Annotated in this window: 51 protein-coding genes (2 of these 51 cut by a window edge); 28 read left to right on the top strand and 23 right to left on the bottom strand. The window is 64.6% G+C overall.

The window, feature by feature from the left end; translation table 11 throughout:
* The 5 genes from selA to fdnG form a co-directional block, all read right to left on the bottom strand.
* Positions 1-1,349: the 5' portion of an L-seryl-tRNA(Sec) selenium transferase gene (gene selA / locus ABIC75_RS21485; RefSeq protein WP_436407965.1), read on the bottom strand. 88 nt of this gene lie to the left of the window's left edge; the window shows 1,349 of its 1,437 coding nt (coding positions 1-1,349); the start codon lies at positions 1,347-1,349; its stop codon lies beyond the left edge, outside the window.
* Positions 1,350-1,515: 166 nt separating this feature from the next.
* Positions 1,516-2,466, bottom strand: coding sequence for a formate dehydrogenase accessory protein FdhE (gene fdhE / locus ABIC75_RS21480; protein WP_354015939.1), 951 nt, complete (start codon positions 2,464-2,466; stop codon positions 1,516-1,518).
* On the bottom strand, positions 2,463-3,122 hold the full coding sequence (locus tag ABIC75_RS21475; RefSeq protein ID WP_354015938.1) for a formate dehydrogenase subunit gamma: 660 nt from the start codon (positions 3,120-3,122) through the stop codon (positions 2,463-2,465). Before ABIC75_RS21475 ends, fdhE begins: the two co-directional genes overlap by 4 nt.
* Positions 3,119-4,033: a formate dehydrogenase subunit beta gene (gene fdxH / locus ABIC75_RS21470; RefSeq protein WP_354015937.1), complete on the bottom strand. Its 915-nt coding sequence runs from the start codon at positions 4,031-4,033 to the stop codon at positions 3,119-3,121. Before fdxH ends, ABIC75_RS21475 begins: the two co-directional genes overlap by 4 nt.
* Before the next feature lie 10 nt (positions 4,034-4,043).
* Entirely contained in the window at positions 4,044-7,121 is a 3,078-nt protein-coding gene (fdnG, locus tag ABIC75_RS21465; RefSeq protein WP_354015936.1) for a formate dehydrogenase-N subunit alpha, read from the bottom strand.
* Positions 7,122-7,273: 152 nt separating this feature from the next.
* On the opposite strand from fdnG, the gene ABIC75_RS21460 reads away from it, so the two are divergent.
* Entirely contained in the window at positions 7,274-7,429 is a 156-nt protein-coding gene (locus tag ABIC75_RS21460) for a hypothetical protein (protein WP_354015935.1), read from the top strand.
* Positions 7,430-7,454: 25 nt separating this feature from the next.
* Here ABIC75_RS21460 and ABIC75_RS21455 read toward each other — a convergent pair whose 3' ends face one another.
* The 4 genes from ABIC75_RS21455 to ABIC75_RS21440 form a co-directional block, all read right to left on the bottom strand.
* A complete protein-coding gene (locus ABIC75_RS21455) occupies positions 7,455-8,849 on the bottom strand; it encodes a serine hydrolase domain-containing protein (RefSeq protein ID WP_354015934.1) in 1,395 nt (464 codons plus the stop codon).
* Positions 8,850-8,988: 139 nt separating this feature from the next.
* On the bottom strand, positions 8,989-9,702 hold the full coding sequence (locus ABIC75_RS21450; RefSeq protein WP_354015933.1) for an HAD family hydrolase: 714 nt from the start codon (positions 9,700-9,702) through the stop codon (positions 8,989-8,991).
* 242 nt (positions 9,703-9,944) lie between these two features.
* Positions 9,945-10,997: a permease gene (locus ABIC75_RS21445; protein ID WP_354015932.1), complete on the bottom strand. Its 1,053-nt coding sequence runs from the start codon at positions 10,995-10,997 to the stop codon at positions 9,945-9,947.
* Positions 10,998-11,274: 277 nt separating this feature from the next.
* Entirely contained in the window at positions 11,275-11,760 is a 486-nt protein-coding gene (locus ABIC75_RS21440; RefSeq protein WP_354015931.1) for a RidA family protein, read from the bottom strand.
* 273 nt (positions 11,761-12,033) lie between these two features.
* Between ABIC75_RS21440 and ABIC75_RS21435 the strand changes: the two genes are divergently transcribed.
* The gene (locus ABIC75_RS21435; RefSeq protein WP_354015930.1) at positions 12,034-12,321 is read left to right on the top strand and encodes a hypothetical protein; all 288 of its coding nucleotides are present in this window, start codon (positions 12,034-12,036) and stop codon (positions 12,319-12,321) included.
* 104 nt (positions 12,322-12,425) lie between these two features.
* Entirely contained in the window at positions 12,426-13,442 is a 1,017-nt protein-coding gene (locus tag ABIC75_RS21430) for a HoxN/HupN/NixA family nickel/cobalt transporter (protein WP_354015929.1), read from the top strand.
* A 20-nt stretch (positions 13,443-13,462) separates the two neighbouring features.
* Here the strand turns inward: ABIC75_RS21430 and ABIC75_RS21425 are convergent, their stop codons facing one another.
* Positions 13,463-13,816 carry a hypothetical protein gene (locus ABIC75_RS21425; RefSeq protein WP_354015928.1) on the bottom strand — a complete coding sequence of 118 codons (354 nt, stop codon included), beginning with the start codon at positions 13,814-13,816 and terminating at the stop codon, positions 13,463-13,465.
* Positions 13,817-14,050: 234 nt separating this feature from the next.
* Here ABIC75_RS21425 and ABIC75_RS21420 point away from each other — a divergent pair, with 234 nt between their 5' ends.
* The gene (locus ABIC75_RS21420) at positions 14,051-15,103 is read left to right on the top strand and encodes an alpha/beta fold hydrolase (protein ID WP_354015927.1); all 1,053 of its coding nucleotides are present in this window, start codon (positions 14,051-14,053) and stop codon (positions 15,101-15,103) included.
* Between the two features lie 97 nt (positions 15,104-15,200).
* Here the strand turns inward: ABIC75_RS21420 and ABIC75_RS21415 are convergent, their stop codons facing one another.
* Entirely contained in the window at positions 15,201-16,028 is an 828-nt protein-coding gene (locus ABIC75_RS21415) for a transporter (RefSeq protein ID WP_354015926.1), read from the bottom strand.
* Between the two features lie 155 nt (positions 16,029-16,183).
* Positions 16,184-17,170 carry a DUF4331 family protein gene (locus tag ABIC75_RS21410; protein ID WP_354015925.1) on the bottom strand — a complete coding sequence of 329 codons (987 nt, stop codon included), beginning with the start codon at positions 17,168-17,170 and terminating at the stop codon, positions 16,184-16,186.
* A gap of 352 nt (positions 17,171-17,522) precedes the next feature.
* Here ABIC75_RS21410 and ABIC75_RS21405 point away from each other — a divergent pair, with 352 nt between their 5' ends.
* The 7 genes from ABIC75_RS21405 (at position 17,523) to ABIC75_RS21375 (ending at position 24,831) form a co-directional block, all read left to right on the top strand.
* Entirely contained in the window at positions 17,523-17,873 is a 351-nt protein-coding gene (locus ABIC75_RS21405; protein ID WP_354015924.1) for a DUF4242 domain-containing protein, read from the top strand.
* A gap of 75 nt (positions 17,874-17,948) precedes the next feature.
* Positions 17,949-20,534 (top strand): ATP-binding protein, encoded by a 2,586-nt coding sequence (locus tag ABIC75_RS21400; RefSeq protein ID WP_354015923.1) that lies wholly within the window; start codon positions 17,949-17,951, stop codon positions 20,532-20,534.
* 101 nt (positions 20,535-20,635) lie between these two features.
* Positions 20,636-20,827, top strand: coding sequence for a DUF1737 domain-containing protein (locus ABIC75_RS21395; RefSeq protein WP_354015922.1), 192 nt, complete (start codon positions 20,636-20,638; stop codon positions 20,825-20,827).
* A gap of 431 nt (positions 20,828-21,258) precedes the next feature.
* Positions 21,259-22,128 (top strand): flagellar motor stator protein MotA, encoded by an 870-nt coding sequence (gene motA / locus ABIC75_RS21390; protein WP_354015921.1) that lies wholly within the window; start codon positions 21,259-21,261, stop codon positions 22,126-22,128.
* Entirely contained in the window at positions 22,125-23,159 is a 1,035-nt protein-coding gene (gene motB, locus ABIC75_RS21385) for a flagellar motor protein MotB (RefSeq protein WP_354015920.1), read from the top strand. The genes motA and motB overlap by 4 nt, the downstream gene beginning before the upstream one ends.
* A gap of 117 nt (positions 23,160-23,276) precedes the next feature.
* Positions 23,277-23,516, top strand: coding sequence for a hypothetical protein (locus tag ABIC75_RS21380; RefSeq protein ID WP_354015919.1), 240 nt, complete (start codon positions 23,277-23,279; stop codon positions 23,514-23,516).
* A gap of 151 nt (positions 23,517-23,667) precedes the next feature.
* Positions 23,668-24,831: a M23 family metallopeptidase gene (locus tag ABIC75_RS21375; RefSeq protein ID WP_354015918.1), complete on the top strand. Its 1,164-nt coding sequence runs from the start codon at positions 23,668-23,670 to the stop codon at positions 24,829-24,831.
* Between the two features lie 50 nt (positions 24,832-24,881).
* On the opposite strand, the gene msrA is transcribed toward ABIC75_RS21375, so the two are convergent.
* Positions 24,882-25,391, bottom strand: a complete 510-nt coding sequence (msrA, locus tag ABIC75_RS21370) for a peptide-methionine (S)-S-oxide reductase MsrA (protein ID WP_354015917.1) — start codon at positions 25,389-25,391, stop codon at positions 24,882-24,884.
* A 301-nt stretch (positions 25,392-25,692) separates the two neighbouring features.
* Here msrA and ABIC75_RS21365 point away from each other — a divergent pair, with 301 nt between their 5' ends.
* The gene (locus tag ABIC75_RS21365; protein WP_354015916.1) at positions 25,693-26,265 is read left to right on the top strand and encodes a hypothetical protein; all 573 of its coding nucleotides are present in this window, start codon (positions 25,693-25,695) and stop codon (positions 26,263-26,265) included.
* A gap of 526 nt (positions 26,266-26,791) precedes the next feature.
* Entirely contained in the window at positions 26,792-28,171 is a 1,380-nt protein-coding gene (locus tag ABIC75_RS21360; RefSeq protein WP_354015915.1) for an Hsp70 family protein, read from the top strand.
* A gap of 128 nt (positions 28,172-28,299) precedes the next feature.
* Here ABIC75_RS21360 and ABIC75_RS21355 read toward each other — a convergent pair whose 3' ends face one another.
* The 3 genes from ABIC75_RS21355 to ABIC75_RS21345 all read right to left on the bottom strand — a co-directional run bounded on the left by ABIC75_RS21355 (position 28,300) and on the right by ABIC75_RS21345 (position 31,272).
* Positions 28,300-29,430 carry an SRPBCC domain-containing protein gene (locus tag ABIC75_RS21355; protein ID WP_354015914.1) on the bottom strand — a complete coding sequence of 377 codons (1,131 nt, stop codon included), beginning with the start codon at positions 29,428-29,430 and terminating at the stop codon, positions 28,300-28,302.
* Positions 29,427-29,810, bottom strand: coding sequence for an ArsR/SmtB family transcription factor (locus tag ABIC75_RS21350; protein WP_354015913.1), 384 nt, complete (start codon positions 29,808-29,810; stop codon positions 29,427-29,429). Before ABIC75_RS21350 ends, ABIC75_RS21355 begins: the two co-directional genes overlap by 4 nt.
* Positions 29,811-29,943: 133 nt before the next feature.
* The gene (locus ABIC75_RS21345; protein WP_354015912.1) at positions 29,944-31,272 is read right to left on the bottom strand and encodes a hypothetical protein; all 1,329 of its coding nucleotides are present in this window, start codon (positions 31,270-31,272) and stop codon (positions 29,944-29,946) included.
* A 205-nt stretch (positions 31,273-31,477) separates the two neighbouring features.
* Between ABIC75_RS21345 and ABIC75_RS21340 the strand changes: the two genes are divergently transcribed.
* Positions 31,478-31,813: a hypothetical protein gene (locus ABIC75_RS21340; RefSeq protein WP_354015911.1), complete on the top strand. Its 336-nt coding sequence runs from the start codon at positions 31,478-31,480 to the stop codon at positions 31,811-31,813.
* 4 nt (positions 31,814-31,817) lie between these two features.
* Here the strand turns inward: ABIC75_RS21340 and ABIC75_RS21335 are convergent, their stop codons facing one another.
* The 6 genes from ABIC75_RS21335 to ABIC75_RS21310 all read right to left on the bottom strand — a co-directional run bounded on the left by ABIC75_RS21335 (position 31,818) and on the right by ABIC75_RS21310 (position 38,693).
* The gene (locus ABIC75_RS21335; RefSeq protein WP_354015910.1) at positions 31,818-31,967 is read right to left on the bottom strand and encodes a hypothetical protein; all 150 of its coding nucleotides are present in this window, start codon (positions 31,965-31,967) and stop codon (positions 31,818-31,820) included.
* A gap of 175 nt (positions 31,968-32,142) precedes the next feature.
* Positions 32,143-32,811 carry a glutathione S-transferase family protein gene (locus tag ABIC75_RS21330; RefSeq protein WP_354015909.1) on the bottom strand — a complete coding sequence of 223 codons (669 nt, stop codon included), beginning with the start codon at positions 32,809-32,811 and terminating at the stop codon, positions 32,143-32,145.
* 118 nt (positions 32,812-32,929) lie between these two features.
* The gene (locus ABIC75_RS21325) at positions 32,930-33,529 is read right to left on the bottom strand and encodes a 2'-5' RNA ligase family protein (protein WP_354015908.1); all 600 of its coding nucleotides are present in this window, start codon (positions 33,527-33,529) and stop codon (positions 32,930-32,932) included.
* Between the two features lie 12 nt (positions 33,530-33,541).
* Positions 33,542-37,009, bottom strand: a complete 3,468-nt coding sequence (locus ABIC75_RS21320) for a methylmalonyl-CoA mutase family protein (protein WP_354015907.1) — start codon at positions 37,007-37,009, stop codon at positions 33,542-33,544.
* Positions 37,010-37,143: 134 nt separating this feature from the next.
* On the bottom strand, positions 37,144-38,079 hold the full coding sequence (locus tag ABIC75_RS21315; RefSeq protein WP_354015906.1) for an alpha/beta hydrolase: 936 nt from the start codon (positions 38,077-38,079) through the stop codon (positions 37,144-37,146).
* A complete protein-coding gene (locus tag ABIC75_RS21310) occupies positions 38,076-38,693 on the bottom strand; it encodes a TetR/AcrR family transcriptional regulator (RefSeq protein WP_354015905.1) in 618 nt (205 codons plus the stop codon). The genes ABIC75_RS21315 and ABIC75_RS21310 overlap by 4 nt, the downstream gene beginning before the upstream one ends.
* A gap of 177 nt (positions 38,694-38,870) precedes the next feature.
* On the opposite strand from ABIC75_RS21310, the gene ABIC75_RS21305 reads away from it, so the two are divergent.
* Positions 38,871-39,197, top strand: coding sequence for a YXWGXW repeat-containing protein (locus ABIC75_RS21305; protein WP_354015904.1), 327 nt, complete (start codon positions 38,871-38,873; stop codon positions 39,195-39,197).
* 238 nt (positions 39,198-39,435) lie between these two features.
* Positions 39,436-39,795 (top strand): YXWGXW repeat-containing protein, encoded by a 360-nt coding sequence (locus ABIC75_RS21300; protein WP_354015903.1) that lies wholly within the window; start codon positions 39,436-39,438, stop codon positions 39,793-39,795.
* A 69-nt stretch (positions 39,796-39,864) separates the two neighbouring features.
* On the opposite strand, the gene ABIC75_RS21295 is transcribed toward ABIC75_RS21300, so the two are convergent.
* Positions 39,865-40,605: an AraC family transcriptional regulator gene (locus ABIC75_RS21295; protein ID WP_354015902.1), complete on the bottom strand. Its 741-nt coding sequence runs from the start codon at positions 40,603-40,605 to the stop codon at positions 39,865-39,867.
* A 146-nt stretch (positions 40,606-40,751) separates the two neighbouring features.
* On the opposite strand from ABIC75_RS21295, the gene ABIC75_RS21290 reads away from it, so the two are divergent.
* From ABIC75_RS21290 to ABIC75_RS21235, 12 genes are all read left to right on the top strand, one after another.
* Entirely contained in the window at positions 40,752-41,693 is a 942-nt protein-coding gene (locus tag ABIC75_RS21290) for a 4-hydroxyproline epimerase (RefSeq protein ID WP_354015901.1), read from the top strand.
* Positions 41,690-42,799, top strand: a complete 1,110-nt coding sequence (locus ABIC75_RS21285) for an NAD(P)/FAD-dependent oxidoreductase (protein WP_354015900.1) — start codon at positions 41,690-41,692, stop codon at positions 42,797-42,799. Before ABIC75_RS21290 ends, ABIC75_RS21285 begins: the two co-directional genes overlap by 4 nt.
* A complete protein-coding gene (locus ABIC75_RS21280) occupies positions 42,796-43,041 on the top strand; it encodes a (2Fe-2S)-binding protein (RefSeq protein WP_354015899.1) in 246 nt (81 codons plus the stop codon). Before ABIC75_RS21285 ends, ABIC75_RS21280 begins: the two co-directional genes overlap by 4 nt.
* Complete coding sequence (locus tag ABIC75_RS21275; protein ID WP_354015898.1) at positions 43,034-44,320, top strand: FAD/NAD(P)-binding oxidoreductase; 1,287 nt, start codon at positions 43,034-43,036, stop codon at positions 44,318-44,320. The genes ABIC75_RS21280 and ABIC75_RS21275 overlap by 8 nt, the downstream gene beginning before the upstream one ends.
* A gap of 2 nt (positions 44,321-44,322) precedes the next feature.
* Positions 44,323-45,228 (top strand): dihydrodipicolinate synthase family protein, encoded by a 906-nt coding sequence (locus ABIC75_RS21270; protein WP_354015897.1) that lies wholly within the window; start codon positions 44,323-44,325, stop codon positions 45,226-45,228.
* A 1-nt stretch (position 45,229) separates the two neighbouring features.
* A complete protein-coding gene (locus ABIC75_RS21265) occupies positions 45,230-46,813 on the top strand; it encodes an aldehyde dehydrogenase (NADP(+)) (protein WP_354015896.1) in 1,584 nt (527 codons plus the stop codon).
* Complete coding sequence (locus tag ABIC75_RS21260) at positions 46,810-48,018, top strand: M24 family metallopeptidase (RefSeq protein ID WP_354015895.1); 1,209 nt, start codon at positions 46,810-46,812, stop codon at positions 48,016-48,018. The genes ABIC75_RS21265 and ABIC75_RS21260 overlap by 4 nt, the downstream gene beginning before the upstream one ends.
* A gap of 79 nt (positions 48,019-48,097) precedes the next feature.
* Positions 48,098-49,852 (top strand): DUF885 domain-containing protein, encoded by a 1,755-nt coding sequence (locus ABIC75_RS21255; protein ID WP_354015894.1) that lies wholly within the window; start codon positions 48,098-48,100, stop codon positions 49,850-49,852.
* Positions 49,853-49,967: 115 nt separating this feature from the next.
* A complete protein-coding gene (locus ABIC75_RS21250; RefSeq protein ID WP_354015893.1) occupies positions 49,968-51,371 on the top strand; it encodes an amino acid permease in 1,404 nt (467 codons plus the stop codon).
* Positions 51,372-51,593: 222 nt separating this feature from the next.
* Positions 51,594-53,555: a glycoside hydrolase family 127 protein gene (locus ABIC75_RS21245; RefSeq protein WP_354015892.1), complete on the top strand. Its 1,962-nt coding sequence runs from the start codon at positions 51,594-51,596 to the stop codon at positions 53,553-53,555.
* 182 nt (positions 53,556-53,737) lie between these two features.
* Positions 53,738-56,635: a TonB-dependent receptor gene (locus ABIC75_RS21240; RefSeq protein WP_436407964.1), complete on the top strand. Its 2,898-nt coding sequence runs from the start codon at positions 53,738-53,740 to the stop codon at positions 56,633-56,635.
* A gap of 245 nt (positions 56,636-56,880) precedes the next feature.
* A protein-coding gene (locus ABIC75_RS21235) for a Glu/Leu/Phe/Val dehydrogenase dimerization domain-containing protein (protein WP_354015891.1) crosses the window boundary here: on the top strand, positions 56,881-57,671 show its 5' portion. It continues 313 nt past the right edge of the window; the window shows 791 of its 1,104 coding nt (coding positions 1-791); its start codon is at positions 56,881-56,883; its stop codon lies off the right edge, out of view.

Here is a 57,671-nt window from a genome sequence, read left to right as displayed (position 1 = left end):
AGGTCCAGGCGAAGCGCGCCATCGGCCACGCGCCCGATGATGGGACGCGACAAGGCGCGCAATGCGGCGGCGAGATGTTCCAGTGCGCTCTGGCTGTCACGCGCACGGATCACCAGCGCGGCGCTGGCGAGCGTGTCCAGCGGCAGTGCGCCCGAACCCACTTGGCTGAGGCAGTCGCCCGTGTCGACGATGAAGGCGTCGCCCAGTTGCGCCGCCACGGTGGCTTGCAGACGATGTGCCTGCGCCTGGATGTCGGCCTTGCGACGCGCAAGGAAACGCAGCGTGGGCAGGCGATCGGCAAGACGATCGGGATCGCGGTAAAGATTGAGCGTGGCCTCGATCGCGGCAAGGCGCAGCTTGTCCACGCGTAGCGCACGCTTCAGCGGGTTGCGGTTGATCTGTTCGATCAGCGCGCGATCACCCACGATGAAGCCCGCCTGCGGCCCGCCCAGCAATTTGTCGCCCGAAAAAGTGACCAGGCGCGCACCGTCGCGCACGGCTTCGCGCACGGTGGGTTCCTTGGCCAGTCCATAGCGGGACAGATCCACCAGGCTGCCGGAACCCAGATCGTTCAACAGCGGCACGCCCGCGGCATCGGCAATGGCGGCCAGTTCCTGTCCGCTGACTTCCGCCGTGAAACCCTGGATGCGGTAATTGGAGGTATGCACCTTGAGCACGAGGCCGCTGCGTTCGCCGAGGGCGTTGCGGTAATCAGCGGCGTGCGTGCGATTGGTGGTGCCTACTTCCACCATGTGCGCGCCGGCACGCGCCATGATGTCAGGCATGCGGAAGGCGCCGCCGATTTCGATCAGCTCGCCACGCGACACCACGGCCTCGCGTCCCAGCGCGAAGGTGTTGAGGCAAAGCAGCACGGCCGCGGCGTTGTTGTTGACCACGGTGGCGTCTTCGGCGCCGGTCAGTTCGCGCAGCAGCGAGCGCAGGTGGTCATCGCGTTCGCCGCGCACGCCGTCGTCGAGGTCGTATTCGAGAGCGACCGCGTGGCGCATCGCGTCCACTGCGGCGTCGATGGCGACATCGGCCAGCACCGCCCTGCCTAGGTTGGTGTGAAGCACGGTGCCGGTGAGATTGAACAAGGGACGCAAACCCGGCGTGCGCGCTTCGAGCAGGCGGCCGGCGCGCTGCGCAAGTTCTGCGGCCGTGGGAGCAGCAGCGCCGGCAGCGGCGCGCAAGGCCTCGCGTGCCTCGTCGATGGCCTGGCGAATGGCGTCGGTGGTGGCAACGCGCCCGTAGCGCTCCAGCCACGGCGCCGCTTCCGCCGTCGCCAGCACGGTGGCAACGGCAGGCAGGTGACGCAGGGAGACGACCTCGGGTTCAGCCATGGCGCTCATCCAGTGACGTCGCCGAACACCCGTGGATGCATGCGGGCACGCGGCGACGAAGACGCGGGTTGGTGCCCTATGCTGCGGTGCGGACGAGAGCCGGTCAAGGCAAACCACGCGGCCGTGCTGTCGACCTGCACGTCGCATTCACGATGGATGTTCGCGCGAAGGGGAACTACTCGGCCACCGCCTCACCATCGCCCACCAGCAGCAGCGGGTTCGGCGCATGACGGGCGAAGCCGGCCTCGGCAACGAGGAGATCCAGCCCCAGCGAGGCAAGGTCGTCCGCATACGGATCGACCTGCGTGTCCTTCAGCTGGTAGAGCAGCTTGGTGTAGGTGTGGCATTCGCCGCAGGTCTCGGCCTTGACCACGCCAGCATCGTCTTCGATGCCCTGCACGGATAGCTTGCGCGTGCCACCGCAGGTGACGCAGACCGCGCGCACGTGATTCCACGCGGTGGAACACAGCGAGCAATACAGATAGCGCGTGCCGGGCGTGATGCCGGTGGCCGTGATCAAGCCGGAAACCGAGGGCGAACCGCAACACGGGCAAAGCGAGCGCTCTTCCAGCAGGCGCAGGTCACTGGCGGCGAGCCGCGCCGCCGAACCGCTGAAGTAAACCTGCAGCGCCGCCACCACGAACACCGTCACGCCCGCGTCGGCATGTCCCAAGCCACCGCGCAGGAACGCGTCGGCCAGTTTCTCCAGCGTCGCGGCATCGCTGCTGCGCAATAGTTCGATGGCCTCCTGCACGGCCGGCGGCCATTCCCTGCCGTCGATGCTGTCGAGCAGCAAGGCGAGCCCGTCGCGCCATGACGCATCGCGACGGTGACCATCCGCCGCAAGCGGTGGCAGACGCGCTTCGACGGCGCGCGCCACGTCGACTTGATTGAGCGCGACTGCCGGCGCCAGCGTCGTCGCCACCGTGTGCTGTGCCTGCGCCAGCGTCGCCATGAAATACAGCCACGCTTCCATCGGGTGCCCGTCCGCCAGTTTCGACAGGCGACGCGCGGTGGACGCGAAGCGAACCGTGGGGTCGGCGATCACGATGGGTTCCGGCGCCTTGACGCCCGCGTGCGACGGGCCGGTCCACTTGGCGTCGGGTGGTGCCTCGCCCTGCCTCATGGACGCTTCCTGATAGCCGTCTTGTCATTCGGGTCGGCGGCCAGTTGCTCCAGCCACTTGCGATGGTGGCGCCAGGCCCAACCCGGCGTCACGTAGCCCTGCATCATCGCGCGCATGGAATGACGCACCCAGATGCCCGCATAGACATGGACGATCCAGATGATGATGGCGAGGAACGCCGCGGTGCTGTGGATCAGCACGGCCGCGCGCTGCACGGGGATCGAGGTCGCCTCGCCGAAATACACTTCCCAGATCACCAGCCCGGTGAGGAACAAGGTGGGAATCAGCAGCGTCATCGACCAGAACACCAGCTTCTGGCCCGCGTTGTTGTGGCCCACGGCGGGAATGTGTTCCTCATCGTCCTCCACCACCGCCGGGATCGACTTCATCCATGTCGAGTCTTCCTTGCGCCAGAGGTTCGCGCGCCAGAACTGGATGATCATGCCGATGTAGCTCGCCATCAGGATGCAGCCCATCCACGGATGCAATGCCCGCGTCCACTGCCCGCCACCGAACAGGTTGGACAGCCAGAACATGATCGGATGGAACATCGAAAGACCCGACAGCACCATCAACGTGAACACGATGGCGTTGATCCAGTGGTTGACCCGCTGGGCGGTGGTGTAACGGACAATGACGGTCTTGGAACGGATCATGGCGTCTTCTCCGCTTCTTCCTCCAGCACCCGCTCGCCCCGCGCCTCGTCTTCGTCGGTCACTTCATTGGGGCCCTTCACCACGTAGTGGAAGAAGCCCACCACGGCGGCCAGCGCGATGCCCACCATGGCCAGCGGCTTGGCGATGCCTTTCCACGCCTCCACCGCCGGACTGATACGCGGATGATCGGGCAGGCCCGAGTACAGCGAGGGCTTGTCGGCGTGGTGCAGCACGTACATCACGTGCGTGCCGCCAACGGCCTGCGGGTCGTACAGGCCCGCGTTCTCGAAGCCGCGCGATTTCAGGTCGACGATGCGCTCGCCGGCCCACTGCGCCATGTCGGCCTTGGTGCCGAACATGATGGCGCCGGTGGGGCATGCCTTCACGCAGGCCGGCTCCAGGCCCACCGACACGCGGTCGGAACACAGCGTGCACTTGTACGACTTGTGATCCTTCTTGCTGATGCGCGGAACATCGAACGGGCAACCCTTCACGCAGTAGCCGCAACCGATGCACTTGTCGCTGATGAAATCGACGATGCCGTTGGCGTACTGCACGATGGCACCGGGCGCGGGACAGGCCTTGAGGCAACCCGGGTCTTCGCAATGCATGCAGCCGTCCTTGCGGATCAGCCACTCCAGGTTGCCCTGCTCGTTCTCGTACTCGGCGAACTTCATCAGGGTCCACACGTCGGGACTGAGGTCATTGGGGTTCTGGTACGAACCCTCGAAGTGACCCACCTCCTGCCGCAGGTCGTTCCACTCCATGCACGCCGACTGGCAGGCCTTGCAGCCGATGCAACGGCTGACGTCGATGAGCTTGGCCACCTGTTCCTCGGCATTGCGTGCCGAGGGCGGCGTCATCGTGGAGGCGGAGCGCCGGATGTAATCTTGCGATTGCAGATCGGACATGACGGCTTCCTCAGGCGGCGACCGGTGCGCTGGTCTTTTCGATGTTGACGAGGAACGCCTTGAATTCCGGCGTCTGCGTATTGGCGTCGCCTACCGAAGGCGTAAGCGTGTTGGCGCCGTAGCCTTTCCTGGCCTGCCCGGTGAAGCCCCAGTGCAGTGGCACGCCGATCACGTGGGTCGGTTTGCCGTCGACGATCAGCGGCTTGATGCGCTTGGTCACATAGGCCTTGCAGATCACTTCGCCGCGCTTGGACGACACCTTCACCCAGCCGCCCTGCACGATGCCTTTTTCCTTGGCCAGCACTTCGCCCACTTCCACGAATTCCTCCGGCTGCAGGATGGCGTTGATCAACGCGTGCTTGGTCCAGAAGTGGAAGTGCTCGGTGAGGCGGTACGTGGTGGCCACGTACGGGAAGTTCTTTGGACTGCCAAACGCCGCGCGGTCATCGGCGAACACGCGCGCTGCCGGGTTGTTCTGCACCTTGGGATGCAGCGGATTCTCCACCGGCGATTCCAGCGGCTCGTAGTGCTCGGGGAACGGCCCTTCGGCCATCAGCTTGCGCGCGAACAAACGGCCCAGGCCTTCGTCGTTCATGATGAAGGGGCTGGCGCCGGCCGAGGGCGCCAGCGTCGGCGTGTAATCGGGCACGTCGATGCCCACCCACTTCGTACCGTTCCACGAAATCACCGGCTTGGCCGGATTCCATGGCTTGCCTGTCGGATCGGCGCTGGCGCGGTTGTAGAGAATGCGCCGGTTCGCCGGCCACGCCCACGCCCAGTTCGGCGCAATGCCTTGCTCGCGCGGATCGGTGGCGTCGCGACGCGCCATCTGGTTGCCCTTCTCCGTGAAGCAGCCGGAGAAGATCCAGCAGCCGGACGAAGTGGTGCCGTCATCGCGCAACTGCCCAAAGCCATCGAGCAGCGTGCCGGCCTTGGTCACCACTGTATTCGTGGCGGGATCGGTCAGGTCGGCCAGCGCGCGGCCATTCATTTCCTTGGCCAGCTCTTCCGGATCGGGGCTGATGGGATCGGTGTACTTCCAGGTGACGTTGAGGATGGGATCGGGGAACGCACCGCCTTCCTTGCGATAGAGCTCGCGGATGCGATGGAAGATGCCGCTCATGATCCAGATGTCGGACATCGCCACGCCAGGTGCATCCGCCGCCTTCCAGTGCCACTGCAGCCAGCGCGCGGAATTGACCAGCGAGCCGTTTTCCTCGGCGAAACAGGTGGTGGGAAGCTGGAACACCTCGGTCTGGATCTGGGCGGAATTGGCCGGGTTCTGCGGGCCGAAATCCTGCCAGAAGCGCGAGGTTTCGGTGTCCAGCGGATCCATCGTCACCAGGAACTTCAGCTTGCTCAGGCCACGACGGATCTTGCCGCGATCCGGAAACGCCTGCAGCGGGTTGAAACCCTGGCAGATGTAACCCGTTATCTGGTCGTTGTTCATCATCTCGAACGCCTTGATGATGTCGTACAACGGGATGTCGAGCTTGGGCAGCCAGTCGAACGCCCAGTTGTTTTCCTGCGTGGCGGCGTCGCCGTAGAACGCCTTCATGAAGCTCACGAACAGCTTGCGGGTGTTCTGGTAGTAGCTGATCTGCCCGGGCCGCAGCGGCTTGAACTGCCGCGTCGACATATAGATGTCGAAGTTGGTTTCCTTGTCGGTGGGCAGGTTCATGTAGCCCGGCATCTGGTTGGAAAGCAGCCCGACGTCGGTCAAACCCTGGATGTTCGAATGCCCGCGCAAGGCATTCATGCCGCCGCCCGCCACGCCGATGTTGCCCAGCAGCAGTTGCACCATCGCCATGTTGCGGATGTTCTGCGCGCCCACCGAGTGCTGCGTCCAGCCCAATGCGAACAGGCTGGTCATCGCCCGGTCCGGTGTGGATGTGCTGGCGATCAGCTCGCACACGTGCAGGAATTTGTCCTGCGGCGTGCCGCAAATGCGCGACACCATTTCCGGCGTGTAGCGCGAGACATGGTGCTTGAGCAGGTTGATGACGCAGCGCGGGTCCTGCCAGGTGTCGTCGGATCTGGCGAAGCCGTCCTTGTCGAGGTCGTAATCCCAGGTCGACTTGTCGTAGGTACGCGTTTCCTCGTTGTAGCCGGTGAACAGGCCATCCTGGAAATCGAAACCGTCCTTCACGATCAGGCTGGCGTTGGTGTACGAGCGCACGTACTCGTGCTGGATCTTGTCGTGCTCCAGCAGGTAATGGATCACGCCGTTAAGGAAGGCGATGTCAGTGCCCGGGCGAATGGGCGCGTAATAGTCGGCCACGGAAGCCGTGCGCGTGAAGCGCGGATCGACCACGACGAGCTTGGCGCCGTTCTCGATCTTCGCCTCGATCACCCACTTGAAACCGCACGGATGTGCCTCGGCGGCATTGCCTCCCATCACGACGACGACGTTGGCGTTCTTGATGTCCTGCCAGGTGTTGGTCATTGCACCGCGACCGAATGATGGGGCCAGACTGGCCACCGTCGGTCCGTGTCAGACACGCGCCTGGTTGTCGAACACCACCATGCCCATCGAGCGTACGGCCTTCCACGTGAGGTAGGACGTTTCAGTCGACGAGGCCGACGCCGCCAGCATGCCGACGCTGGTCCAGCGGTTCACCGTATCGCCGTTGGCATTCTTCGCGATGAAGTTCTTGTCGCGATCGTCCTTCATCAGGCGGGCGATGCGATCGAGCGCGAAGTCCCAGGAGACTTCCTTGAATTCGGTGCCGCCCGGAGGTCGATAGCGCGGTGCTTTCAGGCGCGTGGGCGCATGCACCACGTCGAGCAGCGCCGAGCCTTTGGGGCAGAGCGTGCCGCGATTCACCGGATGATCCGGATCGCCTTCGATATGGATGATGTTGGAGCGGGCATTCTTGGCACGGTCGCCCATGCTGTAGATCAGAATGCCGCAGGCCACCGAACAATAGGTGCAGGTGTTGCGCGTCTCGGTGGCATGGGTGAGCTTGAAGGGCCGCACGGCGGCGGCTTGAGCCTCGCCGGAGGCGCCAAAGCCGAGCACGCCGAGGCTGGATGCTGCCAGCCCCAAGCCGGTGAACTTGATGAACTCACGGCGAGTCATGGGCATTGCGTTTGCGCTCCCGGAAAATCTGGCTGGACATACCGCCCGATCGATGGGCGTGAACCTGGCTCGACAATCTCCGTGGCGACGGAATTCACCCCGCTGCCTGTTGAAAAATGTAGCACAGATGGCCGCGCGCGGAAGGAAAGGTTCTTGCGATGTCACACGTCCCCATGCCCGACTTTTCGGCGAGTGCGCCGCGCGCGAACAACACGGGTGCAAGCCGCGGCGTGATGCGCTTTCCTCCACTGCGGAGCGGGCTCGATCACGTCATCGTCACGCTCGCGCTGACCCAGCGCCCGGGTCGTTTGTGACTATTCCGTTGCAGCCATCTGGCCATCAATGGCCTGGCCCGGTCACCCGCGGCAGCGGTATCGCCGGCGCGTCGCCGCCCTCGAAGTAATCGAGCCGCACCACCTGGCCCGATGCATCGCGAACGGGCACGAAGTAGCTCAGCTCGTCGGGCACGAAGTACAGCCGGTGGTCGGCAGTGAGCTGCAACGGCACGGCATGATGGCCGGTGCGCTGCGCGTAGAGCTGATGATCCTTGACCGTCAGCGTCTGCGATGTCTTGTCGTCCATGCGATAACTGCCCTGCAACGCGGCCAGGGATTCGTCGCTGGCCGCCACGGCCACGGGCCTGGCATAGGGCTGGCCAAGCGCGATGGCGGCAAGACGGCGACTCATCGTCCGGGCGTCGAAATTGTCATCGTTGGCCAGGACCACCACCGTCACGTCCTGCCTGGGGAGATACGCCAGGGCCGACGCAAACCCGTCGATCTGGCCGGTATGCCCGACCATGTCGCTGCCGCGCACCCGCCACAGATACATGCCCATGCCGTAGCGATGCGCGGGCGCGACGCCCGGCTTGGCCGGTACCGGCGTGATCATCTGCTGGAAGCCCTTGGCGCTCACGATGCCGCCATGGGCCAAGGCGTGCATCCAACGCACGAGGTCGTCGGCCGTGGCCACGAGTCCGCCGGCCGCAGCGGGAATGCTCATGCTGATGAATGACGCGTTGTCGACCTGATGGTTAGCGTTGTCGGTGGTGTAGCCGGCGACGCGCCCTGCAATGACGGCGGCATTGTCGCCGTAGCGAATCTGCTTCAGGCCGGCCGGTTCCAGCAACAGCTTCGTCGTCGCCGTGTACCACGGCCCGCCGGTGACTTTCTCGATCACGGCGCCCAACAGGATGTATCCGCCATTCGAATACGCCCATTGCGTGCCCGGCGCGAAGGCAGGCGAACGCTTGCGGATCTCCTCGATGAGCGTGGCCGTGTCCACGTCGCGCTTCATGAAGCCCGGCTGCGGATCCTTGGTCTTGTCCGAAATGCCCGCCGTATGGTTCAGCAGCTCGCGCAACGTGATGTTGCCGCCGTTGGGAATGTCAGGCACATAGTTCGATAGCGGATCGTCGAGCGAGAGCTTGCCGAGTTCGGCCAGCTTTATCACCGTCGCGGCGGTGAACATCTTGGTGACGGAGGCAATACGAAACACCTGGTTCGTATCGAGCGGCACACCCAGCTCGATGTTTGCGCGCCCCGCCGCCCCGCGAAACAGCACCGTGTCGCCCTGCGCGATGATCGCCACCACGCCGGGCCCTTCCTTGCTGGCCGCGCTTTCCAGGGCATCCTGCGCCGCCCTGGCGAGAGGCACCGCCGGTGTCGATGACGCGGCGTGCGCGGTCAACGAAAGAGCCAAGGCACACACCGCAACGCCGATCCGCCAACGCATCGCCCCACTCCCTATGTCGCGCGGACACCCCGTGGCACCGTCGCCTGTGCGCAAGATATGACACGGGGCATGACAGGCCCGCAACATGGCTTCCACGCCTTGGCCAATGCCACCGTGCCGTGGCTGAGCCGGCTTGCGCCTAGTCGTGTGCGATGGAGGACGCTTGTTCCAGGCTGGCCTGTCCGGCCGGAAGATCGGACAGCGACAAGCTGGCCAGGTCGGCGATATGCGCAATGGTCTTGTCGGGCGCGGGATCGATCACCAGGCTTTCCGCCTCGTGCGCATAGTGGCCCTGGCGCACGAAGATGGTGGTGAGGTGCTCGCCGAAGATCCGCTTCATCGCCGCGAGAAGCTGCGGCTTGTCATCGACCATCACATAGTGCGTGGCGGGGAACGCGCGCTGGATCGCCTCCGTCATGCGCTCCTTGTGTACGTACACCAGCACGCGGCCATCCACGGCCTGCGCGATGCCCGACCGGGCGATCTTGCGCGGCTGAAACACGATGTCGCCATCGGAGAGGATCACCGTGGAGCCCAGCGTTCCCAGGTGAGCCAGGGTATCCAGCGCGCCGGGGTAAAGACGTTCGGCGAAGGGATACTCGAGCAGATACGAGGCGAGCGACTGCAGCGCCGGGTGGTATTCGTGGCCCACGCGGAATTGCTGCAGCGTGCCGAGATAGTCGGCATAGCCCAAGGAGTCGCGCAGCTTGTTGTAGATGGACCAGTAGCGCTCGCGCTCCATCGCGCCGAAATCGCGATCGAGGCGCGCGGTGAGGTCGGCGGCAAAGCCATCGTTGTCGAGCAGGGTGTTGTCGACGTCCAGCAAGAACACCAGTGACGCAGGGTTGAGCACGGTGATGTTTCCTCGTTTTCCTTGATCATGCCGACGGCCATCGTCGGCTGCCGGCGCACTCGCCGCGCATCGCTTCGCGGACCCGTGAGCTTCACTTATGGGGCGTTAAATCCAGGCATCAAAGTCATGGGGTTGACGTGACGCCGCTCGTGGATTCTTGCGCCTGATGCCGCAACGGAAGGCGCATTCCATCACACACGCCTGCATGCAGGCGCGTGTGATGGAAAGATACGACGAAACGGTCAGCGCATGCCCAGCGCCGACGCGATGGCTCCGGCAAGAACGCCAAAAGCCACCACCGAGAGCGCAATCGTCACCAGAAGGCGCAACGGGAACGAGCGGCCGAGCATCGTCAGCGACGGCAGGCTTACCGGCGGCAGTGTCATCAACAGCGCGGCAGCGGGCCCAACACCCAGCCCCAGCGCCAGCATGGCCTGCACGATGGGCACCTCGCCCGCCGTCGGTATCACGAACAGCATGCCGGCCACCGCCAGCCCGACGATCCAGAACCATTGATCGCCGATCTCCGGACCGATATGGGGAAACATCCACGCGCGCGTGGCGCCCAGCAGCAGCACGATGATGATGTATTCGGGAATCAATCGAACCGTCATCCGCACGAAGATGCGCGCCCACAGCGTGATGACCTCGACGAACGAGCGCGGCTCCGGCTCGGATGCCGGCAACACCAGCGCGACGGGCTGGCCCGGCCCGGTCAACCGATTCGCCAGGTGGCCCAGGCCAAATACCATCGGTATGCCAAGCGCCAGACGCAACAAGGTCCAGTGCCAGCCGAGCACGAAACCGGTGAATACCAGCGTCGCGGGATTGAGCACGGTATTGCCCAGCCAGAACGCGATGGACGCGCCCGGTGCCGCCTGATGACGGCGCAACCCCACCACCACCGGCGCCGCGCAACAGGTGCACATCATGCCCGGCACGGCCAGCAGGCCACCGGCCAGCACGCTGCCGAAGCCACGACCGCCGAGCGCGCGCGCCACCCAGTTCGCAGGCAACAAAGCCTGTACGCCGGACCCCAGCAACAGGCCCAGCACCATCGCCTGCCAGATGGCCTTGCCATAGGCCAGCGCATAGCCGAGCGCAGCACTCCATGATGGCGCGGGCGCGCTCGCCGCATCGCCCATGAGGATGGAATGGCCGATGGAATGCTGCGCCGCTGCCGTGAAGGCGCGCCCATAGTACGGATGCCACTTCACGTAGAACAGGCCGGCGACGGCCAACAACAGGAACACGAAGAAACGCGCAGTACGCGACGTCTGCGATGCGGCGGGCATCGGAGCCTCTCCGAACAGCGTGGGACGTTACGGCCCTACAGGGCACGAGATTGCCCACCAGTCACCGCAGGCCGGGTGCGCTGCGGAGGGGCAAGATGTTCGAACCATTGCGGCCTCAACCGCTGCATCAGCATGCTACGGCGTTCACGCAAAGTCACTAGGGCCTGGGACGTATGCGACACGCTTCGCGCACTACGACACCACCTGCGCGAGATGGACGGCCAGACACTGTCTCGGCCATGAAACAACAGGACTTGCGTGCAGCCATGCAACCCGCTCAGGGGTACAACGAAAGCTCGCCTTCGATCTCCACCGGAATATTGAACGGAAGCTCGGCCATGCCCACGGCGCTGCGCGTGTGCGCACCGCGCTCCGATCCGTACAAGGCGAGGATGAGATCGGAGAATCCGTTGATAACCTGCGGCTGCTGGATGAATCCAGGCGCCGAGTTCACCATGCCGAACACGCGATGCCAGGCGCCTACGCGATCGAGGTCGCCGATGCTGCGCTTGAGACTGGCCAGCATGGAAAGCGCGACAAGTCGTGCCGCCTGATAGCCCTCGCTCACCGACAGCTCCGCGCCCACCTTGCCGAAAGGCCCAGCCATCGAACCATCCTCGGCTTGCGGCCCGTGCCCCGATATCAGTACGCGCGTGCCGTGTACCTGCACGAACTGAAACGGCAGGGTCAATCCGCTGGGTACCGGAAACGGCGGCGGAAGAGTCAGCCCCATCTCCGTCAGGCGCGTTTCGATGTCACTCATGGGCAAGCACTCGTCATGGTGGATTCGCCCGTGATGGGCGAACGCGATCCTATAGTGCTTCCGGCGGAAGCGTGGCCCGTCGACGTTTCGCACGCGTTGAAACGTGATGACATCGTGGAGATGCCACCATCGTCGCCTGCCATGGCGGCCACCACGCCGTTTTCCAGCGCGAAATCGATACCCAAGTGCAATCGACCGGCACCTCCCGGGCATCTAGAGTGAACGCGCGTCATGGATATTTCTTTCCGTCGTGCCATCGACACGCGCTGGTGGATGACCATGCATCTCGTCAAACCGCATTCGTCCCCTGCCACCATGCCCGCGGCCCGAGGCAGAAGCGGGCCATCGAGAGCAAGCGATGCGCCTGATGTTGTTGCACAGCATCGGCTGGTGCGGCTGGCCAGGATGATCGAGCCGGACGATGCGCGCATTTCGGAATGGCGGCGGCACACGCCCATCGCCGAATTCGGTGGACTGACAGCGGACGCCCTGGTCTCGCACGGCATGCAATACCTCGTGGAAAAATTCCTGCTCGCCATTCTGTCGGGTGAACGCGGCTGACCTGCCCTTCGGGCCCATCGTGGAATACCGGCCGTCAGGGAGTCGCCGTGAAGGATCCGTGGTTGCGAGAGCGCGTTCATGCACGACGCCCTCGAACGCTGCCGATGTTCGTACTGCTTGCAGGCGGCAACGTCCTGGCCTGGGCGTGGGCGCTGTCGGAAGCACATCGGGAGCCCATGCTGCTCGGCTCGGGCGCCTTGGCCTATGCCTTCGGCCTGCGCCACGCCTTCGATGCGGATCACATCGCCAGCATCGACAATGTGACCCGTTCGCTGGCTCGTGATGCGTCGGCACCGGCGACCGTGGGCCTATGGTTCGCGCTCGGGCATTCCACCGTGGTCATCGCGGCGTGCACGGCGATTGCCATGATGACCAGCACGGCGCACCAGTGGTTGCCGCGACTGGCGACATGGGGCGGGCTTGGCGGCTCGATCTTCTCCATCTCCTTCCTGCTGGTGGCCGCCGGCATCAACGCGGCGTCGTTGTCGGGCCTGATGCGGGCGTGGCAAGGCAGGCAACCAATGAGCGTTGCGCCGTTGCAGCCACGCGGATGTCTTGCCGCCATCCTTGGCTCGCTGCTGCTGGCCGTGCGTCGCCCTTGGCACATGCTGGCAATCGGCTTTCTGTTCGGGCTCGGTTTCGACACCGCCAGCGAGATCGGCCTGCTGGGCCTGTCGGCCGAAACGGCGCTGCGCATGCCCTCGCATGCGTCGATCATGCTGCTGGCGGTGCTGTTCACCGCGGGCATGTCGCTGGCCGATGCCACGGATGGCGCAATCATGGCGCGTGCGTATGGCTGGGCGCTCGAACGGCCGCGCCGACGACTGACCTACAACCTGATCGTCACGGGCATCTCGATCATCGCGGCGCTCGCCGTGGCCGCGGCCGAACTCGGCAACCTGGCCAGGGAACAATACGGCTTGCACGGTGCCGCTTGGCGCGCGGTGGCGTGGACGGGCAATCATTCGGGATTCGTTGGCTGCCTGATGGTCGCCTTGTTGCTCGGCTGCTGGATGATCGCGTTGTTTGGACGGCCAAAAGCCGTTGCGATCCATGCACGTTCCGCAACGACTGCGGTGGAGCGAGCCCGTCGCAGCGAGCTGGACATCGATGCGACCTGATGCAGGCGCGAGCCGCCGCTTTATTCGCGGAAAGAACCTCTCATCGCCTCGCGCATATTCCGCCCTAGCGCCACCGTCTTGCGCATCACGGTGCCCAGGGCGCCGTCCGATGCGTAGGCCGTGCGAAGAAAGTCCATCAGCTGGTCGCGGCAAAGCACCAGGGCGACCAACAGCTGCACTTCCAACAGCATGAGAAACACGTCGATGCCCACGGAGTCGATGAACAGTGCGGTGGGCGCGGTTTCGGGCTGGCACAGCAACATCAGCACCACGGTGGCGGTGATCACGCCAATCAGCCACTTGCGCACATCCTTGCGTCGCCACTCGGCAGCCAGCGCTTCGGGCGTAAACCACTGCGGATCCAGCCAGGCCATCTCCCCTCCTTCTCGTCGGCCAACAATGCCAACGCACCCTGTCGCGCCCTTCCTATGGAGGCGCATTGGCGGAAACAAAAGGGCGGACCGCGAAGGACCGACCACGATTTGTATCGTCATGTATCCGCCCGATTCGCTGATACACGAGCTTTCAATTCCGGGACGTCTCCACACAAAGGAGACACGTCGAAATGGTCTTCTACGGAGGTCCACCCACCAGCCAGGAGATGCACCATGTCGGACCCGATCAACCAGCAGCGCCGTTCCTTCCTTGGCGCAACAGCCCTGGGGCTCGCCGTGGCGCCGTTCGGCCTGGCGACGCTAGCCCACGCCCAGACGACCCAACCGGCAGCTTCCACCGAGAAACGCGTAGCCGTGGGCGGCCATACCTCCTTCAAGCCGCTCAAGCACGTGAAGGCCGGCGTGCTCGACGTGGCCTACGCCGAAGATGGTCCGGCGAACGGCAAGCCGGTGTTGTTGCTGCATGGCTGGCCGTACGACATCTACAGCTTCGTGGACGTGGCGCCCCTGCTCGCCGCCGCCGGCTATCGCGTGATCATTCCCTACCTGCGCGGCTATGGCGACACGCGCTTCCTCTCGGCAGACACCAAGCGCAACGGCCAGCAGGCCGCACTCGCTGTGGACGCCATCGCGCTGCTCGATGCACTGAAGATCGACAAGGCCGTCGTCGCCGGCTTCGACTGGGGCGCACGCACCGCCGACATCCTGGCCGCGCTGTGGCCGGAACGCTGCAAGGCGCTGGTCTCGGTGAGCGGTTACCTGATCGGGAGCCAGGAAGCGAATCGCGCGCCGCTGCCGCCAAAAGCCGAGCTGCAATGGTGGTACCAGTTCTACTTCGCCACCGAACGCGGCGAAGCCGGCTACGCGAAGTACACGCACGATTTCGCTCGCCTGATCTGGGAACTCGCCTCGCCACAATGGGGCTTCGACGACGCCACCTTCGCGCGCTCCGCCGCGGCGCTGGACAACCCCGACCAGGTCGCCGTGGCCATCCACAATTACCGTTGGCGCCTGGGCCTGGCCGAGGGCGAATCGCAGTACGACGCGCTGGAAAAAAAGCTCGCCGCCTTGCCGAGCATCGGCGTGCCCACCATCACATTGGAAGGCGATGCCAACGGCGCGCCGCATCCGGAACCCGGCGCCTATGCCAAACGCTTCACCGGCAAGTACGAGCATCGCCTGGTGACCGGCGGCATCGGCCACAACCTGCCACAGGAAGCGCCGGAGGCATTCGCCAAGGCCGTGATCGACGTCGACCGGTTCTGAGGCCTTCGCAGCTAGCGATGGCGAGGCGTGGCAAGGCACACACTGCACGCGCCCGCCATCCACATGCGGCACGAGCACCGTGCTGTCGAAGAAGTATCTATTTCGGAAACAGCAACGTGATCACCGCGCGATAACCCCATCCATGCGGACTGGTCGCGCTGCTGGCTGCCCAATAACGCACGCCTGCGGTGAAGCTCACCGGCACCTTGCCCACCTTGGTGAGCTTGGCCACCGTGAGGTTCACCGGCACCGCCGCCTGGTGCGCGTGCCAGTCGTAGGTGGACTCGGCGTTGATGCCATACGTCCATGCCGTGGGCGTGGTGTAGGAAAGAAAGGGTTGCAGGAACAGGCTGCTCAAGGGCGCGCGATCGCGGTTGTTCTTCACGCTGGCGACGGACCATATCTGGTTCGTGAGAAAGCCATAGGTGAAGCCATGCGATTGCTTGAGCACGACCACCGTGGGGCCTAGCCCCCACTTCTTCGCGCCCAGCAGATCGTCCGTCGCCATCGGCAACAGGAAGGCCGGACCCGCGCCCCAGATGATGCCACCGGGGCCGGGTGCGTTGGGCGAGAAGAACAGGCTTTGCGTGATGTCGCCGATGCCCGACTGGCTTCCCGAGCCTGGTGAAATATCCGCCTGCGACGTTACCGGAAGGATCGTGCGCGAAATCATGTTCCAGTCGTCGCTGATGGTAATGGGTACCACCGGCTGCACGTTCATGGTGAGCCGATGGCCACGCTCGTCCGGCCCGATCTTGCTGTCGTCGTTGAACTGGAACGGCGCGCTGATCAGCGATGCCACCGGGTTCGACAGCTTCTGGGCCAGCTCGGCGGAATCGTTGCCCGCGCCGCCATCGGTCGCCGATTGCGCGCGGGCAGCAAGAGAAAGCAGCCAGCATGCCGACAGCAGCATTCGAAATCGCATGCGCATTTCCGCTCCGTGGCACACCCCGTCCACTCTCCATCGCCCATGGCGAGAAGTACATGCGAAGAACTACGTGGCAGGCCACCGTGTTCTTACTTACGTGTCGACGAAAGAGCCCGCATCGATGGTGGAATCATCGGTGGCGCAACCCGGCACTACGCTTCGGTTCGAATCCGGTGCGGCGGACCCAGATAGGGAAATTCCACGAGCAGATCCGTATGTGGGCCCACCCTGTCGGTGGGTACCTTGCCGTTGGTGATCAGGGGAAGGAACACATCCATCACGTCGTCGGTCAGCGTCCGTCCATTGGCCGGATACGATGCCGGCTGCCGCGGATCGTAGCGAAGCACGTCCGGCAGCAGCGATGCCGCCACCTGCTTCGCCTCTTCCGGAGAGTAGCCACCAATGTGCTCCAGCGAATGGGCGAACACCGGCACGAAGCGCGCATCGTCCGTGGGTTCGCCGGTGAGATATGCTGGTTTTTCATCGCCCGTGAGGAACACGCCTTGCGATGGCCGCGCCGCGCGATCGGCCTGCACCCAACGCCCATCCACTTTTTCCAGCGTGCGATGCCACAAGCTCATGGCGCCCGTTCCCAAGGCCGCGTTGGGTATGTCGAGCACGATGCTGCACACGTCGCCCTTCGTGAAGAAATCGGCTCCGGTGAACTGCAGGTTGTTCACCGCGCCCAAGGTGTCGAAGAAGAACGGATCGCTGCGCCAGCCCGCGAAGAAACGATGGTCACCCGCTTCCGTCACCCGTGCGCTGGGGCCGGTGGACACCGGCGCCTGATCGATGATGACTTTGCCGCCTTCGCCCATGCCCGCCGCCTGCGCGCCTTCGAGCCGCGTCAGCGTGGCGTTCAACGCCCAGCCTTTGGCCGATGAAAAGCGGATCTGGTACGAGATGTTGGCGACCGCATCACCATCGGTATCGATCTTGAGTTCGTAGATCGCGTCGGCCGAGAACGGTTCGTCCGTGGTGGGCCCTGGCGGAACCAGGCTCACGCCGGGATGCACGTTCATCACCACGATCGATCGGTCGGTGCTCCCGGGCTTGGGGAAGGCATACAGATCGGTAAGGTTGAGACGGGCATCGCCGTGTGGAAATCCAAAATCAGGGCCCGCGTAATGATGCGACATGGTCGCGCTCCTTCTCGTCGTTGCATCGGACAGCTATGCCCATGACAGCCAGTCAGGCTGGTCGAACGGATCACTGCCGCGGCAGCGAATCACTGGCAAGCTGCGCCGTATGCCGCGCCACCGCAATTGTGCCGAGGTATCGATGCAATCCATGTCGCAACGTTGGATGCGACACGCGCATGTACGCCGTCAACCGTTTCATCGTTGCAACACACCCTCGATGCAAGCCCCGGAAAAATGAGGGAACGCACGCTGCAAACTGGGGGAAAGCCCCGATGTCGCCCCGCAGGCGCCTGCGTAGCCTGTGCTTGCAGTTCAAACACGAGCTGCCACGTCCTACGAGGAGACTGTCATGCCGCGCTATATCGTTGAACGCCAATTCCCGAATGGCCTTTCCCTGCCCACCAACGCCAGTGGCGCCGCCAAATGCGTTGAAATCGTGAACACCAACGCCGAAGAAGGCGTGACCTGGCTGCATTCGTACGTGAGCGAAGACAAGACGAAGACGTACTGCGTCTACGACGCGCCCACGCCCGAAGCCATCCGCCAGGTCGCGCGCCGCAACGATCTGCCGGTGGAACAGATCACCGAAATCTCCGTACTCAATCCCTATTTCTATTTGAGTATGGCGGGAGCCAGTCGTGCATCGGCGAGCCGAACGGTTTATAGAGCACCGTGGCGTCCGTTTCGTTACTTCCTCTAACGGAGCGCTGAGACGCCAGGTTGCCGCCCTTCCCCGGGGCAAGGCACATGTCGGACACGCGTTGAGGGTGGAAGTTTGGAACTGGTCGAGCGTGACTATGCCCTGCAGCGTCTTCGCGACGCACGCGCACTCGCGCAGCAGGGCACCGGCCGCACCGCGCTGGTCTATGGCGAGGCGGGCATCGGGAAGACATCGCTCGTGCGATGCCTGGCCTTCGAACATAGCGAAGGCCGCGTGCTGGTCGGCGGGTGCGAGGCGCTGTTCTCGCCCCGCCCGCTGGGGCCCTTCTACGACATCGCCGATGCCTTCACCACGCGGACGAGAAACCTGCTCGGCCGCGAAGGTCGCCGCGCGGAACTCTTCGCCTCCTTGCTGACGGATCTCCAGGAGCTCGATGGTACGACCCTGCTCGTGCTCGAGGATCTTCATTGGGCCGATGCCGCCACACTGGACCTGGTGAAGTACCTGGCCCGCCGCATCGAGCGCGTCCGTGCCTTGCTGGTGCTGACGTATCGCGACGACGAACTCGATGCGAGACATCCGCTGCGATTGCTGTGCGGCGACCTGCCCAGCGATGTCGCCGTACGCGTGCCACTGCTTCCGCTCACGGAAACCGCCGTGGCGAACATGGCCCGGCAAACGGGTCGCTCATCGGAAGGCCTGTTCGCCGCCACCGGCGGCAATCCCTTCTTCGTCACCGAGGCACTCTCGGGGGAAGGCTTGCCTGCATCGGTGCGCGACGCCGTGCTGGCGCGCGCGGGACGACAGACACCCGCCGTGCGCGAACTGCTCGATCTGGCGGCCGTCGTGCCGGCGCGCATCGACGTATCGCTGGTGCAGGCGCTGCTCTCTCCACGCGACGAAGACGTGGCCGCCGCGCTCGCCTCCGGGCTGCTGTTTGCGCAAGACGGCACCTATGCCTACCGCCACGAACTGGCACGCATCTCGATGGAGCAGGCGCTGCCCGCACCGGTCGCGTCCGCATTGCATGCACGCCTGCTGGGCCATCTCGAATCACTGGGCGACAAGATACCGATGGCGCGACTGGTGCATCACGCGGCTGGCGCGGGCGATTGCACTTCCGTCATGAAATACGCACCCAAGGCGGCCGCCGATGCCGCCGCCCACGGCGCGCATTGCGATGCCGCGTGGCTGTACGGCAAGGCGCTAGCGCATGCCGGCGATCTGCCCGACGCCGCTCGCGCGGATCTGCTGGAACGTTATGCGTACCAGTGCTATCTCACCAGCCAGATCGACACAGCGATTGCATCGTGCCAGTCGGCGCTGGCGATCTGGCGCAAGCTCGAGGACAAACGCCAGGAAGGCCACCTGCTTCGCTGGTTGTCGCGCCTGCATTGGTTCATCGGGCGCAACAGCGAAGCGGACGCGTATGGGAACCTCGCGGTGCAGTTGCTTGAATCCATCCATGCCGACGACGAACTGGCATGGGCGCTGAGCAACCGTGCGCAGATGCACATGCTGGCCGGCCGAACGGCCGAAGCGGTAACGTGGGGAACGCGTGCCATCGCGATGGCCGAGAAGCAAGGCAATACGGAAGTGCTGGCGCATGCGCTCAACAATGTGGGCACCGCGCGTTGCGTTCGCCGTCACGCCGATGGCAAGGAGATGCTCAAGCGCAGCCTGGAGATCGCCATCGCCCATGGCTACGGCGAGCACGTGGCCCGCGCGTACGCCAACCTCACCAGCAGCGCCGTGACCACGCGCGACTATCCCGAAGGACAGTGGTACATCAGCCAGGCCTCGGCTTACTTCAACGAACGCGATCTGGATTCCTGGTCGCAATACGTCGTGGCGTACCAGACACGACTGGACTTCGAACAGGGGCGCTGGGACGCCGCCGGCCAGCTCGCCAGCCAACTTCTCACGCGCTGCGACGTGACGCCGGTGGCGCGCATTCCCGCCTTGACCGTGCTCGCACGCATTCGCCTGCGCCGCGGCGATCCCGGTGGAAACGACCTGCTCGAAGAAGTGACCGAACTGGCCTGCGCCACAGGCGAACTGCAGCGTCTCGCACCCGTGGCGTCCGCGCGCGCCGAGGCCGCGTGGCTGCGCGGTGACGAGGTGGACGACGATCCCATCGTCAGTCAGACATGTCGGTTGGCCGAAGAACTCCACGATACGCGCGCCTTGGGTGAACTGTTGTTCTGGCGTCACTGGATGGGCGAGGACTGGCCGGAAACGGCCGACATCGAAGCCCCTTATGCGCTCCAGCGCAACGGCCAATGGCAGGACGCCGCGTTGGCGTGGCAAAGCGTCGGCTGTCCCTACGAGCGTGCGCTGGCACTGATGGAAGGCGACGAGTACGGCATCAACGAAGCACTGGCCACGCTGTCGGCGCTGGAGGCTTCCGCCACCATCAAGCGCTGTCGCGACACGCTCCATCGCAACGGCGTGCGGGGCATGGCACGCGGCCCGCGCGCGAGCACCAGCGCGAACCCCGCCGGCCTGACCTTGCGCGAACTGCAGATTCTCGCCCTGCTCACGCAAGGTCTGTCGAACACGGAAATCGCGGGCCGGCTTGCGCGTTCGGAGAAGACCGTGGAGCATCACGTGTCCGCGGTGTTGCGCAAACTCGATGCCCGCTCGCGTGGCGAGGCCGTTGCGCAAGCCGGCCGCCTCGGGCTGGCCCAACCGCACTGAGCAAAGCGACGCCTTCCACGTACATCGGCGTGCGATCGATGCAAGGCCGTTGATCGTTGCGCGACGCCGTCGACCTTCATTCGCGACCCGGAGCATGTTGCATGACCGAATCGTCACCACCGAACCACCTGCCGCGCTATCGCCTGCTCACGGGCAAGGATGACGCCGCGTTCTGCCAACGCGTTTCCGAAGCGCTGGAACTCGGTTACCGCTTGTACGGCTCACCCGCCGCCACGTTCAATGGCGAACATGTCGTGGTTGCGCAGGCTATTCTCTGGCCGACGAAGGAATAGCCGCCTCCGTCAGAAACACGCTTGATCCTGACACTGGATCAAGCGCTGACGAGAGCGATGGCGAAACTCACGACTGTCTGCCGCCCTGCACAGTGCGCATATCTCCGCGAGGTAAGCCGATACATGGATGGCGAGACATCGCCATTTCATCGCACGCGATTACCCCCATGCTATCGGCTGCAACCGTCGCGACTTGATAGCCCGCGATAAACCACCTGGCATGACCACCAAAACGGATGTCCAAACGCCGTACGGCCAAGGTTTGCCATGGCGATATGCCATTTGTCGCGCCACGCGTAAACCAATCATCCATGGCCTCCTGCATGCCATATCGACAGGCAGCAGCAAGGGAGGGCGTTTTCTCAATTTTCCCATCGCCAAGCCGATAAAAAACGAGCGCGGAGTGATTGGCTCCGTATCTCGGAGCGAACATGTTGGTCCTCATCGGAGCGGTGGTGGTTCTTGTGTGCGTGCTCGGCGGCTTTGTGCTGTCGCACGGACAGATTCTTGCGTTGTGGCAGCCGTACGAACTGCTGATCATCGGCGGCGGCGCGGTGGGTGCATTTCTTTCGGCCAATCCGGCCAAAGTGGTGAAGGCGGCCTTGCGTGACGCCATGGGTTTGCTGAAGGGACCGAAGTACCACAAGCAGGATTACGTCGACCTGCTCTCGATGCTCTACGACATCTTCAGCCTGATGCGCAAGGAAGGTTTGCTTGGCCTGGAGGAACACATCGAGGATCCGCAATCGAGCTCGCTGTTCTCCGCGTATCCGCGCCTGCAGCGCGAACACCACCTGATCGAGTTCACTACCGACTGCCTGCGCCTGATGGTGGGTGGCAGCATGAATCCCATCGAGCTGGAACAGCTGCTCGAAGTGGAACTGGAAACGCATCACCACGAGGCCGTCGCGCCAGCGCTGGCAGTGACCAAGCTGGCCGATGCGCTGCCTGGCTTCGGCATCGTGGCGGCGGTGCTCGGCATCGTCACCACCATGGGCCAGCTCGATGGCGACACCTCGCGCATCGGCATGCACATTGCCGGTGCGCTGGTGGGTACGTTCCTCGGCATCCTGCTTTGCTACGGCTTCATCGGCCCGCTCGGTGCGGCCATGGAGAACCGCGTGCAGGAAGACGGCAAGGCGTTCGAGTGCGTGAAGATCGCCCTGCTCGCCAACCTGCGCGGCTACAACCCGAAGGTGGCAGTGGAGTTCGCGCGCAAGTCGCTGGGCACGCATACGCGGCCCGGCTTCCAGGATCTGGAGGATCACCTCAAGTCGCCACGCGCAAAGGCGGCAACGTGAGCGAGCAAGGCGAGCCCACACCCATCGTGATACGCCGCATCAAGCGGCGCGGGCACGGCCACCATGGCGGTGCCTGGAAAGTGGCCTATGCGGACTTCGTCACCGCGATGATGGCCTTCTTTCTCGTCATGTGGCTGATCGGCGCAGGCACGCGCGAGCAACGCGCGGCCATCTCGGAATACTTCAAGAACCCGAGCATGGCGCAAGGCACCGCCACGATGGCGCCGCCGGGTCGCATGGGTCCGGGTGGCGCCAGCACCAGCATGATCAAGATGGGCGGCGCGATGGATATGCCGCGCGGCCCGGGGCATGATCGCCTGGGCGCTGCAGCCGCCAGCACCGATCCCAAGGAGATCGAAAAAGAAGCGCGCAAGCAGGAGCGCGCGCGGCTGGAAGATCTCATGCAGCAACTGCAGGCGGCGATCGAGAAGAGCCAGGCACTTGCGCCGTTCAAGGATCAGCTGCTGCTGGACATCACGCCCGAAGGCCTGCGCATCCAGATCGTGGACAAGCAGAACCGTCCCATGTTCGACCTGGGCAGCGCGCAGTTGCGGCCGTACACCACGACGATCCTGCAAGAGCTCGCGGGCTTCATCAATCGCGTGCCCAATCGCATCAGCCTCTCCGGCCACACCGATGACGCGCCTTACACGAGCGATCATCACTACAGCAACTGGGAACTGTCCGCCGATCGCGCCAACGCGGCACGCCGCGCGTTGCTCTCCGGTGGCCTCGCCGAAGACAAGATCGCTCGCGTGGTGGGGCTGGCCGCTTCAGTACCGTTTGACCGCGCCAATCCCGGCGACCCGGTCAATCGCCGCATCAGCATCATCGTGATGAATCGTCAGGCGGAGGCCACATCTCTCTCGCAGGAAAGCGGCATCGTCGAGGACAAGGCAACCACGGCGCTGCTCCCCACCGTCGCGCACATCGCACCTGCTACGCCGGCCATCATCGCTGTCTCCGCCGCGGCGACGGAAGATGGCAGCACTGGCGACAGCACCGCGCCGGTTCGTCCCAACTCGCCCTGACCTGTCCGAGTTGTCCGCTGCCGTGTCCGCGGACACGCTGTGTCATCGGCCAATGGCGGAGTACCGCGGATGGATCGCCTTTTGCTTGCCTAAGGCAAACACCAGGAGAGGTGGCCCGTGGCCACGACCGCGAGGAAGCTGAGGCAGACACCGCTGCGCGAAGGCGTCACGCCGTTCGACCGCCTTCCGTGGGGACTGCAGGGTTTTGTCGTCGATTTTCTGCGTTGCCACCAATGCGAGGTGACGCCGGCAAACTGCCAGGCGGTGGCCGATGCCGTGGAGCAACGACTGAAACGCGGACCGTTGTGTCGCGCCCAGCTCTTGGTGCGGCTTGAAGACGACGTCTTCTTCGATTGACGGTTGCGCTGCACATTCGGCTCCGAACCAATGACCCATTGCGGCCTGCGCAAGTCACCGGCAAGCTGGTGGCCTCGTTTGCATGCATCGATAGCCAACAGGCAAACGGTTCTCGCATCGCTCAACGTGCCTGCCAGGGAATGACCAACGAATGATTCGCAACGCAGCGGTGGCGCTTCTGTTTGCCTTGTCCTTCATGCCTTCGGCATATGCCGAGGAAACCTGGGCGCCGGTGGAAGCGCGCGTGCCGTTCGCACCCAGCGCCTTCGTGGGCAGCGACGGCCTGACACATCTGGCCTACGAGCTGCACGTCACCAACTTCTATGGCGACTCCGGTGCGCTCAAGCCACAAGGTTTGAAAGTGTTCGGTGACGATGCCGCCTTGCCGCTGCTGGTGCTCGATGCGAAGGCGCTCGCGACCATCGTGAAGCCTGCGCCAGCGGAGCAGAAACCCGTGGCCATCGCGCCCGGCAAGCGCGCCGTCTTCTTCGTATGGCTGACGCTGCCAGCCGGTTCGCCGGTGCCCCATCGCTTGCGTCATCGCATCGAATTCGCTGCCGACAAGCACGCGACGTCCGTGCTCGACGGCGCCACTGTGCAGGTAGGCGACGCGAAGACGCTGACCATCGGCGCGCCGCTGCGCGGTGGCCGCTGGCTGGCTCACGAAGGGCCGGGCGCCGCGCAGTCGCACCATTGGGGCAGCCTGGTGGCGGTGAATGGCGCGCTCACCATTCCGCAGCGCTATGCCCTCGACCTGGTGGGCGTCGACGAGGCGGGACACGTGATGCGCCCCGGCGTGAAGGACATCCAGAAGTCCACCTATGGCGACTGGATTGGCTACGGCGCCGATGTGCTCGCCGTGGCCGACGGCGTGGTGCGAAGCACGCGCGATGGCGAACAGGAACACCCGCCATTGAGCCCGCAACCCGAGCCCACCTCACTCACCACCAACGGCCTGTTCGGCAATTACGTGGTGCTGGAAATCGCGCCCGGCACGTTCGCGAGCTACGCGCACCTGCAGCGCGGAAGCATCAAGGTCAAACCCGGCGACCATGTGCATCGCGGGCAAGTGCTCGCGCAGCTGGGCCAATCCGGAAACTCCGCCGCGCCGCATCTGCATTTCCAGCTCTCCAACGCCGCCACGTTCGAGGGCTCGGAAGGCGTGCCTTATGCGTTCGACCGCTTCGACTACCTGGGCCCCGAATCAGAGGCGCAGCTGTTCGGGCAGGGCGAACCGTGGAAAGCTGCCACCGTCGAGCACCGTCAGGCGCAGATGCCGCTCAATGACGTGGTGATTCAATTTCCCGATTCATGACGCAGAAAAAAAGGGCGGCCACATGGGCCGCCCCTTTCGTCATGCGTTCGTTACGCCGCGCGCTTTGGCAGCTTCCAGTCCGGCCGCGGGAAGTGGCAGGTGTAGCCATTGGGAATGCGCTCCAGATAATCCTGGTGTTCCGGTTCGGCCTCCCAGAACGGGCCGGCGGGCGTGACTTCGGTGACGACCTTGCCGGGCCACAGGCCGGAGGCGTCGACGTCCGCGATGGTGTCTTCCGCCACCTTCTTCTGCTCGTCGCTGAGATAGAAGATGGCCGAGCGGTAGCTCATGCCCACGTCGTTGCCCTGACGGTTCTTCGTGCTCGGGTCGTGGATCTGGAAGAAGAACTCCAGGATCTGCCGATACGTGATCACGCTGGGATCAAACACGATCTCGATCGCCTCGGCATGCGTGCCGTGGTTGCGATACGTGGCGTTGGGCACATCGCCACCCGAATAGCCCACGCGCGTGGACACCACGCCCGGATAACGCCGCAGCAGATCCTGCATGCCCCAGAAGCAGCCGCCAGCCAGGATCGCCGTTTCGGTTTTCGTGCTCATGTATTGGTCCTTCCCATCAGTTGAGAGTGGCGCGTTGCGGGGTTGGTGTGCCGGGCGATGAATTCACGCCCCATCTTCTCTACGGAGTGAACATCCGGCATACGGCGTCCAGCGTCGAAGCTCCCCAACGCAACTGTGCTCGATGTGGTGCCGGGAGCCACCATTCTCAAGCCATTCGGCGCTGGAAACAGCTGTTTTCCGCAGAAGACGACCGAAAACTGATCACCGGGCACACCTGATACATTCGCTCCAGCGACCGCCAAAGTTACTCTCCGAATAGCCAAGCGAGGGGGACAGCATCGTGCCCACCACCCTGGAAAAACACGTCGTGGCCACTCGCCTGCTCGACCGGGCCATCCGGATGTACTTCGACGGCGAAGATGCGCTTTTCACACTGAGCCTGGCCCACCCGGCGCATCTCATCCTGAAGGACCTGGCCGAGCGGAAGTTCCCCGGGCAAAGCGCCATGCGGCAGGTGCATGACGGGCTCGTCGCCGAAGGAAAGACCTTCACCGAGGATGGACTCGCCGTCGATCAGTTCAAGGACTTCCTGAACTTCCTGCACAAGGTGCCGAACGCCGCCAAGCATGCTGACCGTGGGCAAGAGACGCATGTGACCTATGACGACGAAAACGCGCTCGCCATCATGAACGTCGCGTGCGCCCATGCGCAGCAACTGGGCCTCGACACGCAAGTGCACTTCCTCTTCAACGCCTGGCAGATCGCCATGGATGCGAGCGTCGAACCGCCGGACACCATGAAGATTTTCGCTGACGCGCTCTTCCCCGGCATTCAACATCTGTCGCACGAGGCGCAACTCGCCATGGGGCGGCAATCCCTTGCCGACGCAGCCAAGTCATCGCGACCGGAATGACTGGTGGCGACGCGTTGAAGGCAAGCGCTCAATGATCATGAGCGCACCGTAGTCCCACTCCTACGACACTAGACCTGTGCCGCATGAGGAATGGCGCATTCATGGTGCCGGGCGCACCCTTCAGCACGCTTCTTTGGAACCAACGTCCGTCACTTCTTTTGACGCACGAGAAGCCGGCGTCAGCAGATACGCGCTGATGCCCGGCCGCGACACTGCATGTGCCTATACCCGGGGGTTGGGTGCGTGCGATCGCCGCGTCGACGCCGGGTACCGCCCTTATCGCACACGGATATCAAGGAAGTTTTGCCGTCACGGAGGTCAGCCATGCGGCGCGTGCACCGCATGGCTTGGCACCATCGCGCAAGCGATCAACGCGTGCCGGTCACCGCCAGCTCGTACTCCTGGGCGCCAAAACTGTCGAGCTCGCGTCCTTGCCCGATGACGCCGACCGCCTCGTGCCACGTGAGACGGGCGCGCACGCGCGGGACCTGAGATAATGAGCGATTGCCCTCAAGCGCAGCCTCTCATGCACATCGGCATCGACTTCGGCACCAGCTATTCGGCCGCCGCGGCCATCATCGGCGGCAAGCTCACCCTCGTACGCTTCGGCGACGCGGAGCAGTTCCGCACGGCCGTGTACTTTCCCGAGCTGGTGCCCGACCCGAACGACTTCGAACTCACGCCTGAACTGGAAGCGCAGATGGAAGCGCACATGCGTTCGGCTCGCCTCGCACTGCGCCGGCAGGCCGGGGCCGGCAGCGAAGTGTCGCGTTCGGATGAGGAACTGCGCCGCGATGCCTTGCGCGTGGTGCGTCGCCAGTGGATGGAAGAACAGGCGCGCGCCGCCACGGCCTCGGTGGCCAGCTTCCAGCATGCGCTGTTCGGCGAAGATGCGGTGGAAGGCTACCTGGAAAGCGGCGGCGGCAATCTCATCGAATCGCCCAAGTCGATGTTCGGCTACCGCCTGGACCCGCAGGTGCGCAAGGTCATCGTGCACATCGCCACGCACATCCTCGAACACATCCGCCTCACCGCGAGCCGCCAGTTCGGCGAACCCGTGCGCGGCGCGGTGATCGGGCGACCGGTGGAATTCCGCAGCTCGATGGGCGCGGCCGGTTCGGAACAGGCCATGGAGATCCTGCGCGAGGCAGCGGCGGCAGCGGGCTTCGACGACGTGAGTTTCCTCGAGGAACCTGCGGCCGCGGCGATGCACTACCACAAGAGCCTCGACGACCGACAGCACGCGTTGATCGTGGACATCGGCGGCGGCACCACCGACGTGACGCACGCGGAACTCGGCGGCAACGACTCGCCGTTCATCGCACGCAACTGGGGCCTGCCCAAGGGCGGCACGGACCTGGACGTGGGCATCAGCCTGCACAGCTTCATGCCGCTGATGGGCAAGGACATCGTGCGCATACCGCAGCATCAGTTCGTGGAAGCAGCGAGCGTGCACAACCTGCCCAAGCAGCGCGAGTTCCGCAAGCAGAACTACCGCCTCGTCGCGGCACCTTACGGCCCGCGCCTGCGCGCCCTGCAGGAACTGGGCGCCACCACGCGCCTCAATCAGACGGCCGAACGCACGAAGATCACGCTGAGCAGCGAAACCCGCTATGGCGCCCCGCTCGATTTCATCGAGCCCGGCCTCGTGGTGGACGCCACGCGCAGCGATCTGGACGCCGCCATCGAACCCTTCCTCAGCCAACTGGAACGCACCCTCACCACCGTGCGCGACGACCTCGCTGCCCTGCCCGCCAGCGTGTTCCTCACCGGCGGCACCTCGCGCTCACCGCAGGTGAAGGCGCGCGTGCAGGCGTGTTTTCCCGAGGTGCCGCTGGTGCATGGCGATCCGTCGCTGGGCGTGGTGTCGGGGTTGGCGGTGGCGGCGAGTGAAGTGCCCGCCTGACAACGCGGGATAACCTAACCTGTGCGCGAACGGCGCCAGCCCGACCTGCCGCAACAGTTCACGCGCCAGGCCTGGATGGAGCAACGCGCAGGCATGCGTTGCTCCATCGTCATCATGATCCCGGTTCGTTACGCTGCATTCGCCTTACGCAGCGGCGTGACGTTGGAAGCATCGCCCTTGCCTTCCAGGTCGGGCTCCGCCGAGATGAAACTGGGCCGAGCCTGCATCACCTTCATCGCACGCTGCACGTTGGCGTACTTTGCGAGCAACCCCGGGCCTTCCGGCATCTGCGACAGCGAGTAGAGCAGCGGCGCGGCGAGATAGTCCGCGATGCAGGGGGCGTTGCCGACGAGGTAGTCGCGCTTGCCGTAGCCCGCATCCAGCGTGGCCAGCACGCGATCGATATCGGGCACGGCGGCATCGATGATCGCGCGATCCGGCTCCGGCCCCACCGGGAACATGTACTGCAGGATCAAGCGATTGACGATGGCATCGTAGCCGTAGTCGTCCAGCACGCTGTACCACTGCTCCGCCCTGGCGCGCGAGGTGACGCCGCTGGTCGGCAGCAGATCCGGACCGTCGAAGGCTTCGTCGATATAACGAAGAATGGCGCGCGTTTCGTAGAACTGCAGTGGGCCGTCATACATGGCCGGGATGCGACCAAACGGATGGATCGCATCGACCTGGGGCGAATGCGGCGCCTCCGGCTTGAGTACGTAGGCCACGCCCTTCTCTGCCAGCGCGATGCGCACGGCACGCACGTATGGGCTGATCGGGTTGCCCACCACGACCACGGAGCCGGCCGAACCATCGGGATCGAGGTAGTCCGACAGGCGATTGAAGACGGACGTCCAACCCTGGTTGTGATCGTCGCGCACGGCGGGATCGGGGAAGCCGGTGTGACGCATATGCAGTTGCGTGCCACCGTCTTTCTCCGTGAGCGTGACCTCGATGAGCGTGGTGCGTGCCGAAATGTCACCCTCGCCATCCCATGCCCAGGTATAGGCGAGGAACGATGGCCGCTCGATCACCTGATACGTGCCACTCGAGCCGTGCACGGTGCCATCCTTCTTCACCATGGTGACGCGGTAGTGGCCGCCGACGCGCGCATCGGTCGCCGCGCTCCCCACGTGCAGGCCACGCGGGCAATGCCACGCGGCGAGCGCAGCCTCGTTGGTGAATGCATCGAATACCTTCTCCCGCGGCGCGCGGATGAAGCGGGTCATTTCCAGCTCGAACGTTGCGGCTTGGGTGCTCATGGCTTTTTCCTCGGTACGCGTGGGGCGCCGTTGCCACGCTTCTTCGCATCGGCGCGATGGGTCTGTTCGACAAACTCGACCAGTCGATCCAGGCTCTCTTCCCAATGACGGCGATAGGCTTCCAGCCAGTCGTGTGCGTCGTGCATGGGTTCGGCCCGGAGACGGCAAATACGCCAGCGGGCGTCCACTTCCCGCTCGATCAACCCCGCGCCCTCCAGCACGCGCAGGTGCTTGGAAATGGCGGGCGCGGAGATCTCGAACGGTTCGCCCAACTCGCCCACCGTGGCGTCGCCCCTGGCCAGACGGGTCAGGATGGCGCGTCGCGTGGGATCGGCCAGCGCGGCGAACGTGATCGACAAGGTGTCTTGAGTATTTGCCATGGACGTCAATTAACCACTTGGTTAATCGAGAGTCAAGTGCCTATGTATCGCGACCTTGTGAAGACGCGACGACAGAGCCAGAACCAAGGAGGCGCTCGGTGGCGGCATCGACGCGCCGCCACCGCACCGAAGATCAGAACTTGTACGAGATCATCAAGCGGTTATACGTAAACGGCTCATTGCCCGGATTGAGATTGGCAATGCCGCCCACGGAACGCTCCCAGCGATCGCGCAACTGCAATCCTTTGAGCACGCTGTCCATGTTGTAGATGATGTCGAAGTACAGGTCATGGCTGTCGCCGCGCTCGAGCGACGTGTACTTGGCATATGCGGCAACCAATTGCAGCTTCTTGTCGAAGAAGTTGTATTGCGCGCGGGCCTTCCACGCATGGCCCGGACCGATTTCAACCAGGCCACGGATCATCGACGTCGTGAACAGCGGATCGGTGGCGTAGTTCACGGTGTAGGGAGAAATCAGCGCGCCATTACCCACCGCGCCGGATTCGCCCTCGAGCTTGTTGTATGAAAAGTCGATGCGGCCGTCGTAGATCGACGTGCCCACATCCGCGCCCCATGCCTGCGCCTTGACGCGATCGCCAGCCACGCCCACGAGTTTCGCCTGGGTTTGCACCAGGATGTTCTCGGCGTCGCTACTGCTGTTGTTTTCAGTCAGCCCCTGCACGGCGATGAAGGGATTGAACGGCGTGCCGGTATCGAACGTGTAGCTGCCGTTGACGTAGCCCATGCGCGCGAAGCGCAGGAAGTCGTAATACCAGGCTTCAGCCTTCAGGCCACCCTGGACGTACGTCGTGCCGGCGGCCCAGGTGCCGTTCGCCTCGGGCGCGGTGAGCGGCAGCGCACCGTTGTTGCCGTACATGGAATCGCCATTGTATTTCGACGGGTAGTACAGGTTGTCGTCGTACATGCCGTTGGAGGTGCGGCTCTTCCAGCTGAAGGTGCGGATGGCGTAGATGTTCCAGTCTTTCACTGGCGTGATGTCCACCAGCGCCGCGTTGTACGACGAAGGAATCACGCGCGAATCGTTGCCGCCCATCCACGGCGTGTTGAGGTACTGGTAACCACCGCGAAAGAGGAACCAGTCTCGCTTGTATTGCAGATAGGCCTGGCTCCACGCACCCACCGAGCTGTTCGGCCCCATCAGCGACGTATCGATCTTGGCCGGGTTGTCGTCCTTGGTACCGAGCGCATTGGCCGTGACGAACGATGCGCCTATGCTGAAACCACCGAGAAAAGCGCCCGTCTGCGCATTGATCAGAGCCGCCAGCGAGAGCGCGTGCGCATCCGGCGTGGTGGGCGTGTCGTAGATTCGGTTGAAGTTGTAAAGGCGCAACTCACCATCGACATGGCCGTTGGTGAAAATGTCGTTGAAGCTGTCGCTATCGGCATGGGCGCCGGCAGCAGATACCGCCAGAGCCAGGGCAACGGCCAGTTTGCATCGCATACGTATCTCCCCACGTGAGCGTTCGGAATGTCCGGCACACGCAGCCGCCCCAGCCGGTCGGCGTGATCGCCCGAACATTGTAGTCAGTTTATGACAATTGGATGACAAGGCCGCAGGCGCCCGTTATGAGGGTTCGACATGACCTCATGGAGACAAGGTTCTGAGGTCAGCCACGCCATGTCGCAAGAATTCGCGCCGGGGTCCCATGCGCCCCACGAGAAAATTCCGCAGCGATCTTTTACGCGTTCTATATGGCGCACTCGGCCTTGCGATATCGCTTCTTTACGAGGCGACTGCCGACAATGGCGGCATGGAGACTCACTCGAATCGTTCGTTCGGCATCGGATGGCGAACGGTCGGCATCATCCTGTCGGCGCTGCACTTCGTCCTTTCACTCGTCGAATTGGTGCTGCGGCCGGACAGCGACGCGGCCATCTGGCGCGGACTCGCGCTCTCGTCGCTCTACCTGACGATATGCCTCAGCCAACGCCGTCTCTTCGTTCCTGCGAGAGCGCGCGACAACCGGCGAGGCCGCTGGTAGGAACTCACGTTGTAAGCGGATCGACGCGATCGACGTTTTCGTTGCGAGACCTGTTGATGGTGGCGATGCGCATGCGCTTGAGCGAGATCAGGAAGGCTTGCAGCCGGGAAGCCGCAGGTCGGGTGAGCGGGCAGCAACCCTGCACCTGCGGCACCGGTTGCAAACCTTCCTGATTTCCCGACGCCGCGATCAGCGGCCCGTTGGCGCAGAGGATGCGCTCTTGCAGACAACGCCGTGCGACTCGACGGGGCCAACCAACCCTCGGCGAGACGCAAACCCCCGGCGTTGTCTTCAAGAGCGCAACGGCGAGCAACGCCCGCCTGATGCCATCAGCCCAGCGTGTACGGACCGCCCCGCTCCAACGCACGCTGATAGGCCGGCCGACGCTGCACGCGTTTGACGAAAGCGGCGATGTGCGGAAGCTTGTTGCGCAAACCACTGCGCGCCATGGCCGCTTCCATCGGGAAACTCATCTGGATGTCAGCCGCACTGAATTGGCTGCCCACGAACCAACCGGTCTGCGCCAGTTCGTTGTTCACGTAGTTGAGGTGCAAGGCCAACTGCGGATCGACAAACGTCGACTGCAACTTGGCCGCAATCCGGCGCGCCACCGGCTTCGCAAAAAACGGCATCGGCGCCGTGGCAATGCGCGAGGCCACCAGCTTGAGCAGCAGCGGCGGCATGGCCGAGCCCTCCGCGTAGTGCAGCCAGTAGTTGAAACGCAGGCGCTCCGGCATACCCGGCAACGGCGCCAGCAGTCCCGTGTCATAGCGGTCGACCAGGTACTCGATGATCGCCCCCGACTCCGCGATCACCTGCCCTTCGTCCTCGACCACCGGCGACTTGCCCAGCGGATGGATGGCACGCAACTCCGGCGGCGCCAGCATCGTCTTGGGATCGCGCTCGTACTTGCGGATCTCGTAGGGCACCTCCAACTCCTCCAGCAGCCAAAGCACGCGTTGGGAGCGGGAGTTGTTGAGGTGGTGGACGGTCAGCATGGGCTACGCCTGCGCGATGGATAGCGGAGGCTAGCACGGGCCGCGCGTCAACTTTATGGACGGCTTAACACTCGCAGCGCCAGGCCAAAAGGCCGTGCCCACGCGTTGCTGGATCAGCCTACGCGGCGGCAGCCAGCGGCCATCGTTTGATCACGACGTGCTGATGCTTTCTCACGTGACTGCGGATCAGCACGAACTCGTCCACATGCCAGTCGATGGACTGGCCGGAATGTGCGGGCAGCTCCACATCATCAGCGTAGTACAGCGTCACATGAGGCGACAGCTTGCCTTTGTCCCAACCGAAGCCATGGCTGAAAAGCGCTTCGCCAATGGCGTCCTTCAACGCCTGGGCGCGGGTGCCGGTTTCCCCGTCGCTGCGCAAAACGAGACAGAGCTCCCCATAGCCCCCGGTGAATCGTTCGAAGCCCTCCAGACGCAGGCCGAATGCCGCGGCGGTCACGTCGTCACCCGCGCGCTTGAGCGACTCTTCGAAAGGAGCGCGCAGCCGCTTCAAGCTCTTGGGCGTGCACAACGTCAGATGCAGGCGATGATCTTCGACCGGCACGAGGCGCGGTGATTGTGCCTCGCGAACGGCATGGGCACGCCGTTCGCCGATCTGCTGCAGGGCGGTTCCTACCGGCATCAGCGCAAAGAAATAGTTGCACTCCGGCTCCAGGCCTTCATCGCCTGATAGCCCAAACAGATCACCGCCTGCCATCGCCCGCTCCGCTTACATATTGCGACGATACTCGCCGCCCACGTCGTACAAGGCGTGGCTGATCTGCCCAAGCGAGTTGTACTTCACCGCTTCCATCAGCTGCTCGAAGACATTCTTGCGATCGCGCGCCGTGTTCTGCAGCGTCTTAAGGCTTTCCGGCGCCAGGGCGTTGCGGGCCTTGCCGAAGGCAAGCACGTTTTCGATCTGCTGACCCTTCTCGCCTTCGGTGGAGCGGATGAGTTCGATCTCGGTGGCGATCTCGCCGCCGTGGTCCTTCGGCAGGAAGGTGTTCACGCCGATCAGCGGCAGGCTGCCGTCGTGCTTCTTCTGCTCGTAGTACATCGACTCTTCCTGGATCTTGCCGCGCTGGTACATCGTGTCCATCGCGCCAAGCACGCCGCCGCGCTCGCTGATCGCCTCGAACTCCTTGTACACGGCTTCTTCGACGATGTCGGTCAGCGCGTCCACGATGTGGCTGCCCTGCCAGGGATTCTCGTTGAAGTTGAGGCCCAGTTCCTTGTTGATGATCATCTGGATCGCCACCGCGCGACGCACGCTTTCCTCGGTCGGCGTGGTGATGGCTTCGTCGTACGCATTGGTGTGCAGGCTGTTGCAGTTGTCGAACAGCGCGTACAGCGCCTGCAGCGTGGTGCGGATGTCGTTGAACTGGATTTCCTGCGCGTGCAGCGAACGGCCGGAGGTCTGGATGTGGTACTTCATCATCTGGCTGCGCGCGCTGGCGCCGTAGCGTTCGCGCATGGCGCGCGCCCAGATGCGGCGGGCGACGCGGCCGATCACGGTGTATTCCGGGTCCATGCCGTTGGAGAAGAAGAACGACAAGTTCGGCGCGAAATCGTCGATGCTCATGCCGCGCGCGAGGTAGTACTCCACGATGGTGAAGCCGTTGCTCAGCGTAAAGGCGAGCTGGCTGATCGGGTTCGCGCCCGCCTCGGCGATGTGATAGCCGGAGATCGACACCGAGTAGAAGTTGCGCACCTTGTGGTCGACGAAGTACTGCTGGATGTCGCCCATCATGCGCAGCGCAAATTCGGTGGAGAAGATGCAGGTGTTCTGCGCCTGGTCTTCCTTGAGGATGTCCGCCTGCACGGTGCCGCGCACGGTCTGCAGGGTTTCTTCCTTGATGCGCGCGTAGGTTTCCGCGTCCACCAGTTGGTCGCCGGTGATGCCAAGCAGGCCGAGACCGAGGCCTTCGTTGCCCTTCGGCAGATCGCCCGAATATTGCGGGCGACCGTTCGGGAACATCGAGGCGATCTTCTTCTCTGCTGCAGCCCAGCGCGCCGGATCTTCCTTCAGATGCTTCTCGATGTTCTGGTCGATGGCAGTGTTCATGAACATCGCGAGGATGATCGGCGCCGGACCGTTGATGGTCATCGACACGGAACTGCTCGGCGCGCTCAGGTCGAAGCCGGAATACAGCTTCTTCATATCGTCCAGCGTGGCGATGTTCACGCCGGAGTTGCCGATCTTGCCGTAGATGTCCGGGCGCGGTGCCGGGTCTTCGCCGTACAGCGTGACCGAGTCGAACGCGGTGGACAGACGCGTGGCTGCGCCGCCCTGGCTCAGGTAATGGAAGCGGCGATTGGTGCGCTCCGGCGTGCCCTCGCCCGCGAACATGCGGGTGGGATCTTCGCCGGTGCGGCGATACGGATACACGCCACCGGTGTATGGATAGTGGCCGGGCAGGTTCTCGCGCATCAGGAAGCGCAGCAGGTCGCCCCAGTCCTTGGTCTTGGGCGGCGCCACCTTCGGGATCTTTTGATGGCTCAGCGATTCGCGGTAGTTCTCCACGCGGATCACCTTGTCGCGCACCTTGTACTCGTTGACCTCGTCGGTCACCGACTTGTAGCGCTTGGGCCAGTCGTGCAGCAGGTGGATCGCTTCGTGGCTGAGTTCCTTGATGGCCGCGTTGTAGCGCTGGCGCAGCGTGAGCAGCGTGCGGTCGGCGCCTTCCTCGTGCAGCGCCTCGGATTCGTAGCGCGCCAGTTCACGCGGCAGGTGCGCGTCGCCCAGTTCCTTCAGCGATTCGTAGTAGTGCTGCACCTTGCTGGCGAATTCGGCTTCGCGCTCGATTTCCTTGTTGATGCCACGGCCTTGCTCGGCGATCTCCGCGAGATAGCGCACGCGTGCGCCCGGGATCAACACGGTGGCGCGCGGTTCCTTCAGCGTGGTGTCGAGGTTGGGCGTCCATTTCTCGGCGGGCAGGCTGAGCTTTTCGCGCAGCAGACGGCACAGGTTGCTGAACATCCAGGTGACGCCCGGATCGTTGAACTGGCTGGCGATCGACGGATACACCGGCACCTGCTCGTCGGTGAGCGTGAAAGCGGTGCGGTTGCGCTTCCACTGTTTGCGCACGTCGCGCAGCGCATCTTCCGCCCCGCGCTTGTCGAACTTGTTGAGCACGATCAGCTCGGCGAAGTCGAGCATGTCGATCTTTTCGAGCTGGCTGGCCGCGCCGTAGTCGCTGGTCATCACGTAGGTGGGGAAATCCACCAGGTCGACGATTTCCGAATCGCTCTGGCCAATGCCGGCCGTTTCGACAATGACGAGGTCGTACGGCTGCGCCTTGAGGAAATCGATGCAGTCACGCAACACCGCGCTGGTGGCGGCGTGCTGGCGACGCGTGGCCATGGAGCGCATGTAGACGCGATGGCTGCGCAAAGAGTTCATGCGGATGCGGTCGCCCAGCAGTGCACCGCCACTGCGGCGACGCGTGGGGTCCACCGCAAGCACGGCGATGCGCATCTCGGGGAACGCGTGCAGGAAACGCAGCAGCAGTTCGTCCACCACCGAGGATTTACCCGCGCCGCCGGTGCCAGTGACGCCGAGCACGGGCGTCTGCTTGCCGGCCATCTTCCATTGCTTGCGCAGATGCTCAAGCTCGGCTTCGCCCAGCTCGCCTTCTTCGATGGCAGAGAGCACGTGGCCCACGGCAATCTCGTTGCTGATGTCCACCATCGGCGTGACCGGCGAAGACTGTTCGTCTTTCGCACGCTTCACCGCCGCGGCGCGCGTGCGATGCATCACGTCCTCGATCATCTCGGTGAGGCCGAGCTTCATGCCGTCGTTGGGGTGATAGATGCGCTCGACGCCGTACGCCTGCAGCTCGCGGATTTCTTCCGGCGTGATGGTGCCGCCGCCACCGCCGAATACGCGGATGTGCGAGGCATGGTGTTCCTTCAACATGTCGACCATGTACTTGAAGTACTCGACATGGCCGCCCTGGTAGGACGACAGCGCGATGGCATCGGCGTCTTCCTGCAAGGCCGCGCGCACCACGTCTTCCACGGAACGGTTATGACCGAGGTGGATCACCTCCGCACCCTGCGACTGGATGATGCGGCGCATGATGTTGATGGCTGCGTCGTGGCCGTCGAAGAGGCTGGCGGCGGTGACGAAACGCAACGGGCGGGTCTCCGCATGGGCGGCGCTGGCGGAAACGTGCTGGGCGGGGGAACTCATGGGGACTCCGGGGACTGCGGTGCGTCGGACTCCCGATTTTAGTGGATGGTTGCGTTTGGAACATGTTGCGGCGCGGGGAATTTCCTCAGCGGGTCGCTGTTGGCGCCATCGCCATACATCCCTCGCCCCGGCGATCAAGCCAGCCCAAACGGCAAATTCGGCGACGACACCACACGTTCGCCGACGTTCTCGCCGCGCAGGAAGGCCAGCGATGCGTCGATCACTTCCGGCGCGTCGAGCACACGGTGGTGGCCCAGCCCTTGGGTGGTGAACAGACGCGCGCCGTGCCAATGCCTGGCGTAGCGCTCGCCCTCGGCCCATGGCACGTCGTGGTCGTCCATGTCGTGCACGATCAGAGCAGGCTGTCCCAGCGATGCCAGGTGGCGATGCACCTGCAGGTCGTGGATGTTGATGCCGGTCATGGCTTCCAGGTTGTCGTGCAGGCGACCGCGCAGGTGCTCGCCCAGGCGCACGAATTGCGTGAAGCGATGCGTGGCCGCCACCGGATCGGCTGCTGGCGCGATGAGGATGAGTTTCTGAGCGTGCCAGTCCTCGCCTTGTGCCAGCGCGGCGGCAGCGCCGCCCAGCGAGTGCGCGATGGTGAGTGCGGCGTTGCCGAAGTGGCTCCCGACGTGGCGCACCGTCTCGATGAAATCGGGCAGCGTGCAATGACGCCCGCCGCTGTTGCCGTGGCCGGGCTGGTCGAACGTCACCAGGGCGTAACCCATCTCGCGCAACGGCTTGATCCACGGCAGGTAACGCAAACCGAAACTGGACCAGCCGTGCACGAGCAGCACATACGGCTGGCGCGCGGGATCGCCCCAGGTGTAGGTGGCGATGCGATGGCCGTTGATCTCCAGTTCGCCGCGCTGCATCTCCTCATCCGGCTGAGCGGCCTGCGCACGCGCGCGACTGCTGGCAAACGGCGTGATGAAGATGCGCAGCGCGCGCTCCACCGCACGGGCGGGCGCAATGCGGCTGCCCAGCGCGAAACCGGCACGCACCACGCCCAGCTTGATGGCGCCGGGTCCGCGATGATGTTTGGCAACGGGTGTCGTTTGACGGGTCATGGCGCAGCCCTCCGCTGCGGGCTATAGCTGGTGACGAGACGCTCGAAGCCTGCCAGCGTGTGCCGGCGCGCTTCGTCGAAACCGAACAGGGCCGCGTCGTGGTGCAGGCCCAGCATGAGTGCGTAGATTTCAAAGGCGAGCTGTGACGCGTCGGTGTCGTCGCGCAGTTCGCCGTTTTCCACGGCGTGGCCGATGGCGCGGCACATTTCCTGGCGCCAGCCTGCCTGCTGCTTGATCACCACATCGCGCAACGCACCTTGGCGACCGTCGTATTCGCTGGCGGCGGTGAGCAGCACGCAGCCGCTCTGGTATTCGTTGGCCCATGCCACCCAGTTCGTGACGATGGCCCGCACGCGCGACAAGCCGCGCGGCAGTTTCAGCGCAGGCCATTTCACGCGCTGAAGGAAACGCAGCTGCCCTGTTTCGAGCACCGCCAGCTGCAGCTCTTCGCGCGAACCGAAATGGGCGAACAGGCCGCTCTTTGACATGCCGACATCCTGTGCGAGCGCGCCGATGGAAAGGCCTTCCAACCCGTCCCGGCGCGCCATGTCATAGGCGTGATCAAGGATGAGTTCGCGTGTGGCGGCGCGTTTGCCGAGGGTTGCCGTGGTCATGCCAGGTAAAATAGCACGACCGTTCGTTCTTTTATCGTCAAGAAAACTGAACGGATAATCGCCACAAGCCCGCGCGAACCTGAACGAGTCAGCCCCCGGCGGTCAACAAGGCAAGGAAATACGCCGTTCTCCGACACGAGGCCGCGGGGTGCGGCCGACAACCAAGGAGACGTCACCATGCTGAGCATTACCCGCAAACTCGCCCTGCTCGCTGTTCTTGGCATCGCAAGCGCGGGCGCCATGAGCTATGCCCCGACCGCATCGGCCGGTGTGGATGTCTCCATCGGCATTGGCGTCGCGCCGCCGGCGCCGCGTTACGAGGCCGTGCCGCCGCCGCGCGCGGGCTATGTGTGGGCCCCGGGTTACTGGCGCTGGGACGGCGGTCGCCACGTATGGGTCGGCGGCACCTGGGTACGTTCCCGTCCGGGTTACGTCTACCACCAGTCGCGCTGGGAACATGCGCGTGACGGCTGGCGCTTCCATCAGGGTTATTGGGGCCGCTGATTCCGCAGCTCCCTGCGGCATGGCGGGCGGCGCAAGGGTGCCGCCCGCTCCCGCGGAGCCAGCCGCATCAAGCATCTATGCAAGGGGACCGGGCGCGCATCGCACCTGGCTTGGCAGGCAACCGCAAGCACTTGCCGTCAAAGAAAAATATTGCCGCTCGCAAGAAAGGTGACGCTCAGCCAGCCGCGTCATTGTCCCGCGCCGCACCTTCCTTCATCCAACAGAGGCCATCTCATCCATGTCGATGTCTACGTCGATTCGTCTCGCTGCGCTTGCCGCCGTCACCATGCTCGCCAGTGGCTGCGTGGTGGAGCAGCCCGCTCCCCGCCGCCACCCTGTTGTCGTGGAGCAACCGGCGCCGGGATACGTTGAAGTGATTGCCCCGCAGGCACCGCCGACCGTGCTGGTGGAAGAAGAACCCGCGCCCCGCCCAGGCTACGTCTGGGCGCGAGGTTATTGGCACTGGAACGGCCGCAAGTACGTGGCCATGCACGGCCATTGGGAACCGGTGCGTCCCGGCTATCACTATGTGCACCCGTACTATGTGCAGCGCGGCGATGGCTGGCATCTCAATGTGGGTGTGTGGGTCGCCGGCTAAACCGCGCGTCTACCGCACGTTTCATCCAAGGCCCCGCCGGCGCAACCAGCGGGGCTTTTTTGTTGGGCATCAGGCCGTGAGTGATGCGACGGTATCGCGGCGCTCGCGCCCAGGCGCTGTGGCGATGGCGCGGTAATCGCGCGGCGTCATGCCCACCGTGCTCTTGAACTGTCGCGCAAACGCACTTTGATCGGCGAAGCCGCAGGCTAGCCCGATCGAGGCCATGCTTTCGTTCCCCTGCAACAGCCGCATGGCCGCCTCGATGCGCAGCTTGGTCTGCACCTGCTGCGGCGTCAGCTGAAACACGCGACGGAAATGTCGCTCGAGCTGCGCCACCGAAAGGTCTGCCAGTTCGGCCAGCGTCGCCACGCGGACGCCTTCGGCGTAGTGCTCCTGCAGATAGGCCAGCACGCGACGCAAGCGCACATAGGTGGGATGGCGACCATCCGGTTTGCCGAGATCACGCGAGATGCCCACGATGCCTCGTACCGCATCGCGCATGCGCAAGGGGCGCTTGCAGGTCAGGCACCAGCCCGGTTCGCGGTTGGGGAAAATATGCACTTCCAACTGATTCTCGATCACCTCACCCGCCAGCACGCGATGATCCTGCGTGGCGTAGGAACCGCCCAACGCCATCGGAAACAGTTCCGTGACGTCGTGCCCGATCACGTCCGCGCGGCGCTTGAGTCCCAGCCGACGCACCAGCGTGAGATTGGCGTGCGTATAGCGGCCGTTGCTGTCCTTCACGAAGAACACGACATCAGGCAACGCATCGAACAACGCCTCCAGATCATCGGCTGAAATCTTCATCTCGAACGACACTCCCTGCGCCGCGCCAGTCCTTGCTGCGGTTGCAGCATAAGGCGATGACGCGACTTTGCATTGTGCTGATTTCCGCATCGGCGGGCGGCAAGCATTTCTAGACCGTCACGCTCGCCCGGGGCGAGCATAGGCCCATGCATACCATAGACGTGATCGACTCACACACCGGCGGCGAACCCACTCGCGTGGTGATCGCCGGCTTCCCCGATCTCGGCGGCGGCTCGCTGATGGAGCAGCGCGAACGCTTTCGCCGCGACTTCGACCGCTGGCGCAGCGCCATCGCCTGCGAGCCGCGCGGATCGAGCACGGTGGTCGGCGCGCTGCTGCTGCCGCCGCAGTCGGAAGGCGCGTGCACCAGCGTGATCTTCTTCAACAACGTTTCCTATCTCGGCATGTGCGGCCACGGCACCATCGGCGTGGTGCGCACCCTGCAGCACATGGGGCGCATCGGCCCGGGCAGGCACCGCATCGACACGCCGGTGGGCACGGTGGGCGCGCTGCTGCACGAGGACGGCCGCGTCACCATCGACAACGTGGAGAGCTACCGGCACGCGAGCAACGTGAGCGTCGACGTGCCGGGCTACGGCACCGTCACCGGCGACGTGGCGTGGGGCGGCAACTGGTTCTTCATCACCAACGACACGCCGCTGCCGCTGGAGATCCACCACCAGCGCGCACTCACCACCTATACCGAAGCCATCCGCTGCGCGCTCGAAGCGCAAGGCATCACCGGCGCCGATGGCGGCGAGATCGATCACATCGAAGTCAACACGAAGTCGCCGGTCGCCGGACTGGACGGCCGGAACTTCGTGTTGTGCCCCGGCCTGGCCTACGACCGTTCGCCCTGCGGCACGGGCACCAGCGCCAAGCTCGCCTGCCTGGCTGCCGACGGCAAGCTGGCGCCGGGCGATACGTGGAGACAGGAAAGCATCCTGGGCAGCGTGTTCGAGGGGCGCTACACACCGGCCACGCGCGGCGTGCTGCCGCAGATCACCGGCACGGCCTATGTAGTCGCGCGAAGCACGCTGCTGTTCGACGAGGAAGACGCCTTCACGTGGGGTAGCGGCGCGGAATGAATGCCACCGCCACGTTCGATCTCATCGTGATCGGTGCCGGCATCATCGGCGCCAGCTGTGCCGATGCGGCCAGCGCCGAGGGCATGCGCGTGGCCATCGTCGAGCCCGGCCCCATCGGCGGCGGCGCCACAGCGGCAGCGATGGGACATCTGGTGGCAATGGACGACGATCCGGCTGAACTCGCCCTCGCGCGCTATTCGCTGCACCACTGGGAAGCGTTTGCCGAATTGAAGGAAGCGGAATTCAGCCGCTGCGGTACGTTGTGGGTGGCACGCAACGACGACGAACTGAGCGCTGCATCGGCGCGCGCGACACGATTGCAAGCTGCGGGCATCGACGCACGCCTTGTCGATGCCGCCACGCTCTACGCACTCGAACCGGCGCTGGCGCCCGGATTCGCAGGCGGCATGCTGGTGCCGCAGGAAGCCGTTGTCTATCCGCCGCGCATCGCCAACTATCTGGTGCGTCGCGCCGTGGCGCGCGGTGCACGGCTGTATGCCGGACAGCGCGTGCGTGCGTTGCTCAGCGGTGGCGCCCTGCTGGACGATGCGACGCGACTGTCGGGCCCCGTGTTGGTGGCCACCGGCGTCGCAGTAACCAGCCTATTGCCCATGCTGCCAATGCGCGAGCGCAAGGGGCATCTGGTCATCACTGATCGTTATCCCGGCCTCGTGCGTCACCAATTGCTGGAACTGGGCTACGCCGACAGCGCGCATGGGGATGCGGACAGCAGCGTGGCCTTCAACGTGCAGCCGCGTCCCACGGGGCAGATCCTCATCGGCTCCTCGCGCGAATTCAGTGCCACCGACGCCGCGGTGTCGCCATCGATGGTGCAGCGCATGCTCGCGCGCAGCTTCGCCTTCGTGCCCGCGCTGCAATCGCTGCAAGCCTTGCGCATCTGGACCGGCTTTCGTCCCACCACACCGGATGGACGTCCGTATCTCGGCGCGGTTCCCGGCGCCGTCGACCAATGGGTTGCCGCCGGCCACGAGGGCCTCGGCGTCACCACGGCCCTGGGCAGTGCGCGCCTGATGATCGATCTGATCCAGGGTCGACAGCCGGCCATCGATCCCATGCCCTATGCGCCACAGAGGATGGCGGCATGAATGCACGCACGCGACTCAGCGTGAACGGTCAGGCCGTGGATGTGCCCAGCGGTGCGAGCGTGGCCGCGGCCATCGCGACCATCGCCACGCGCTTTCGCCGCTCCGTGAACTGTGAGCCGCGGGCGCCGCTGTGCGGCATGGGCGTGTGCTTCGAGTGCCGCGTACGCATCGATGGCGTGGCGCAACTGCGCGCCTGCATGACGCCCGTCCGCGAAGGTATGCAGGTGATCACCGATGAATAAGCGCTACGACGTGCTTGTCGCCGGCGCCGGCCCCGCTGGCCTTGCCGCTGCTCGCACGGCGGCCGCGAACGGTGCGCGCGTGGGCCTGATCGATGCGCAGCCGCAACCCGGTGGACAGGTATGGCGACACGACGTGCGCGCTGCGCCACACCGCGCCGAACGCAAGGCCATCGCGTCGCTGCGTCATGTCGATGTACTCACGCAACACAGCATCGTCACGGTGGAATCATCCTCGCTGCGTGTGGAAACGCCCGATGGAACGCAGCTGTTGTCGTACGGTTCGCTGATCATCGCAACCGGCGCACGCGAATTGCTGCTGCCCTTCCCCGGCTGGACGCTTCCCGGTGTCACCGGTGCAGGCGGATTGCAGGCGTTGACCAAGCAGGGCTGGCCGGTGGCGGGCAAGCGCGTGATCGTCGCCGGCAGCGGTCCGCTGCTGCTTGCGTCTGCTGCCACGCTGCGCAAGCACGGTGCGAAGATCGTCGGCATCTACGAACAAGCCTCGGCCGATGCCGTGCGCGCGTTCGCCATGCAATTGCGCCATTGGCCTGCACGCACTGCCCAGGCCGCGGCATTGCGTTTGCGCCTGGCAGGCGTGCCTTATCACTTCGGCTCATTCGCCTGCGAAGCACATGGCGAGGAGCACGTGCGCGCCGTGGACATCGAAACGCCGCACGGTCGTCAAAGCATTGATTGCGATCTGCTGGCCGTAGGTTACGGACTCGTGCCCAACACCGAACTCGCGCAACAACTCGGCTGCTCGCTGGACTATCGCGGCGTGCACCCATTCGTGCACGTGGACCCACTGCTGCGCACCAGCGCGAGTGCAGTCTATGCCGCCGGCGAATCCTGCGGTGTGGGTGGCCTGGCGGTGGCGCAGATCGAGGGTGCGATGGCGGGCCACATGGCCACCGGCCAGACGTCCGCCGCACAGGCCTTGCTGCCCCGGCGCGATTGCGAACGCCGTTTCGGCGACCTGCTCGCCCGGCATTTCGCGCTCGATCCACGCCTGCGCACGCTAGCCGACGCAAGCACCACCGTCTGCCGCTGCGAAGACGTCACCCTCGGCGCACTCGACGACTTCGCCGATGCACGCGCCGCCAAGCTCGCCACGCGTTGCGGCATGGGTGCGTGCCAGGGGCGCATCTGCGGCACGGCGCTGGCGGAACTGGGTCGCTTTCCACGCAACGGCGCGCGGCCGCCGCTCTTTCCTGCACGCCTGGCCACCTTGGCCGGGCTGGCTTCTTTTCCTTCTGATGATGCATATCGAGGTAGCTGATCATGAGCAACGCTTCCATCTGGCGCGGCGTCATTCCCGCCATCACCACGCCGTTCACCGCCGATGGCCAGGTCGACCACGACTTCCTCGCCAAGCATGCGCGCAGCATGATCGACAGCGGCTGCACGGGCATCGTCCCGCTGGGTTCGCTGGGTGAAGCGGCCACGCTTACCTTCGATGAAAAACTCGCGATCATCCGCACGCTGGTGAAAGCGCTCGACGGTCGCGCGCCGGTGATCCCAGGCATCGCCGCACTCTCCACCGATGAAGCCGTGCGCCTGGCGCGCGAGGCGAAGGCGCTAGGCGCCTCGGGCCTGATGGTGTTGCCGCCATACGTGTACTCCACCGACTGGCGCGAAATGGGCGCGCACTTGCGCGCGGTGATCACCGCCACCGACCTGCCGTGCATGCTCTACAACAACCCGATTGCCTACAAGACGGATTTCTCGCCCGAACAGATCGCCGAACTCGCCCACGCCTACCCCAACGTGCAGGCGGTGAAGGAGTCCTCGGGCGATGTGCGCCGCTTCGCCGCGCTGCGTTCCCTGCTGGGCACGCGCCTTGAATTGCTGGTGGGCATGGACGACGCCATCGTCGAAGGCGTGGCGATGGGCGCGCGCGGGTGGATCGCCGGCCTGGTCAACGCCTACCCGAAGGAATCGGTGAAGCTGTTCGAGCTGGCGCGCGACGGCGGTGCGGATGCCGCGGCCGAACTCTATGCCTGGTTCCTTCCGCTGCTGCGTTTGGACACCGTGCCCAAGTTCGTCCAGCTGATCAAGCTGGTGCAGGAGAAGGTGAACATGGGCAACGAACGCGTTCGCGCGCCGCGCATGGTGATGGAAGGCGCCGAGCGTGATGCGGCGCTTCGCGTAATCGATCACGCCATCGCGCATGCGCCGGTGATCTGAGATGACCACGCAGCCGCTGTTGATTGGGGGCGAATGGCGCGAAGCACGCGAACTGCTCGGCGCCTTTCGCGCGGAAGATCCCACCACGGGCGCTCCCATCGGCCCGGCATTCCCTCTCTGTGGCGCGGCGGATGTGGAGGCCGCGCTGCAGGCCGCAGCGGCCGTGGCGGACGAACTCGCCGCCGGGCCGCCCGAACGTATCGCCGCTTTTCTCGATGCCTATGCCGCAGGCATCGAGGCCGACGCGGAAGCCCTCGTGGATGTGGCCCACGCAGAAACGGCGCTGCCCAAACAGCCTCGCCTCGCCAACGTGGAGTTGCCGCGCACCACCAACCAACTGCGCCTTGCCGCCAAGGCCGTGCGCAGCTATGCGTGGACGCAGCCGGTAATCGATACGGCGGCCGGCTTGCGCACGCATCGCGCGCCCTTGTCGAAACCGGTGCTGGTGTTCGGACCGAACAACTTTCCGTTCGCCTTCAATGCCATCGCCGGCAGCGATTTCGCCTCGGCCATTGCCGCGCGCAATCCGGTGATCGCCAAGGCGCATCCGTCACATCCCGCCACCAGCGAACGCCTCGCCCGCATCGCCTTCGCGGCGCTGGAGCAGTCGGGCCTGCCGCTGGCGGCCGTGCAATTGCTCTATCACTTCGACTACGGCGTGGGCGCGCGGCTCGCGGGCGATGCCCGTCTGGGTGCCATCGGCTTCACCGGCAGTCGCGCAGGTGGCCTTGCGCTGAAGGCCGCCGCCGATGCTGCGGGCGTTCCGGCCTATGTGGAACTTTCCAGCGTGAATCCGGTGTTCCTGTTGCCCGGCGCGCTCGCCGAACGTGGCGAGGCATTGGCGCAGGAATTCTTCACCTCGTGCACCATGGGCAGCGGGCAGTTCTGCACCAATCCCGGTGTGGTGATCGTGCCGCGGGACGCGGCAGGCGATGCATTCGTATCCGCGGCGAGGGCGCATTTCGCGGCCGCCGCGCCCAGCGTGCTGTTTTCGCGCGGCGTGCTGGATCATCTGCAAGCAGGCGTGGCCACCCTGCGTTCCGCAGGCGCGGAAGTGCTCGCGGGCGGCACCACCGGCGAGCACGGCTATCGCTACGCACCCACGCTGCTCAGCGTGAGTGCCGAGACGTTCCTGCAACAGCCCAAATTGCAGACCGAAGCCTTCGGCCCAGTGAGCCTTCTGGTGCGCGTACGCGACGTGTCGCAGATGGCGCAGGTGGCGTCGTCGTTCGAAGGCAACCTCACCGGCACGCTCTACAGCGCCAACGATGGTCGCGATGCAGAGGCATGGTCGACGGTGGCACATGCCCTGCGCCCGCGCGTGGGACGACTGATCGGCAACCGCATGCCCACGGGCGTGGCGGTGAGTCCAGCGATGAACCACGGCGGCCCGTATCCAAGCACAGGCCATCCCGGCTTCACCGCCGTGGGCATGCCGGCAGCCATCACGCGTTTCACCGCGCTGCATTGCTACGACAACGTGCCGGAACAGCAGTTGCCGACTGAACTGCGCGATCGCAATCCCGGCGGCGTCACGCGTTGCGTGGATGGCGTGTGGCGCAACGACGATCTCGGATCGGCATGATGACGGCGACGCAGATCGGCGGTCTCGACATCGCACAGGCCCGCGCCACGCTCGCGCCCTGGCAGGACACCGCAGCACCCATTGGCGCCGAGGAGTACCAGCAGCGTCTGGAACAAGCACGCGCGCTGATGCACGCGCAGGGTATCGATGCCTTGCTGATCACCGCGGGCACGTCGCTGCGTTATTTCAGTGGCGTGCCGTGGAACGCGAGCGAACGCCTGGTCGGCATGCTGCTCACCGCACGCGGTGCGCCCATCGTCATCTGCCCTGCCTTCGAGGTGGGCTCGCTCGAACGCGTGCTGCGCATTCCGGCCGATGTGCGGCTGTGGGAAGAACACGACGATCCGCAACAGCTCGTTGCCGATGCGCTGCGCGAGCGCGCCGCTGGCAGCCTGGCGCTCGATCCGGCGGCGGCCTACGTCATCGCCGAACGGCTGCGTGCCGTGCTCGGCGGCAAGCCGTTGTCCGATGCCAGCGCCATCGTCGATGGCTGCCGCATGTGCAAGTCGTCGAGCGAACTGGCACTGATGAAGCAAGCCACGGCGATGACCTTGCAGGTGCACCGCCTCGCTGCCGGTTTGATGCGCGAAGGCATCAGCCGAACGGAACTTGTGCGCTTCATCGACGAGGCGCACCGCGCGCTCGGTGCCGACAACGGGTCGACCTTCTGCATCGTGCAGTTCGGCCAGGCCACGGCGTATCCGCATGGCGTGCCCGGCGAGCAATACCTGCAGCAAGACGAACTGGTGCTGATCGATACCGGATGCACCGTGCAGGGTTACCACTCCGACATCACGCGCACTTACATTTTTGGACGTCCGAACGCCGAACAGGCGCGCATCTGGGACCTGGAACAGGCCGCGCAACGCGCCGCCTTCGACGCCATACGCCCAGGCGCAAGCTGTGAATCGGTGGATGCCGCTGCGCGAGCCGTGGTGGAGAAGGCGGGGCTCGGCCCCGATTACCGCCTTCCGGGCATCCCGCATCGCACCGGCCATGGCTGCGGCATGAGCATTCACGAGTCGCCGTATCTCGTGCGCGGCGACCGCACCGCGCTGCAGCCGGGCATGTGCGCCAGCAACGAGCCGATGATCGTGTTGCCGGACCGCTTTGGCGTGCGTCTGGAAGACCATTTCTACGTCACCGACGACGGCGCGACCTGGTTCACGCCGCCCTCGCCCGCCATCGATCAACCCTTCGCATGAATCTCGCCGCCGGCCGCCGCAGCGCATGGCACCTCCGTACTCGCCAAGTACCACCACGCGACATCACAAGGACCGCGTCATGAAGAGTTTCCTCCTCGCCCTCGCCTGCACGACCTGCGTGGCCACGGCATGGCCCGCCCGTGCCGATGGCGATGCCACTGCGCGGTTCCACGAGATCTACACGAAGGAATGGGCGTGGCGACAAGCGCAGCTCAAGGGCGCGGACGACGAGGACAGTCACAACAAGTCGCTGGCCGATCACCTGCCCAAGGTCGATGCCGGCATCCAGGCCATGCGCGAGACATACTGGGCCGACGTGCTCAAGCAGCTCGACGCCGTGTCGCCCAGCCAGTTGCAGGGCGATGATCCGGTCAACTACGCGATCTATCGCAACCAGATCGAAGTGCTGCTCGCGGACGAGCGCTTCCACACCTGGGAAATGCCCTTCAACAGCGATACGGCGTTCTGGACCAACCTGGGCTTCACCGCGCGCCGCACCTTGCGCAGCGAGGAAGACTACCGCCACTACATCCGCCAGCTGCAGGACATTCCGCGTTACTTCGACGAGCAGACGGCCAACATGCGTGCAGGCCTGGCTCGCGGTTTCAGCGTGCCGCGCGTGACCTTGACGGGACGCGACCAATCCATCGCCAACGTGGCCGATGCCAAGGGCGACGACAACCTGTTCTACACACCGTTCCGCAAGATGCCATCGACCATTCCAGCCGACGTGCAGGCGCAATTGCGCGCCCAGGGCCGCGACGCGATCCGGCAATCGGTGATTCCCGCCTACGCCAAGCTGCTGGACTTCATACGCAACACCTACATGAAGCAGGCGCGCACCACGCTCGCTGCCGAGGCCATGCCGGACGGCAAGGCGTTCTACCAGTCGCAGATACGCCAATTCACCACGCTGGACATGACGCCCGATGCCATCCACGCGTTGGGGCTGAAAGAAGTGGCGCGCATCCGCGGCGAGATGGACGAGACCATACGCGACAGCGGCTTCAACGGCAGCTTCCCCGAATTTCTGCACTACCTGCGCACCGATCCGAAGTTCTATCCGAAGACGCCCGATGAATTGCTCAAGGACGCGGCGTGGATCGCCAAGCGGGTGGACGGCAAGATCGGCAACTACATCGGCCGCCTGCCGCGCGACCGTTTCGCCATCGAACCGGTCTCGCCTGATCTGGCGCCGTTCTACACCGCCGGTCGCGGCGGGCCGGGCGTCTACCTCGTGAACACCTATGACCTGCCCTCGCGCCCGCTCTACTCGCTCACCGCGCTGACGTTGCACGAATCGGCGCCCGGCCATGCCTTCCAGATGCCGCTCGCCGCCGAACACGAAGGGCTGCCGGATTTCCGTCGTTACACGTACATCTCCGCCTATGGCGAAGGCTGGGCGCTCTATTCCGAGCGCCTGGGCGTGGAGATGGACATGTACGACACGCCATACGACCGCTTCGGCTATCTCAGCTACCAGATGTGGCGTGCCTGCCGTCTCGTGGTGGACACCGGCATTCATCACAAGGGCTGGACGCGCGAACAGGCGCAAGCCTATATGCGCGACAACACGGCGCTGAGCGAGCACGAGATCGAGACGGAAGTGGATCGCTATATCGCTTGGCCCGCACAGGCACTCTCGTACTACCTGGGCGAGCTGGCCATCGTCGATGCGCGGACGAAGGCCGAGAAGGCATTGGGCGCGCGCTTCGACCTGCGCGCATTCCACGACACCGTGTTGTCGCTCGGCTCGGTGCCGCTGCCGGTGCTGCCGCAGGAAGTGGACAAGTTCATCGCCGGTGGCGGCAAATCGCCGTACGCCAAGCAGTAATGCGGGACACTTTCAGCAACAGGAAACATCGACAAGAAAAACGCGGGAACGGTCGGTGCGCCTATCGCGCAACGTTCCCGCCACGATTCGAAGCACGCAGCATGGGGAGAAACCGATGGGTCTGATCAACGACATGCTGCGGCGCAAGTCCGTGGATGCACTGCAGGGCGAAGCCGCCAAGGGTGGCAGCGGCCTGCGTCGCGTGCTGGGGCTGTGGCAACTCACGGCGATCGGATTGGGCGGCATCATCGGCGTGGGCATCTTCGTGCTCACCGGCACGGTGGCAGCGACGCAGGCGGGGCCGGCCGTGCTGGTGTCCTTCATCATCGCGGGCATCGCCAGCGCGGCGGCGGCACTGTGCTACGCCGAGTTCGCGGGGCTCATTCCCGTTTCGGGCAGCGCGTACACCTACGGCTATGCCGTGCTCGGCGAATTCGCGGGCTGGATCATCGGCTGGGATCTGCTGCTGGAGTACGCACTCATCGCCGCCGTGGTCGCGGTGGGCTGGTCGGGTTATGCGCAAGCGCTGCTCGACGCGGCCGGCATCCCGTTGCCGGTGTGGGCGCGAGGCGCGTGGGGCACGGCGCCCGGTTGCGTGGTGAACCTGCCGGCCATTCTCATATCGCTGGGCATCACGGCCCTGCTTGCGGTGCGCATGGAATGGGGTGCGCGCTTCAACACGCTGATCGTGTCGATCAAGATCGCTGGCGCGGCGCTGATCGTGATCGCCGGCGCGGCTTATGTGAAACCCGAGCGCTGGCATCCGTTCATGCCGTTCGGCATGCATGGCGTGGTGACCGGCGCCGCCGTGGTGTTCTTCGCCGTGTTCGGCTACGACATGCTGACCACGGCGGCCGAGGAATCGCGCAACCCTCAGCGCGACCTGCCTCGCGCGGTGCTGCTGTCGCTGGGCATCGCCATGGTGCTCTACATCGCCATCTGTCTCGTGCTCACCGGCATCGTGCCCTACACCACGCTGGACAACGCTGCGCCGGTGGCTGGTGCATTCATCCGCATCGGCCTGCCGTGGGCGATGGTGGTGATCTCGCTGGCCTCGGTGTGCGGCATCACCAGCGTGATCTTCGCCAACCTGATGGCTGGTGCGCGCATCGGTTTCAGCCTGGGTCGCGATGGCCTGCTGCCCGGCTGGTTCGCCGGCGTGCATCCGCGCTGGCGCACGCCGCATCGCTCGACCCTGTTGCTGGGCGGCGTCACCACCGTGGCTGCAGGGCTGTTTCCATTGGATGAACTGGCCAAGCTGGTGAACATCGGCGTGCTCGGCGCCTTCATCGTCATCTGCACCGCCGTGGCGGTGCTGCGCTGGCGTCAGCCAGAGCTGCATCGGCCGTTCCGCACGCCGCTGGTGCCGTTGGTGCCGCTGATCGGCGTGGGCTTCTCGTGCTGGTTGATCTGGGGTCTGCCGACGATCACCTATCTGCGCTTCATCGCGTGGCTGTTGATCGGATGCGTGCTGTACCTCACCTACGGGCGTCACAACAGCCGCCTGGCGAGGGCATGAAACGTTTGCACCACTTTGTTGTAGGAAGCATGCACGCGCCATGTGCGCTTACGACGATGTCCAAATCGCCCTCGCACCACTATGCAGAATTCCGCATGCGATACCCGCAAATGACACAAGACGACCTGCCCGTGTGACGGCAGGATGAAACAGCGCTTCGGGGGACGCGCATCATAGGCATCGCCATTGGCATGGCATGCTCCAACCGGTCGGGGAGACCAGATGTCTGAAGGCGTCGATCACCGCAGACGATTCCTCAAGCGCGCCGCGACTGCATTGGCGTCGCTGTCGGTATTGCCCAAGGCCATGGCCCTGGCACCCGATGTCGCCGACACCGCCACGCCCGCTGCCGCTGCATCAGGCGCGGGCACGCGCGAACAGCCCGTGCGCCGCATGCAAGCGTTCGGGCTGGGCCAGGTGCGCTTGCTGGACAGCGATTTCTCGCGCGCCGCGGCCATCAACCAGCGCTACCTGCACACGCTACCCGTCGATCGCCTCGCGCACAGTTTCCGCGTCCAGGCCGGCATCGCCTCCTCCGCGCAGGCATTCGGCGGCTGGGAAAAACCCGATTGCGAACTGCGCGGGCATTTCACTGGCGGCCACTACCTCTCCGCCGTCGCGCTCACCTATGCCACCACCGGCGACGTGCAGCTCAAACAGCGCGGCGATGAACTGGTCGCGGCGCTTGCCGCCTGCCAGCAGCCGAACGGTTACCTCAGCGCGTTTCCTCCCAGCTTCTTCGACCGGCTGAGCAATGGCGAAAAAGTGTGGGCGCCGTTCTACACCGTCCACAAGATCCTCGCCGGCATGCTCGATATGTATGAGCACACCGGAAACGCGCAGGCGCTGCAGGTGGCCATCGGCATCGGCAACTGGACGGTGCGCTGGCTCAACGGGTTCTCCGATGCGCAGATGGCGCACATCCTGAAAACCGAATACGGCGGCATGAACGACGGGCTCTACGAGCTCTACGCCATCACCGGCAACGAACGCTATCGCGAGGCCGCGCATCGCTTCGATCAGCCTTCGCTGTTCGAACCGCTGGCGGCGCATCGCGATGAACTGCAAGGGCTACACAGCAGCACGCAGATACCCAAGGTGATCGGCGCGGCACGGCGCTACGAGCTGACCGGCGAGCCGCGCTACCGTCGCATCGCGGAGTTCTTCTGGGAAACCGTTACGCGCAACCGTAGCTACGCCACGGGCGGATCGAGCAACGACGAGTTCTGGAACACGCCACCCAGCGATCTCAAGGGCCAGCTCGGCCTGTACAGCGCCGAGTGCTGCGTGGCCTACAACCTGATGAAGCTCACGCGCCATGTGTATGCGTGGAATGGCGATCCGCGCGCATTCGACTACTACGAACGCACGCTTTACAACGCGCGCCTGGGCACCCAGGACGGCGACGGCATGAAGTTGTACTACTACCCGCTGCAACCCGGCGCGGCCAAGTTCTACAACTCGCCCACCGATTCGTTCTGGTGCTGCACGGGCTCGGGCGCGGAGGAGTTCGCGCGCTTCAACGACAGCATCTATTTCCGCGACGACAACGACCTCTACGTCAACCTGTTCATTCCCTCCGAACTGGATTGGCCCGAGCACAAACTGCGACTTCGCCAGGACACCGCCTTCCCGCGCGAGCCGGTCACACGGCTGCGTTTCACGCTTGCCGCGCCGGCGACGTTCGCGCTCAACCTTCGCGTTCCCGGCTGGATCGCGCCGGGCGCGCACGTGCGTGTGAATGGCGAAGCGCTCGATGTGTTCGCCTCGCCCGGCAGCTACCTCACGCTCAAGCGCGAGTGGCGCGATGGCGACCGCGTCGAGATGGACCTTTCCATGCGCCTGACCTACGAAACCTTGCCGGGCGATGACGGATTGCAGGCTGCGCTTTATGGGCCGCTGGTGCTGGCCGCGCGATTGGGCGACAAGGGCCTGACACACGACATGCAGTACTGCGGCTACGATGCAGCGCCCAAGCCCGAACCCAAGCCATGGCCCGCGCCGCGCGTAACAGTGGACCGCAGCGGTGACATGTCCTGGTTGAACGTGGCGTCGGCGCAGGACCTGCGCTTCGAAGCACACACGCACGACGGCAAGCTCGCCGTGGTGCCGCTCAATCAAATTCACGGCGAGCGCTACTCCGTGTACTGGCAATCGGAAACCGGCGCGATCGGCAGCGGCTGAGAACGCCAACCTGCCCGCCGCCGCTGTGGCGGGCAGCGATGGAGCACACCGGCCCGCGCGCGCCGGCGTCTCCCACAACGGCAGGCGAATCGGTTGGGCATCGCCCGACACGGGTTCGCTTGGCCCGAAGAACGTGCTCCCGGACTACCGCCCCCAGCTGATGACGTCATGCGAGGAACGCCATGCATCCCACCTACGCCCCACCCGCCAAACATCGTCTTTGTCGATCCCTGTCCGCTGCCATGATCGTGGCCGCAAGCGCTACTTGCCTTGTGCTGCTCCCCCAGGCGGCGCGAGCGCAGGAAGCCGCGTCACCATCCGATGGCGCCGTGCCAAGCACCGACAAGGCCAGGACGCTCGAGGGCGTCACCGTCACCGGTTCGCGTATCCGACGCGTCGACGTGGAAACAGCCAATCCTGTCGTCACCGTCGATCGCACGCAGATCGCCGCCAGCGGCAAGGCCACACTGGGCGACATCGTGCAGGAACTGCCTTCGATTGCAGGCAACGCCACCAATGCCAACACCAACAACGGCGGCGGCACCGGCGCGGCGACGATTTCGCTGCGCGGCATGGGCGACAAGCGCACGCTGATTCTCGTCAACGGCGTGCGCCTGGCCTACAACGACGTCAACAGCATCCCCGCCAACATGATCGATCGCGTGGAAGTGCTGAGCGACGGCGCGTCGGCCATCTACGGTTCCGATGCCATCGGCGGCGTGGTGAATTTCATCCTGCGCGACAAGTTCGACGGCGTGCAGCTATCCGGCGATTTCGGCGAGAGCAGCCACAGCGATGGCTTCCGCCGCCACGTCTCGCTCACCGCGGGCCATACCGGGCAGCGCGGCAGCATCGTGGCGGGCATCGACCACCAGAGTCTCGATGCGGTCTCGGCCAGCGCACGCGCGTTTTCGCACGACGCCCTCAACCTCTCCAATGGACAGGTGATCGTAAGCGGCTCCTCCGCCACGCCGGCGGGATCGATCACCTTGCCGCGTTCGGTCGCCGGACGGATCGGCTGCGGCTCGCGGGTATCGCTCAATCCCGGCGTGGGCGGCACTACTTCGCTCAACGACTATCACTGCTACACCAATGCGGATACCTACAACTATCAGGGCGACAACATCCTGCAGACGCCGCAGCAGCGCGACAGTGTGTTCGTGCTGGGCAAGTACAAGCTGACCGATGCCGTCGAGGCCTATGCCAACCTGTACTACACGAAGACGGAGTCCGATTCGCAGATCGCGCCGGTGCCGGTGTTCGCCAACGGCGACAACTTCATGGTCTCCGCGCGGAGCTACTACAACCCGTTCGGCGTGAACTTTGGCACCGATCGCGTCACCGGCGACAGCTACGGCGACTTCAACACGCGCTTCACCACGCTGGGTTATCGCACCTACACCTACAAGACCTACAACCTGCAATTCACGCCGGGGCTACGCGGCAACTTCGGCGACAGTTCGTGGCAATGGGATGCCAACCTCAACTACGGCAAGGTGAGGCAGAAGTCGGTCAACAACGGCTTCCTCGACTACGCGGCCCTGCAACAGGGCGTGGGCCCGTCGTTCCTCGACGGCAACACCGGCAAGGTGACCTGCGGCACGCCGGGCAACCCCATCGCCAATTGCACGCCGATCAATATCTTCAACGTCAACGACCCCACCACCATCGCCGCGCTGCGCAACATCCAGCGCAATCCCACGGCCACCAACGACTACATCGTCAAGCAGTTCGAGGCGAACGCGAACGGCAATCTGTTCGCGCTTCCGGCGGGCGAAGTGAGCCTTGCCACGGGCGTGTCATATCGCAAGGAGAGCACGACGTCCTGGGCCGATCCCCTGGCGGTGGGCGATGCCAACGGCCTGTGCGGCGTGGTGGAGTTCTGCACCACGGTGCTCTCGGGCAGCTTCAACGTGAAGGAAGCCTATGCCGAAGCGCTGCTGCCTTTGCTCGCGGACAAGCCATGGGCGCAGGCGCTGAACATCACCATCGGCTCGCGCTATTCCGACTACAGCACGGCGGGCAGCAACACCAGCAGCAAGCTGGCGCTGGAATGGCGCCCGATACAGAACCTGCTGCTGCGCGGCACCGTATCGCAGGTATTTCGTGCGCCGAACATCAACGAGCTGTATTCGGGCATCGCCAACGACACGCCGACCGTCAACGATCCCTGCAACTTCTACACGGGCGGCCACGCCTCGGCCTGCGCCAACGTGCCCACCGACGGCAGCTACCAGCAGGCCAACCCGCAGATTGCCGCCAAGACGTCGGGCGCCGTCGCCGCCGGTTCGCAGCTCAAGCCGGAACAGGGCAAGTCGTTCGACTACGGCGTGGTGTACGACCCGCAATGGCTGCCGGGGCTGTCGCTGAGCGCAGACCTGTGGCGCATCAACCTCAACGACACCATCACCGCCATCTCCGCGCAGACGGTGCTCAACCAGTGCTATGCGAATGCGGGCAGCCCGTTCTGCGGATTCATCCATCGCTTCGACACCGGCAACATCAATTACGTGGCCGAGCCAACGGTGAACCTGGGCGCGCTGTCCACCAAGGGCGTGGACGGCACCGTGGCCTACCGCTTCGACGAAACCCGCTTCGGCCGCTTTGCGGCGAGGCTCGATGCCACCTACGTCGCCCGCTACGACGTGAACCCCGATCCGGCAGACCCGACCGCGGTGACCATCCACAACGCCGGCAAATACACTTACGCCTACGGCAATTTCCCACGCTGGCGCGGCCTGGCCACGCTGAACTGGACGCACGGGCCGTGGAGCGCGAGCTGGCGCATCCGCTACATCGGCCGCACTCAGGTGGGCAGTGAAGATGCGGAACAGCAATTGTCTGCGGATCTGTCGATACCGGCCGTCGTACGCAAGGTGGGCGCCTATGCGTACCACAATGTGCAGGCGGGCTATGACATCGCCGCCTGGCACACGCGGCTGGACCTGGGCATCGACAACCTCGGCGACAAGCAACCGCCGCTGCTGTACCAGAACAATGTGACGAACTCGAATACGGACGTAGCGACTTACGACGTGATGGGCCGTTACTACTGGCTGCGCGCCACGCTGACGTTCTGAGCCCGTCGGCGCACGGGGATGGCCTATTTATCCCCGTACGCCAACGACTTGCGGCGTCGCAGCAACCGTTCCGCCGGGGACGTACTAAACTATCGGACTAAATTCACCGCCCCGACCACTCGTCGGGGTTTTGACTTTAAGGCTTTTGTTAGTACGCCCTGGCGGGGCCGCACTGGATCGAACCCCGCCTCCATCCTGTGGATGTCCGTCCCCGCGGCATCGCCAAATGTGGAGTCACCGTTCCAATGATTTTCGAAACCATCGCCAAAACGGGTCACGAAGAAGTCGTCTTCTGCCATAACAAGGACGCCGGCCTGAAGGCCATCATCGCGATCCACAACACGGTGCTGGGCCCTGCCCTCGGCGGCCTGCGCATGTGGCCGTACAAGAGCGAGCAGGACGCGGTGAACGACGTGCTGCGTCTTTCCCGCGGCATGACCTACAAGAACGCCGTGGCCGGCCTGAACCTGGGCGGTGGCAAGGCGGTGATCATCGGCGATCCGAGCAAGGACAAGTCCGAGGCGCTGTTCCGCGCGTTCGGCCGCTTCGTCAACTCGCTCAATGGTCGCTACATCACGGCCGAAGACGTCGGCATCGACGTCAACGACATGGAATACGTGTTCCGTGAAACCGAATACGTGACCGGCGTGCACCAGGTGCATGGCGGTTCGGGCGACCCGTCGCCGTTCACCGCATTCGGCACGCTGCAGGGCCTGATGGCCGCGCTGCAGGTCCGTCACGGCAACGAAGACGTGGGCAAGTACAGCTACGCCGTGCAGGGTTGCGGCCACGTGGGCAGCGAGTTCATCAAGCTGCTGCGCGAACAGGGCGCCAAGGTGTTCGTCACCGACATCAACAAGGATGCCGTGCAGCGCTGCGTGGACGAGCTGGGCTGCGAAGCCGTGGGCCTGGACGAGATCTACGACGTCGACGCCGACGTGTACTCGCCGTGCGCGCTGGGCGGCACGCTCAACGAGCAGACGATTGATCGCATCAAGGCCAAGATCATCTGCGGCGCGGCCAACAACCAGCTGGC

The organism is Dyella japonica, assembly GCF_040545895.1.
In the GTDB taxonomy this organism is placed as follows: Bacteria; Pseudomonadota; Gammaproteobacteria; order Xanthomonadales; family Rhodanobacteraceae; genus Dyella; species Dyella japonica_D.
This window is presented reverse-complemented; position numbering and strand designations above follow the sequence as displayed.

What these genes read in the sequence shown, in the direction of transcription:
- ABIC75_RS21265 (WP_354015896.1), top strand. Translation starts at nt 45,230, where the DNA reads ATGACCACGCAGCCGCTGTTGATTGGGGGCGAATGGCGCGAAGCACGC.
- ABIC75_RS21405 (WP_354015924.1), top strand. Translation starts at nt 17,523, where the DNA reads ATGCCGCGCTATATCGTTGAACGCCAATTCCCGAATGGCCTTTCCCTG.
- ABIC75_RS21425 (WP_354015928.1), bottom strand. Translation starts at nt 13,816, where the DNA reads ATGGCCTGGCTGGATCCGCAGTGGTTTACGCCCGAAGCGCTGGCTGCC.
- fdhE (WP_354015939.1), bottom strand. Translation starts at nt 2,466, where the DNA reads ATGAGGCAGGGCGAGGCACCACCCGACGCCAAGTGGACCGGCCCGTCG.
- ABIC75_RS21330 (WP_354015909.1), bottom strand. Translation starts at nt 32,811, where the DNA reads ATGCTGACCGTCCACCACCTCAACAACTCCCGCTCCCAACGCGTGCTT.
- ABIC75_RS21475 (WP_354015938.1), bottom strand. Translation starts at nt 3,122, where the DNA reads ATGATCCGTTCCAAGACCGTCATTGTCCGTTACACCACCGCCCAGCGG.
- ABIC75_RS21415 (WP_354015926.1), bottom strand. Translation starts at nt 16,028, where the DNA reads ATGCGATTTCGAATGCTGCTGTCGGCATGCTGGCTGCTTTCTCTTGCT.
- ABIC75_RS21315 (WP_354015906.1), bottom strand. Translation starts at nt 38,079, where the DNA reads ATGACCCGTCAAACGACACCCGTTGCCAAACATCATCGCGGACCCGGC.
- ABIC75_RS21360 (WP_354015915.1), top strand. Translation starts at nt 26,792, where the DNA reads ATGCACATCGGCATCGACTTCGGCACCAGCTATTCGGCCGCCGCGGCC.
- ABIC75_RS21295 (WP_354015902.1), bottom strand. Translation starts at nt 40,605, where the DNA reads ATGAAGATTTCAGCCGATGATCTGGAGGCGTTGTTCGATGCGTTGCCT.
- ABIC75_RS21350 (WP_354015913.1), bottom strand. Translation starts at nt 29,810, where the DNA reads ATGGCAAATACTCAAGACACCTTGTCGATCACGTTCGCCGCGCTGGCC.
- ABIC75_RS21310 (WP_354015905.1), bottom strand. Translation starts at nt 38,693, where the DNA reads ATGACCACGGCAACCCTCGGCAAACGCGCCGCCACACGCGAACTCATC.
- ABIC75_RS21245 (WP_354015892.1), top strand. Translation starts at nt 51,594, where the DNA reads ATGTCTGAAGGCGTCGATCACCGCAGACGATTCCTCAAGCGCGCCGCG.
- fdxH (WP_354015937.1), bottom strand. Translation starts at nt 4,033, where the DNA reads ATGTCCGATCTGCAATCGCAAGATTACATCCGGCGCTCCGCCTCCACG.
- ABIC75_RS21395 (WP_354015922.1), top strand. Translation starts at nt 20,636, where the DNA reads ATGACCGAATCGTCACCACCGAACCACCTGCCGCGCTATCGCCTGCTC.
- ABIC75_RS21340 (WP_354015911.1), top strand. Translation starts at nt 31,478, where the DNA reads ATGCGCCCCACGAGAAAATTCCGCAGCGATCTTTTACGCGTTCTATAT.
- ABIC75_RS21300 (WP_354015903.1), top strand. Translation starts at nt 39,436, where the DNA reads ATGTCGATGTCTACGTCGATTCGTCTCGCTGCGCTTGCCGCCGTCACC.
- ABIC75_RS21420 (WP_354015927.1), top strand. Translation starts at nt 14,051, where the DNA reads ATGTCGGACCCGATCAACCAGCAGCGCCGTTCCTTCCTTGGCGCAACA.
- ABIC75_RS21240 (WP_436407964.1), top strand. Translation starts at nt 53,738, where the DNA reads ATGCATCCCACCTACGCCCCACCCGCCAAACATCGTCTTTGTCGATCC.
- ABIC75_RS21280 (WP_354015899.1), top strand. Translation starts at nt 42,796, where the DNA reads ATGAATGCACGCACGCGACTCAGCGTGAACGGTCAGGCCGTGGATGTG.
- ABIC75_RS21250 (WP_354015893.1), top strand. Translation starts at nt 49,968, where the DNA reads ATGGGTCTGATCAACGACATGCTGCGGCGCAAGTCCGTGGATGCACTG.
- ABIC75_RS21440 (WP_354015931.1), bottom strand. Translation starts at nt 11,760, where the DNA reads ATGAGTGACATCGAAACGCGCCTGACGGAGATGGGGCTGACTCTTCCG.
- ABIC75_RS21290 (WP_354015901.1), top strand. Translation starts at nt 40,752, where the DNA reads ATGCATACCATAGACGTGATCGACTCACACACCGGCGGCGAACCCACT.
- ABIC75_RS21345 (WP_354015912.1), bottom strand. Translation starts at nt 31,272, where the DNA reads ATGCGATGCAAACTGGCCGTTGCCCTGGCTCTGGCGGTATCTGCTGCC.
- ABIC75_RS21410 (WP_354015925.1), bottom strand. Translation starts at nt 17,170, where the DNA reads ATGTCGCATCATTACGCGGGCCCTGATTTTGGATTTCCACACGGCGAT.
- ABIC75_RS21285 (WP_354015900.1), top strand. Translation starts at nt 41,690, where the DNA reads ATGAATGCCACCGCCACGTTCGATCTCATCGTGATCGGTGCCGGCATC.
- ABIC75_RS21255 (WP_354015894.1), top strand. Translation starts at nt 48,098, where the DNA reads ATGAAGAGTTTCCTCCTCGCCCTCGCCTGCACGACCTGCGTGGCCACG.
- ABIC75_RS21325 (WP_354015908.1), bottom strand. Translation starts at nt 33,529, where the DNA reads ATGGCAGGCGGTGATCTGTTTGGGCTATCAGGCGATGAAGGCCTGGAG.
- ABIC75_RS21445 (WP_354015932.1), bottom strand. Translation starts at nt 10,997, where the DNA reads ATGCCCGCCGCATCGCAGACGTCGCGTACTGCGCGTTTCTTCGTGTTC.
- ABIC75_RS21455 (WP_354015934.1), bottom strand. Translation starts at nt 8,849, where the DNA reads ATGCGTTGGCGGATCGGCGTTGCGGTGTGTGCCTTGGCTCTTTCGTTG.
- ABIC75_RS21460 (WP_354015935.1), top strand. Translation starts at nt 7,274, where the DNA reads ATGTCACACGTCCCCATGCCCGACTTTTCGGCGAGTGCGCCGCGCGCG.
- ABIC75_RS21320 (WP_354015907.1), bottom strand. Translation starts at nt 37,009, where the DNA reads ATGAGTTCCCCCGCCCAGCACGTTTCCGCCAGCGCCGCCCATGCGGAG.
- ABIC75_RS21375 (WP_354015918.1), top strand. Translation starts at nt 23,668, where the DNA reads ATGATTCGCAACGCAGCGGTGGCGCTTCTGTTTGCCTTGTCCTTCATG.
- ABIC75_RS21270 (WP_354015897.1), top strand. Translation starts at nt 44,323, where the DNA reads ATGAGCAACGCTTCCATCTGGCGCGGCGTCATTCCCGCCATCACCACG.
- ABIC75_RS21435 (WP_354015930.1), top strand. Translation starts at nt 12,034, where the DNA reads ATGACCATGCATCTCGTCAAACCGCATTCGTCCCCTGCCACCATGCCC.
- ABIC75_RS21275 (WP_354015898.1), top strand. Translation starts at nt 43,034, where the DNA reads ATGAATAAGCGCTACGACGTGCTTGTCGCCGGCGCCGGCCCCGCTGGC.
- ABIC75_RS21260 (WP_354015895.1), top strand. Translation starts at nt 46,810, where the DNA reads ATGATGACGGCGACGCAGATCGGCGGTCTCGACATCGCACAGGCCCGC.
- motA (WP_354015921.1), top strand. Translation starts at nt 21,259, where the DNA reads ATGTTGGTCCTCATCGGAGCGGTGGTGGTTCTTGTGTGCGTGCTCGGC.
- ABIC75_RS21305 (WP_354015904.1), top strand. Translation starts at nt 38,871, where the DNA reads ATGCTGAGCATTACCCGCAAACTCGCCCTGCTCGCTGTTCTTGGCATC.
- ABIC75_RS21355 (WP_354015914.1), bottom strand. Translation starts at nt 29,430, where the DNA reads ATGAGCACCCAAGCCGCAACGTTCGAGCTGGAAATGACCCGCTTCATC.
- ABIC75_RS21430 (WP_354015929.1), top strand. Translation starts at nt 12,426, where the DNA reads ATGTTCGTACTGCTTGCAGGCGGCAACGTCCTGGCCTGGGCGTGGGCG.
- msrA (WP_354015917.1), bottom strand. Translation starts at nt 25,391, where the DNA reads ATGAGCACGAAAACCGAAACGGCGATCCTGGCTGGCGGCTGCTTCTGG.